This is a genomic window from Streptomyces sp. NPDC058470 (genome assembly GCF_042721055.1).
Lineage (GTDB): Bacteria > Actinomycetota > Actinomycetes > Streptomycetales > Streptomycetaceae > Streptomyces.
In genome coordinates this window covers 1-55,850 of record NZ_JBHXMF010000006.1, presented here as the reverse complement: position 1 = coordinate 55,850, position 55,850 = coordinate 1, and the positions used below count along the sequence as shown (strand labels likewise).

At 69.9% G+C, this 55,850-nt stretch carries 48 protein-coding genes and 5 pseudogenes (1 of these 53 running past the window's edge); 23 read left to right on the top strand and 30 right to left on the bottom strand.

The annotated features are described in order from the left end of the window. Positions 1–476 carry the 3' portion of a hypothetical protein gene (locus ACFWP7_RS06230; protein WP_384376801.1) on the top strand. The gene continues 22 nt to the left of window position 1, outside the view, so the window shows 476 of its 498 coding nt (coding positions 23–498); its start codon lies beyond the left edge, outside the window; its stop codon occupies positions 474–476. 102 nt (positions 477–578) lie between these two features. After that, positions 579–2,939 carry a glycoside hydrolase N-terminal domain-containing protein gene (locus ACFWP7_RS06225; protein WP_384376798.1) on the top strand — a complete coding sequence of 787 codons (2,361 nt, stop codon included), beginning with the start codon at positions 579–581 and terminating at the stop codon, positions 2,937–2,939. Positions 2,940–3,003: 64 nt separating this feature from the next. On the opposite strand, the gene ACFWP7_RS06220 is transcribed toward ACFWP7_RS06225, so the two are convergent. After that, entirely contained in the window at positions 3,004–4,983 is a 1,980-nt protein-coding gene (locus ACFWP7_RS06220; RefSeq protein ID WP_384376795.1) for an N-acetylmuramoyl-L-alanine amidase, read from the bottom strand. 366 nt (positions 4,984–5,349) lie between these two features. Next, a complete protein-coding gene (locus tag ACFWP7_RS06215; protein WP_384376792.1) occupies positions 5,350–6,492 on the bottom strand; it encodes an aminoglycoside phosphotransferase family protein in 1,143 nt (380 codons plus the stop codon). 232 nt (positions 6,493–6,724) lie between these two features. Here ACFWP7_RS06215 and ACFWP7_RS06210 point away from each other — a divergent pair, with 232 nt between their 5' ends. After that, a complete protein-coding gene (locus ACFWP7_RS06210) occupies positions 6,725–8,221 on the top strand; it encodes a hypothetical protein (protein WP_384376789.1) in 1,497 nt (498 codons plus the stop codon). 24 nt (positions 8,222–8,245) lie between these two features. Here ACFWP7_RS06210 and ACFWP7_RS06205 read toward each other — a convergent pair whose 3' ends face one another. The 3 genes from ACFWP7_RS06205 to ACFWP7_RS06195 all read right to left on the bottom strand — a co-directional run bounded on the left by ACFWP7_RS06205 (position 8,246) and on the right by ACFWP7_RS06195 (position 10,342). Continuing rightward, complete coding sequence (locus ACFWP7_RS06205) at positions 8,246–9,712, bottom strand: PP2C family protein-serine/threonine phosphatase (RefSeq protein ID WP_384376786.1); 1,467 nt, start codon at positions 9,710–9,712, stop codon at positions 8,246–8,248. Between the two features lie 328 nt (positions 9,713–10,040). Beyond that, complete coding sequence (locus tag ACFWP7_RS06200) at positions 10,041–10,211, bottom strand: TetR-like C-terminal domain-containing protein (RefSeq protein ID WP_384376783.1); 171 nt, start codon at positions 10,209–10,211, stop codon at positions 10,041–10,043. After that, positions 10,208–10,342 carry a hypothetical protein gene (locus ACFWP7_RS06195; protein ID WP_384377184.1) on the bottom strand — a complete coding sequence of 45 codons (135 nt, stop codon included), beginning with the start codon at positions 10,340–10,342 and terminating at the stop codon, positions 10,208–10,210. Before ACFWP7_RS06195 ends, ACFWP7_RS06200 begins: the two co-directional genes overlap by 4 nt. A gap of 27 nt (positions 10,343–10,369) precedes the next feature. Here ACFWP7_RS06195 and ACFWP7_RS06190 point away from each other — a divergent pair. Continuing rightward, a pseudogene (locus ACFWP7_RS06190) lies at positions 10,370–11,365 on the top strand (medium chain dehydrogenase/reductase family protein). A 60-nt stretch (positions 11,366–11,425) separates the two neighbouring features. Here ACFWP7_RS06190 and ACFWP7_RS06185 read toward each other — a convergent pair. The 4 genes from ACFWP7_RS06185 to ACFWP7_RS06170 all read right to left on the bottom strand — a co-directional run bounded on the left by ACFWP7_RS06185 (position 11,426) and on the right by ACFWP7_RS06170 (position 16,105). Then, a complete protein-coding gene (locus tag ACFWP7_RS06185; protein WP_384376780.1) occupies positions 11,426–12,451 on the bottom strand; it encodes a Gfo/Idh/MocA family protein in 1,026 nt (341 codons plus the stop codon). Between the two features lie 52 nt (positions 12,452–12,503). Then, positions 12,504–13,601, bottom strand: coding sequence for a chemotaxis protein (locus ACFWP7_RS06180; RefSeq protein ID WP_384376777.1), 1,098 nt, complete (start codon positions 13,599–13,601; stop codon positions 12,504–12,506). Between the two features lie 116 nt (positions 13,602–13,717). Beyond that, a complete protein-coding gene (locus ACFWP7_RS06175) occupies positions 13,718–14,245 on the bottom strand; it encodes a DUF4232 domain-containing protein (protein ID WP_384376774.1) in 528 nt (175 codons plus the stop codon). A gap of 180 nt (positions 14,246–14,425) precedes the next feature. Further along, positions 14,426–16,105 (bottom strand): alpha/beta hydrolase, encoded by a 1,680-nt coding sequence (locus ACFWP7_RS06170; protein ID WP_384376771.1) that lies wholly within the window; start codon positions 16,103–16,105, stop codon positions 14,426–14,428. A 289-nt stretch (positions 16,106–16,394) separates the two neighbouring features. On the opposite strand from ACFWP7_RS06170, the gene ACFWP7_RS06165 reads away from it, so the two are divergent. After that, positions 16,395–17,090: a chaplin gene (locus ACFWP7_RS06165; RefSeq protein WP_384376768.1), complete on the top strand. Its 696-nt coding sequence runs from the start codon at positions 16,395–16,397 to the stop codon at positions 17,088–17,090. A gap of 106 nt (positions 17,091–17,196) precedes the next feature. Here ACFWP7_RS06165 and ACFWP7_RS06160 read toward each other — a convergent pair whose 3' ends face one another. Further along, positions 17,197–17,724 (bottom strand): GNAT family N-acetyltransferase, encoded by a 528-nt coding sequence (locus tag ACFWP7_RS06160; RefSeq protein WP_384376765.1) that lies wholly within the window; start codon positions 17,722–17,724, stop codon positions 17,197–17,199. Positions 17,725–17,876: 152 nt separating this feature from the next. Between ACFWP7_RS06160 and ACFWP7_RS06155 the strand changes: the two genes are divergently transcribed. Further along, positions 17,877–18,731 carry a GNAT family N-acetyltransferase gene (locus ACFWP7_RS06155; protein ID WP_384376762.1) on the top strand — a complete coding sequence of 285 codons (855 nt, stop codon included), beginning with the start codon at positions 17,877–17,879 and terminating at the stop codon, positions 18,729–18,731. Here ACFWP7_RS06155 and ACFWP7_RS06150 read toward each other — a convergent pair. After that, positions 18,709–19,971 carry an MFS transporter gene (locus tag ACFWP7_RS06150; protein ID WP_384376759.1) on the bottom strand — a complete coding sequence of 421 codons (1,263 nt, stop codon included), beginning with the start codon at positions 19,969–19,971 and terminating at the stop codon, positions 18,709–18,711. The two genes, ACFWP7_RS06155 and ACFWP7_RS06150, sit on opposite strands and share 23 nt — an antisense overlap. A 75-nt stretch (positions 19,972–20,046) precedes the next feature. Here ACFWP7_RS06150 and ACFWP7_RS06145 point away from each other — a divergent pair, with 75 nt between their 5' ends. Continuing rightward, positions 20,047–20,430 carry a MerR family transcriptional regulator gene (locus tag ACFWP7_RS06145; protein ID WP_384376756.1) on the top strand — a complete coding sequence of 128 codons (384 nt, stop codon included), beginning with the start codon at positions 20,047–20,049 and terminating at the stop codon, positions 20,428–20,430. Here ACFWP7_RS06145 and ACFWP7_RS06140 read toward each other — a convergent pair. Then, entirely contained in the window at positions 20,423–21,184 is a 762-nt protein-coding gene (locus ACFWP7_RS06140) for an MBL fold metallo-hydrolase (RefSeq protein ID WP_384376753.1), read from the bottom strand. The two genes, ACFWP7_RS06145 and ACFWP7_RS06140, sit on opposite strands and share 8 nt — an antisense overlap. Positions 21,185–21,618: 434 nt before the next feature. Between ACFWP7_RS06140 and fes the strand changes: the two are divergent. Next, positions 21,619–22,884, top strand: a pseudogene (gene fes / locus ACFWP7_RS06135) (enterochelin esterase). A gap of 35 nt (positions 22,885–22,919) precedes the next feature. Here fes and ACFWP7_RS06130 read toward each other — a convergent pair. The 5 genes and pseudogenes from ACFWP7_RS06130 to ACFWP7_RS06110 form a co-directional block, all read right to left on the bottom strand. Next, positions 22,920–23,261, bottom strand: a pseudogene (locus ACFWP7_RS06130) (hypothetical protein); the annotation flags it as partial. 185 nt (positions 23,262–23,446) lie between these two features. Then, positions 23,447–24,574 carry a sensor histidine kinase gene (locus ACFWP7_RS06125; protein ID WP_384376750.1) on the bottom strand — a complete coding sequence of 376 codons (1,128 nt, stop codon included), beginning with the start codon at positions 24,572–24,574 and terminating at the stop codon, positions 23,447–23,449. Then, positions 24,574–25,317, bottom strand: a complete 744-nt coding sequence (locus tag ACFWP7_RS06120) for a response regulator transcription factor (RefSeq protein WP_384376747.1) — start codon at positions 25,315–25,317, stop codon at positions 24,574–24,576. The genes ACFWP7_RS06125 and ACFWP7_RS06120 overlap by 1 nt, the downstream gene beginning before the upstream one ends. Further along, positions 25,286–27,400, bottom strand: coding sequence for a glycosyltransferase (locus ACFWP7_RS06115; protein WP_384376744.1), 2,115 nt, complete (start codon positions 27,398–27,400; stop codon positions 25,286–25,288). The genes ACFWP7_RS06120 and ACFWP7_RS06115 overlap by 32 nt, the downstream gene beginning before the upstream one ends. Continuing rightward, positions 27,400–28,080: a DUF998 domain-containing protein gene (locus ACFWP7_RS06110; protein WP_384376741.1), complete on the bottom strand. Its 681-nt coding sequence runs from the start codon at positions 28,078–28,080 to the stop codon at positions 27,400–27,402. The genes ACFWP7_RS06115 and ACFWP7_RS06110 overlap by 1 nt, the downstream gene beginning before the upstream one ends. Before the next feature lie 210 nt (positions 28,081–28,290). Here ACFWP7_RS06110 and ACFWP7_RS06105 point away from each other — a divergent pair, with 210 nt between their 5' ends. The 4 genes and pseudogenes from ACFWP7_RS06105 (at position 28,291) to ACFWP7_RS06090 (ending at position 30,942) form a co-directional block, all read left to right on the top strand. Further along, complete coding sequence (locus ACFWP7_RS06105) at positions 28,291–28,941, top strand: GntR family transcriptional regulator (protein ID WP_384376738.1); 651 nt, start codon at positions 28,291–28,293, stop codon at positions 28,939–28,941. Positions 28,942–29,003: 62 nt separating this feature from the next. Beyond that, positions 29,004–29,754: pseudogene (locus ACFWP7_RS06100) on the top strand (PIG-L deacetylase family protein). 100 nt (positions 29,755–29,854) lie between these two features. Then, positions 29,855–29,971, top strand: a pseudogene (locus ACFWP7_RS06095) (4-carboxy-4-hydroxy-2-oxoadipate aldolase/oxaloacetate decarboxylase); the annotation flags it as partial. A gap of 176 nt (positions 29,972–30,147) precedes the next feature. Then, positions 30,148–30,942: a GNAT family N-acetyltransferase gene (locus ACFWP7_RS06090; RefSeq protein WP_384376735.1), complete on the top strand. Its 795-nt coding sequence runs from the start codon at positions 30,148–30,150 to the stop codon at positions 30,940–30,942. 45 nt (positions 30,943–30,987) lie between these two features. Here the strand turns inward: ACFWP7_RS06090 and ACFWP7_RS06085 are convergent, their stop codons facing one another. Then, a complete protein-coding gene (locus tag ACFWP7_RS06085) occupies positions 30,988–31,869 on the bottom strand; it encodes a GNAT family N-acetyltransferase (protein WP_384376732.1) in 882 nt (293 codons plus the stop codon). A gap of 438 nt (positions 31,870–32,307) precedes the next feature. Next, positions 32,308–32,589, bottom strand: a complete 282-nt coding sequence (locus ACFWP7_RS06080) for a GlsB/YeaQ/YmgE family stress response membrane protein (RefSeq protein WP_384376729.1) — start codon at positions 32,587–32,589, stop codon at positions 32,308–32,310. Between the two features lie 278 nt (positions 32,590–32,867). Between ACFWP7_RS06080 and ACFWP7_RS06075 the strand changes: the two genes are divergently transcribed. Continuing rightward, the gene (locus ACFWP7_RS06075) at positions 32,868–34,307 is read left to right on the top strand and encodes a hydrolase (protein WP_384376726.1); all 1,440 of its coding nucleotides are present in this window, start codon (positions 32,868–32,870) and stop codon (positions 34,305–34,307) included. 42 nt (positions 34,308–34,349) lie between these two features. On the opposite strand, the gene ACFWP7_RS06070 is transcribed toward ACFWP7_RS06075, so the two are convergent. Beyond that, the gene (locus ACFWP7_RS06070) at positions 34,350–34,889 is read right to left on the bottom strand and encodes a hypothetical protein (RefSeq protein WP_384376723.1); all 540 of its coding nucleotides are present in this window, start codon (positions 34,887–34,889) and stop codon (positions 34,350–34,352) included. Between the two features lie 135 nt (positions 34,890–35,024). Here ACFWP7_RS06070 and ACFWP7_RS06065 point away from each other — a divergent pair, with 135 nt between their 5' ends. Then, positions 35,025–35,792, top strand: coding sequence for an ArsR/SmtB family transcription factor (locus ACFWP7_RS06065; protein WP_384377181.1), 768 nt, complete (start codon positions 35,025–35,027; stop codon positions 35,790–35,792). A 91-nt stretch (positions 35,793–35,883) separates the two neighbouring features. Here the strand turns inward: ACFWP7_RS06065 and ACFWP7_RS06060 are convergent, their stop codons facing one another. Both ACFWP7_RS06060 and ACFWP7_RS06055 read right to left on the bottom strand, forming a co-directional pair. After that, positions 35,884–36,324 carry an SPW repeat protein gene (locus tag ACFWP7_RS06060; RefSeq protein WP_384376720.1) on the bottom strand — a complete coding sequence of 147 codons (441 nt, stop codon included), beginning with the start codon at positions 36,322–36,324 and terminating at the stop codon, positions 35,884–35,886. 120 nt (positions 36,325–36,444) lie between these two features. Further along, positions 36,445–38,700 carry a carbohydrate-binding protein gene (locus ACFWP7_RS06055; RefSeq protein ID WP_384376717.1) on the bottom strand — a complete coding sequence of 752 codons (2,256 nt, stop codon included), beginning with the start codon at positions 38,698–38,700 and terminating at the stop codon, positions 36,445–36,447. 374 nt (positions 38,701–39,074) lie between these two features. On the opposite strand from ACFWP7_RS06055, the gene ACFWP7_RS06050 reads away from it, so the two are divergent. Beyond that, positions 39,075–39,515, top strand: coding sequence for a hydrolase (locus ACFWP7_RS06050; protein ID WP_384376714.1), 441 nt, complete (start codon positions 39,075–39,077; stop codon positions 39,513–39,515). Here ACFWP7_RS06050 and ACFWP7_RS06045 read toward each other — a convergent pair. Next, positions 39,490–40,425: a LysR family transcriptional regulator gene (locus ACFWP7_RS06045; protein ID WP_384376711.1), complete on the bottom strand. Its 936-nt coding sequence runs from the start codon at positions 40,423–40,425 to the stop codon at positions 39,490–39,492. The two genes, ACFWP7_RS06050 and ACFWP7_RS06045, sit on opposite strands and share 26 nt — an antisense overlap. 137 nt (positions 40,426–40,562) lie before the next feature. On the opposite strand from ACFWP7_RS06045, the gene ACFWP7_RS06040 reads away from it, so the two are divergent. The 6 genes from ACFWP7_RS06040 (at position 40,563) to ACFWP7_RS06015 (ending at position 46,215) form a co-directional block, all read left to right on the top strand. Further along, on the top strand, positions 40,563–40,646 hold the full coding sequence (locus ACFWP7_RS06040; RefSeq protein WP_384377178.1) for a putative leader peptide: 84 nt from the start codon (positions 40,563–40,565) through the stop codon (positions 40,644–40,646). Positions 40,647–40,861: 215 nt separating this feature from the next. Next, a complete protein-coding gene (gene sfnG, locus ACFWP7_RS06035; RefSeq protein WP_384377175.1) occupies positions 40,862–41,983 on the top strand; it encodes a dimethylsulfone monooxygenase SfnG in 1,122 nt (373 codons plus the stop codon). A gap of 58 nt (positions 41,984–42,041) precedes the next feature. After that, on the top strand, positions 42,042–43,259 hold the full coding sequence (locus tag ACFWP7_RS06030) for an acyl-CoA dehydrogenase family protein (RefSeq protein ID WP_384376708.1): 1,218 nt from the start codon (positions 42,042–42,044) through the stop codon (positions 43,257–43,259). Between the two features lie 56 nt (positions 43,260–43,315). Next, a complete protein-coding gene (gene ssuE, locus ACFWP7_RS06025) occupies positions 43,316–43,870 on the top strand; it encodes an NADPH-dependent FMN reductase (RefSeq protein WP_384376705.1) in 555 nt (184 codons plus the stop codon). 4 nt (positions 43,871–43,874) lie between these two features. Beyond that, complete coding sequence (locus tag ACFWP7_RS06020) at positions 43,875–45,059, top strand: SfnB family sulfur acquisition oxidoreductase (protein ID WP_384376702.1); 1,185 nt, start codon at positions 43,875–43,877, stop codon at positions 45,057–45,059. A 13-nt stretch (positions 45,060–45,072) separates the two neighbouring features. Further along, positions 45,073–46,215 (top strand): LLM class flavin-dependent oxidoreductase, encoded by a 1,143-nt coding sequence (locus ACFWP7_RS06015; protein WP_384376699.1) that lies wholly within the window; start codon positions 45,073–45,075, stop codon positions 46,213–46,215. A gap of 1 nt (position 46,216) precedes the next feature. On the opposite strand, the gene ACFWP7_RS06010 is transcribed toward ACFWP7_RS06015, so the two are convergent. From ACFWP7_RS06010 to ACFWP7_RS05980, 7 genes are all read right to left on the bottom strand, one after another. Next, positions 46,217–47,278, bottom strand: a complete 1,062-nt coding sequence (locus ACFWP7_RS06010; protein ID WP_384376696.1) for an acyl-CoA dehydrogenase family protein — start codon at positions 47,276–47,278, stop codon at positions 46,217–46,219. A 121-nt stretch (positions 47,279–47,399) separates the two neighbouring features. Continuing rightward, positions 47,400–48,092, bottom strand: coding sequence for an urea ABC transporter ATP-binding subunit UrtE (gene urtE, locus ACFWP7_RS06005; protein ID WP_384377172.1), 693 nt, complete (start codon positions 48,090–48,092; stop codon positions 47,400–47,402). A gap of 9 nt (positions 48,093–48,101) precedes the next feature. After that, complete coding sequence (gene urtD, locus ACFWP7_RS06000; RefSeq protein WP_384376693.1) at positions 48,102–48,932, bottom strand: urea ABC transporter ATP-binding protein UrtD; 831 nt, start codon at positions 48,930–48,932, stop codon at positions 48,102–48,104. Then, positions 48,929–50,080, bottom strand: a complete 1,152-nt coding sequence (gene urtC / locus ACFWP7_RS05995; RefSeq protein WP_384376690.1) for an urea ABC transporter permease subunit UrtC — start codon at positions 50,078–50,080, stop codon at positions 48,929–48,931. The genes urtD and urtC overlap by 4 nt, the downstream gene beginning before the upstream one ends. Beyond that, positions 50,077–50,973, bottom strand: a complete 897-nt coding sequence (urtB, locus tag ACFWP7_RS05990; protein ID WP_384376686.1) for an urea ABC transporter permease subunit UrtB — start codon at positions 50,971–50,973, stop codon at positions 50,077–50,079. Before urtB ends, urtC begins: the two co-directional genes overlap by 4 nt. A 63-nt stretch (positions 50,974–51,036) precedes the next feature. Beyond that, entirely contained in the window at positions 51,037–52,260 is a 1,224-nt protein-coding gene (gene urtA, locus ACFWP7_RS05985; protein ID WP_384376683.1) for an urea ABC transporter substrate-binding protein, read from the bottom strand. Between the two features lie 332 nt (positions 52,261–52,592). Then, on the bottom strand, positions 52,593–53,705 hold the full coding sequence (locus ACFWP7_RS05980; RefSeq protein ID WP_384376680.1) for a substrate-binding domain-containing protein: 1,113 nt from the start codon (positions 53,703–53,705) through the stop codon (positions 52,593–52,595). A gap of 99 nt (positions 53,706–53,804) precedes the next feature. Between ACFWP7_RS05980 and ACFWP7_RS05975 the strand changes: the two genes are divergently transcribed. After that, positions 53,805–54,251, top strand: coding sequence for a MarR family winged helix-turn-helix transcriptional regulator (locus ACFWP7_RS05975; protein ID WP_384376677.1), 447 nt, complete (start codon positions 53,805–53,807; stop codon positions 54,249–54,251). Between the two features lie 196 nt (positions 54,252–54,447). After that, on the top strand, positions 54,448–55,770 hold the full coding sequence (locus ACFWP7_RS05970) for an aldehyde dehydrogenase family protein (protein WP_384376674.1): 1,323 nt from the start codon (positions 54,448–54,450) through the stop codon (positions 55,768–55,770). The last annotated feature ends 80 nt before the right edge of the window (positions 55,771–55,850 follow it).

The window sequence follows — 55,850 nt, the reverse complement described above, 5'->3', positions numbered from 1 at the left end:
GCGCCACACCCGCCGGGCCCGAGTTCGATGTTCTGGCCATGGACCCGGGCGACTGGCCGGGCAACCTCGGCGCGGGCCTGCTGCCCGCTCCCGACGGCAGCTGCCAGGGCGTCTTCCTGCGCTACGACCTGTTCGGAGGCCGCGGCCCCGCGATGATCATCGGCAATCTGCCGGAGGGCTCACCGGCCCGTGACGTGCCCGAGGGAGAGGTCCCCTTCGAGGTGGCCCAGCTCCTGCTCGCGCTGGAGAACGACGAGGAGGTCACCGTCGTCGGCACCGAGGACATGCCGGTGATGCAGGGTGACAGCCTTCTGATCGTGCGCCGCCTCAAGCTCTCCGAGACCCGCATCTCCTGCGTGCAGTTCGACCGCAGCGACAAGGTGCTGGTCACCATCGCCGCCTGGGACCGCCCCATCACCGACGATCTGTACGCCCTGCTCAAGCCGCTGCCGGCGGAGCTGTTCCAGCAGGGCTGAACCATCACAAAGCGGCCTCTTCCGGGCCGCTGCCGTTCGTGGATCTGTACGGCTTGTCATGACCCTTGTCGGTCAGACATCGGACCATTACCGTCCGATGGCATGGCGCATGAGATATCCCGAAGAACCACGCTGAAATCCGCACTCGGCGGCGCTGGAGGTCTGGCACTGGGCGGGGGAGTCCTCGCCCAGTCCGCAGACGCCGCTGATTCCTCCGATGTCTCCCAGGTTCCTGTCGGCTTAGCGCTCTGGTACGCGGCCCCCGCCGCGGACTGGGAGCGCGAGGCCCTGCCCCTCGGCAGCGGCGCGCTCGGTGCCATGGTGTTCGGCACCCTCGCCACCGAGCGGCTCCAGTTCAACGAGAAGACCCTGTGGACCGGCGGCCCCGGCTCGCGGCAGGGCTACGACTTCGGCAACTGGCGCACACCCCGCCCCGGCGCGATCACTGCCGTCCAGGAGCAGATCGACGCCGAGGGCAAGCTCGACCCCGTCGCCGTCGCCGCCGAGCTCGGCCAGCCGAAGGCCGGATTCGGTACCTACCAGACCTTCGGCGACCTCCACCTCGAGCTGCCCGGCGCTCCAGCTCAGACCCCCGACTCCTACCGTCGCACCCTCGACCTGCGCGAGGCGGTCGCCACCGTCACCTACACGGACGACCAACAGGCGCTCCAGCACCGGGAGTTCTTCGTCTCCCATCCCGACAACGTCATCGCGGGCCGCCTCACCGGCGACGTCGGCGTCACCCTGCGCTACACCTCGCCCCGGGCCGACTTCACCGCGACCGCGAGCGGGGACAGGATCACCGTACGCGGCGAACTCGCCGACAACGGGATGAAGTTCGAGGCGCAGCTCCGCGTACGGCAGGAGGGCGGCAGCCTCGTCGCCAACCCCGACGGCACTCTGACCGTCACCGGGGCGAACAGCGTCTGGTTCGTGCTGGCCGCGGGCACCGACTACGCCGACACCTATCCCGAATACCGCGGAGCCGACCCGCACGCGAGTGTGACCAAGACCGTCAACGGAGCGTTCGGCAAAGGCTATTCGGCACTCCGAGCCCGCCATGTACGCGACCACCGCGCCCTGTTCGACCGGGTCACGCTCGACATCCGAGCAGAGGTCCCCGACCTTCCCACGGACCAACTGCTCGCGGGCTACACGGGCGGGACGACCGCCACGGACCGCGCCCTGGAAGGTCTCTTCTTCCAGTACGGCCGCTACCTCCTCATCGCCTCCTCGCGCCCCGGCTCACTGCCGGCCAACCTGCAGGGCGTGTGGAACCAGAGCACCGCGCCACCCTGGTCGGCGGACTACCACGTCAACATCAACCTGCAGATGAACTACTGGCTCGCCGAGGCCGCGAACCTCGCGGAGACGACAGTGCCGTACGACCGTTTCGTCGAGGCACTGCGCGCCCCCGGGCGGCGTACCGCCGAGGAGATGTTCGGCTCACGCGGCTGGGTCGTGCACAACGAGACGAATCCCTACGGCTTCACAGGCGTGCACAACTGGGCGACCTCCTTCTGGTTCCCGGAAGCGGCGGCCTGGCTGACCGGGCAGCTCTACGAGCACTACCGGTTCGGCGGTTCCACGGACTACCTGCGCTCCACCGCCTACCCCGCGATGAAGGAAGCCGCCGAGTTCTGGCTCGACAACCTGCGCACCGACCCACGCGACGGGACCCTCGTCGTCACGCCGAGCTACTCGCCCGAGCACGGGGACTTCACGGCGGGCGCGGCGATGTCGCAGCAGATCGTGCACGACCTGTTCACCAACACACTGGAGGCGGCGCGAATTCTGGGCGACAGCCCGGAGTTCCGCGAGCAACTGGCGGGTACGCTCGGCCAGTTGGATCCGGGTCTGCGGATCGGCTCATGGGGGCAGCTCCAGGAGTGGAAGACGGACCTGGACGACCCGGCCGACGTCCACCGGCATGTCTCGCACCTCTACGCGCTGCACCCGGGGAGGCAGATCGAGCCGGGCAGTGCCTGGGCGGACGCCGCGAAGGTCTCGCTCACCGCGCGCGGCGACGGCGGGACCGGTTGGTCCAAGGCCTGGAAGATCAACTTCTGGGCGCGGCTGCGCGACGGCGACCACGCCCACAAGATGCTCGGCGAACAGCTCAAGTCCTCGACGCTGCCCAATCTCTGGGACACGCATCCGCCGTTCCAGATCGACGGCAACTTCGGCGCGACGTCCGGCGTCGTCGAGATGCTGCTGCAGAGCCAGCACGATGTGATCGAGGTGCTTCCCGCGCTGCCCGCCGCCTGGCCGGACGGCTCGGTGCGCGGCCTGCGTGCCCGTGGCGGTGCCACGCTCGACGTCGAGTGGGCGGAGGGAAAGGCCACGCGCATCACGCTGGCCGCGTCCCGGACCCGCGAACTCACCGTACGCAGCGACCTGCTGGAGGGGGGAGAGGTGGTGTTCAAGGCCGTCGCCGGGCGGCGCTACGTCTGGAAGGCGTAGCGCCGCTCCAGTGATCGTGCGGCGGGGGCCGGGTCCGTGCGTCCGGCGGACCCGGCCCCCGTCATCACGAGGCCGAGGAAGCCACCCGTACATCCGCGGCGCGCACGAACGCCACCCGATGCCCGAACTGGATCTCGTAGTACATGTCCTTGCCGATCACGACCTTGTGCGGTGCCGTGTCGAACGTGGGCGCGTAGTAGTACTCGCCCGGCACCTTGTCACCGACCGCGTACTCCTGGCCTGCGAGCAGCTTGTACGGCAGGGGCGAGACCGACTGGACGGGTGCGCCCGCCGGGTACGCCTCCTTCTCCGGGTAGGCGCGGCCGTAGACGGGGATCTCCGAGAGCCCTGTCCTGGGCGTGACCACGAGCCCTGACGCACTCACCGCCGTGGGCTGCTCGAGCGGGTTCTTGAACCAGGCCTTCTGGCCCAGGTACCAGATCGCCGTCCAGTCGCCGTCGCGGTCGGCCACCGCGTACCGCTGACCGGTGGAGACCCGTGAGCCGATGTCGTTCACGTTGATCGTCGAGGCGCCGCCGCCCGGTCGCAGACCGACGTCCTTGATCAGGGGCGAGTTCTCGTCCGCCGCGCTGAAGAGCCGCACCTCGCTGGAACCGTGCACGGCGCAGGGCTCGCCCGCGGTGACGCAGCCGGTGTACGCGGGCCGGTTCGCGGTGAAGTCCGGCAGCACGGTCACCAGCCCGCCGGCGGCCTTCGCCGTGGCGCGGAACGGGTGGCCGAGCAGGGTGAAGTAGTGCTGCCAGTCCCAGTACGGACCCGGGTCGGTGTGCATGCCGGGGATGGTCGACGTCGTCGTGCCCGGAACGTTGTCGTGGCCGAGGATGTGCTGCCGGTCCAGCGGGATGCCGTACTTCTTGGCGAGGTAGACCACCAGCCGCGCCGAGGCACGGTACATCTCCTCCGTGTACCAGGCGTCCGGCGAGGCGAGGAAACCCTCGTGCTCCAGGCCGATCGACTTGGCGTTGACGTACCAGTTGCCCGCGTGCCAGGCCACGTCCTTGGCCTTCACATGCTGGGCGATGTGACCATCGGTCGAGCGAAGGGTGTAGTTCCACGACACATAGGTCGGGTCCTGGACCATCTGCAGGACACCGTTCCAGGTGCCCTCCGTGTCATGGATGACGATGTACTTGATGCTCTGCGAGGTGGGCCGGCTGCCGAGGTCGTGGTTTCCGTAGTCGCCGTCGCCGAACTCCTCGTAGGGCGCCGGGATCCACTCGCAGGACACGGTCGTCGGGCACTCGGTACCGGCTGCGGAGACCGTACGCAGGCCCGCTCGCCCCAGCTGCGCGGTGTCCGGGCTCAGTCCGGGCTGGGCCGCCAGCCGGACCCGCTGACCGGCGTCCGTGGTGCGCTGTTCGCCGCCGCGGATCACGTCGTAGACGTCATCGGCGTACGTCGCCGCCGTCGAGCTGTCGTCCGCACCCGAGAAGCGTGCCACCGCGCCGTACCAGTCGGCGGCGTCCCCGCTCAGCGGCTCGCCGAGGTCCCGCTGTGCGGCGGCGAGGAGTGCGGCACCGCCGGCCACGTTCGCCGCCGTGTCCGTACGCAGCTGCTCCGCCGGGAGGCCGGTGAGCTCGGCCGCCTTCGTCAAGGTCTTGAGGCGGGCGGGGAGTTCGGAGTTCCGCGGCACCGCCGTGTCGGGGTGCAGGGCCGGGCGTGAGCTGTCGCCGCGGGCGTCCTCCGTGCCCTCGCTGTGGTGCGGCGCCTGGGCGATCGCCGTACGCGCGTCGGTGAGGTGCATGGGGCCGTAGCCGCCGCTGACGCTCGGCGCTCCGGCGTGCGCGTCCCAGCGGGACTGTAGATAGGAGACGGCCAGGAGCACGCTCTGCGGCACGTGGTACTCGGCGGCCGCAGCGGCGAAAACGCTCTGCAGCTGCGCCGAGGAGGCCGGCGCGGTGTTGTCGGAGGGGGCCGCGCCGAGCAGTGGCAGCAGCAGTGCTGCCGAGGCGACGGCGCCCGCGGTCCTTCGTGCGCGTCTGTGTCCGGCGATGGTCCTGGGGTCGGTGGCGGGTCCTCGCAAAGCAGCCTCCTGGGACGGTCGAGCGCGGTGGGGCGTGCGGGGCCGAACGTGCGTCAGTGGTATCGGCTCTTCGACGATTCGTCAATCATGCCCAGGTGCAGGCGATTTCCCATGTCAGGGAGGGGTGAACCAGCTTTCGTGGCGGCGGCGGTGTCGCCTGCGGACTGTCAGTGGCGTGGACCAATAACCCGGTTGGGGGATGCGCAAACCGAGCCCGAGCCCGAGCCCGAGCCCGAGCCCGAGCCCGAGCCCGAGCCCGAGCCGAGCCGAGCCGAGCCCGAGCCGAGCCCGGCCCGGCCCGGCCCGACATGACGAAGGTCCGCGGTGCGCCCCTGTCCAAGGCGCGACCGCGGACCACCATCCCCGTCAGCGAGTGCCGACCGCCGCTCGAACGGCCCGCCGGGCCATCTGGCAGTCGTCGTGCAGCCGCCTCAACAGCAGCCGCTGTTCCTCGCCGGACGGCGCAGCACCCGGATGGGCCGGTCCCGGTGCCGCCGGGGTCGCGTCGTGCATCGAACGCTGCACGGCCGTCTCGTAGGTGCGGATCTCCCGGGTCAGTACGAGCATCAGGTTCACCAGGAACGCGTCACGTGCCGCCGGTCCCGCGGACTGCGCCAGCTGGCTGATCTGCCGCCGCGCCACCGGAGCGTCACCGAGGACCGCCCACAGGGTCGCGAGGTCGTACCCCGGCAGATACCAGCCCGCGTGCTCCCAGTCCACCAGCACTGGACCGGCCGGTGAGAGCAGGATGTTCGACAGGAGGGCGTCGCCGTGACAGAACTGGCCCATGCCCTGGCGCCCCGCCGAGTGCGCGATGCCGTGCACCAGCTTCTGCAGATCGCCCATGTCCCGGTCCGTGAGCAGACCCAGCTCATGGAAACGGGAGATCCGCTCTGCATAGTCCATCGGGGCGTTGAACGTCCCCGCCGGTGGCCGCCACGCGTTCAGCCGACAGATGGCACCCAGTGCCGCCCGGATGTCCGCGCGGGGCGGGGCCTCCGCCGGGTGCCGCTGCAGCGCGGCCACCCGGCCCGGCATCCGCTCGATCACAAGGGTGCAGTTGTCCGGGTCCGCCGCGATCAGCCGAGGCACCCGGACAGGCGGCCGGTGCCGCACGAACGAGCGGTAGGCAGCTATTTCATGCCTGCTCCGCTCCGCCCAGACCGGGGAGTGGTCGAGTAGACACTTGGCGACGGCCGTGCTGCGCCCGGTCGTGCCGACCAGGAGTACGGAGCGTCCGCTGCGGCGCAGTACCTGGACCGGAGCGAACTCCGGGCAGATCCGGTGCACCGACGCGATCGCCGTGCGCAGCTGCGCGCCCTGAGGGCCGGACAAGTCGAGTCTCCCGCTGAGCGGTTGGGTGCCGAGCCCCGGAACGCGCCGCGTCCGGCCGGCCCCGAGCACGGGGCCCGTCGAAGTACGCGCGGGGTCGAGGTAGGGGCCGCTGCCCGCCGGGCGGGGGTGCAACGACCGGGGCGGGGCGGACACGGAGGACGATGCTGTGTACATGGGCGAGACAGATCCCTTCGTGTGCCTGCAAGATGTCGCGCTACCCGCCCCGGCTGCCCTGGTGCACCCTGGGGAATGTCCTGGGACAACCGGGTCGGGGTGGCGCATTCCTACCTGACACCGGATGCCCAGTGGCACACCATCTGGCGCACCCTGGCGAACCCTGGCGAATAGTCGCTCAGCAACTGACAGACGGTTACTGTCAATTCAGCCGAGAACCTGGGGGCTTGACGTGAACGGACAACCCAACACTCGTCTGTCGGACCTGTTCGGCCTGGCCGGCTGGTCCAAGGGCGAACTCGCGAGAATGGTCAACCGGCAGGCGGCGGCCATGGGCCACCCCCAACTGGCGACCGACACCTCACGGGTGCGGCGGTGGATCGACACGGGAGAGATCCCGCGCGATCCGGTGCCGCGAGTGCTGGCTGCCCTGTTCACCGAGCGTCTCGGCCGTGTCGTGACCATCGAGGACCTCGGTCTGGTCCGGCACGGGCGCGTGGGGAAACGGCAGGGCGGCGGGAATGTGGAACATCCCGACGGAGTGCCGTGGGCGCCCGAGCGGACTGCTGCGGTCCTCACCGAATTCACGGGAATGGACCTCATGCTCAACCGACGCGGCTTGGTGGGCGCGGGTGCCGCGCTTGCCGCGGGCTCCGCACTCAGTACTGCCATGCACGAGTGGCTCCACACCGATCCGGCCCTCGCGGCCGACGCCCCTGATCTCGACAATCCCCTGCACGCCGACCCCGCTGGGTTCGACCGCTACGAGGCCGCCCCCATCGGGTCGCAGGAGATCGAAGAACTGGAGCGCTCGGTCGAGGTGTTCCGGGCCTGGGACGCGGCCCGCGGCGGCGGGTTGCAACGCAAGGCTGTGGTGGGCCAGCTCAACGAAGTGGGAGGAATGCTCTCCTACCGACACCCTGACCATCTGCAGCGGCGCCTGTGGGGCGTCGCCGCCAATCTCGCCGTACTCGCGGGCTGGATGTCGCACGACATCGGCCTGGAGCCCACGGCCCAGAAGTACTTCGTCATCGCCGCCCACGCGGCCCGTGAGGGCGGCGACCGGCCCCGCGCCGGGGAGGCGCTCTCACGAGCGGCTCGCCAGATGGTGCACCTGGGCCGGCCCGACGACGCACTCGACCTGATGAAACTCGCCAAGTCCGGTTCCGGCGAAGAGGTGTTGCCCCGCACCCGGGCCATGCTCTACACCATCGAGGCCTGGGCACAGGCCTCCATGGGCAAGGGCCAGGCCATGCGGCGCACCCTCGGCGAGGCGGAGGAACTGTTCGTCTCCGACCGGGGCGATGTAGATCCGCCGAGCTGGATGCAGATGTTCGACGAGGCCGACATGCACGGCATGCAGGCCCTGGCCTACCGAACCCTCGCCGAACACGAGCCGGCCGCGGCCGTGACCGCGCAGCGCCATGCGAAGGAGGCACTCAAGCTGCGCGGGTCGGGCAGGGAGAGGTCACAGATCTTCGACCACATCTCCCTGGCGTCCGCCTGCTTCATCGCCGACGACCCCGAACAGGCCGACCGGTACGCGCGACTGGCCCTGACGTCCATGGGGGCCAACTCCTCCCACCGCACCTGGGACCGGCTGCGCGAGATGTACCGGCTCACCGGGCAGTACTCCAGCTATCCGAAGATCCACGAACTGCGTGAGGAGATCGAACTCGCTCTTCCCAAAGGTGCGTTGAAGCCGAAGGATGGCAGCGCGAAGGCGTAGGTCCCAGGGAGGGATGCCCGATCGTCAGGGGCCGACCCTGGCCACGAGCACGCAGGCGTCGTCCTCGCGCTCGGTCTCACCGAACTCCTCGACAACCGTCCGTACGCACTCCTGGGCGGTGCGGGCCTCGGTGAAGCGCCGGGCCAGGGCGAGCAGTCTCGGGGCGGCCGCCGTTCCTTCGTCGCTGTCGGACTCGCCCGGGCTGTGGGCTCCCCATCGCCGGGGGACCAGTCCGTCCGTGTGCAGGAGCAGCAGGTCGCCGTCCTCGAGTGTCTCCTCGGCCTGTCCGTAGGTGGCACCCGAGGTCGCCCCGAGCAGCACGCCGTCCGGTGCTGTCAGCATGCGCCCCGTCCCGTTGCGGAACAGCAGCGGGGCGGGGTGTCCTGCCTGTGCCCAGGTGAGGGTGCGGGTCTCGGGCCGGTAGCGGCAGCAGACGGCGCTGCCGAGGGCCGGTTGTACGGAGGCGTCCAGTAACTGGTTGAGCCAGGACATGAGTTGGCCAGGCTGGGTGCCGGCCACGGCCATCCCGCGCAGGGCGCCGATCAGCATCGCCATGCCCGAGGTCACGGATACTCCGTGGCCGGTGAGATCGCCGATGCTCAACAGTGTTTCGCCGCCAGGAAGTTCGAGCGCGTCGTACCAGTCGCCGCCGACCAGTGCGCTGCTGGACGACGGCAGATAGCGGGCGGCGAGGTCCAGAGTCTCGGGACCTCGCCGCGGGAACCGCAGGGAGCCACGCCACGGCGGCAGCACGGCTTCCTGCAGCTCTACCGCGAGCCGGTGCTCGGTCTGCGCGATGTGCCGCTGGCGCTGCAACGAGTCACGGGTCTCGCTCAGCGTCCGCTGGCTGCGGCGCAGTTCGCTGACGTCGCGCAGCACGGCCCACATCGAGACGGTGCTGCCGTCGGCGTCGAGCACGGGCTCGCCCATCATGTGCACGGTCCGCACCTCGCCGTCGGGGCGCAGGATGCGGAACTCTCCGTCGATGGGCTTGGCGTCGATGAGGCAGTCGGTGACCATCGCCGTCAGCATCGGCCGGTCGTCGTCGTGCACCAGCGACGGCAGTTCATCGAGCGTGAGTGGGGGAGCGGCCGGGTCGCGCCCCAGGATCTCGTACAGCTCCCCCGACCAACTGGCCTCGTCCGTCAGTAGATTCCACTCGGCACTGCCGACCCGGCTGAGGAGTGAGCCGCGCCGGGGTGTGGTCGGCACGGCCGGGGCGGCGGGGAGCGGCGCGGGCTGGACGGGTGCGGGTAGGGGTCCGTCCCGCAGCTGGGCCAGGTGTTCGTCGAGGTCGCTGAGTTGATGCAGTGCCAAATTGCACAGCGCACGCTGCCAGCGCCCCTGCGGGTCCTCGTCGTCGGCGGGTGCTTCCCGTCGTACGGCGTCCACCTCGCCGAGCAGCCGCCGCGTCTGCGAGATGAGCGCATCGACCGTGCCGCGTGGGGGCGGCTGGGCGGCTGAGCGGTCCGCAGAGAGATGGGAGGGCATGACGTACTCCGATGCGGGGACGGTACGACCAAGGCTGACGGAAGGACCGTTACGACTCTCGCACAGCCCGCGACGCGCTGTAAGGGATTTGGCAACACACGACCCGGTGGTGCATCTGGCATATGTCACAGTCCCCATGGAGCGCTTGCCTCGGCTGCGTTCGCTCCGTGTCCGGTGTCGCCAAGTCCTAGGCTGTGTAAGTGACTTGACGGCGCTGAGGGCTACGCCCGCACATTACTCATTCTCTTGTTCGAGGGTCGTTTGTGCTAGCCCTGCTGTGTTACGGAATCGGGCATACGGGCAGGGTCGGTGCCGGGGCGCGCGGTCGCTAGTGCGCGAAGTCCTGTAGCTCGGCCTCGTGGAGGGGGACCGGATCGATGCCCATCGAGGAGAAGTTGCCCTCGATCTCCAGGCTCACCAGACCGTGCAGGCGGGCCCAGAGAATCGTGGCGCGTGCGGCGACCGCCGCCGTGACCTCCTCGATTCCGTGGCGCTTCATCCATTCCCGGAACTGGGCTGCCGAGCCGCGATGTCCGGTTTCGCGAGGGCGCTCACCACGTCCAGTACGACGGCCATGGCCGGCTGCGACGCCTCGACCAGGCTCGTCGACTGCGCGTCGTAACCCGACAGGGGTGCGCGGAACAGCAGTCGGTAGCGGTGCGGCTCGGCCAGTGCTCAGGCCCGGTACGCCTGGGCGACCGCGGTCAGACGGGCGACCGCGTCCGTCGCGGCGGCGTCAGACGCGCGGGCGGGGGTGCTCGCCAGGTCTCCGTAGGCGTCGATGACCAGCCGCCGTTCCCCTTCGTGCCGGCTACGACCTGGTCGGGGTCGTGGTCCCCGGGTCGGCGAGGGGAGTGGACGCCGCGCTGATCGGACGCCGCTTCGCCGCGCTGACCAAGGTCGGCGGCTGGGCCAGTCAGATCGTGCTGCCTGCCGTCGACCTGGTCGAGGTTCCCGGCGCACTGGACCCCGCCGACGCCGAGACGGTCGTCGTCAACGGCATCACCGCCTGGCAGATGCTGCACCGCGTGGCCAAGGTCCGTGCCGGGCAGACGGTGCTGGTGCACGGAGCGAACGGAGGCGTGGGCTCGACCCTGGTGCAGCTCGCCACCCACGCGGGCATCCGGGTCATCGGCACCGCCTCGCCCCGCCACCACGACGCGGTGCGCACGCTCGGTGCGACGCCACTCGTACCGGGCCGCCGATCTGCCCGCCAAGGTGCGGGAGTTGGCACCGGACGGCGTCGACGCCGTCTTCGACCACGTGGGTGGTGACGGAATCGTCGACTCCTTCCAGCTGCTGGCCCGCGGGGGCACGCTCGTCTCGTACGGCAGCGCCGCCACCCGGGACGTCGCCGGATCCTCCAAACTGCCCGTCCTCAAGCTCGTGGGACGGCTCTTCCTCTGGAAGCTGCTGCCCAACGGCCGGCGGACGCACTTCTACAACATCTGGGCGGGCAAGTGCCGTTCGGCCGCCTTCCACACCCGGCTGCGCACCGACCTCGGACACGTCTTCGCCCTGCTGGCCGACGGCTCCATCACCGCACAGGTCGCGGCCCGTATCCCGGTCAGTGAGGCCGCGGAGGCCATGCGGCTGGCGGAGTCCGGCACGGTCACCGGCAAGGTGATCCTCGTCCTCGACACCCGCATCTGAGCCGTGCAGCCACCTGCTGCTGCACGGCTTTGCCCACGGTTCGCCGGGCACATCGAAGCGTCAGCGGTTGACCCGGTCGTAGAGTCCGGGGCGCGGGGCGAGTTCGACGGCCACCCGGCCGCCGGTCTCCTGCGCCAGGACTCCCGCCTCGGCGACGGCGGACGCCGCGTACCCGTCCCAGACGCTGGGTCCGACGGCCCGGCCCTCGCGGGTCGCGTTCACCCACGCCTGCACCTCGCGGTCGTAGGCGTCCGCGAACCGTACGAGGTAGTCCTGCGCCACGTCCTCGTACGCGCCGCCATCGGTCGTCACGACCATCGTGTGCTCGTCCCCGATCCGCGCGCTCCCGCTCTCGCAGACCGCCTCGCACCGCACCTGGTAGCCGAAGCCGGAGTTGACGAAGATCTCGACGTCGACCAGGGCGCCCTCCGCCGTCTCGAACAGCACGAGCTGGGGATCGAGGAGGCCCTCCGGAGCGTGCGAGGTCGGGCGCGGCCGCAGCACGGTCACCGCCGTGAGCTCCTGGTCGAGCAGCCAGCGTGCCGCGTCGATCTCGTGCGAGACGGAGCTGTTGACCAACATCGCGGTGGTGAAGTGAGCCGGCGAGGAGACATTGCGGTGCGTGCAGTGGAGCATCAGCGGGCGGCCCAACCGCCCACTGTCCAGCAGTGACTTGAGACGCTGGTACTCGGCGTCGTACCGGCGCATGAACCCGATCTGCGCCAGCCGCCGGCCGAGCCGCGCCTCGGCCTCCACGACCCGCAACGCCCCGGCCGACTCCGGAACCATCGGCTTCTCGCACAGCACCGGCAGGCCGCGCGCGAAGGCCGCGAGGAGCGCCTCTTCGTGCGCGGGCCCGGGGGACGCGATCAACACGGCCTGTACGCCGGGTGCGTTGAGCGCGGACGTCGCGTCGGCGTGCACCGAGACGCCGTCGATCCCGGCCACGGCGTCCTTGACCCGCTCCGTGTCGGGATCCGCGACCGCCGCGACCCTGGCGCCGTTCACCACCCGGTTGATCCGCCGTATGTGGTCGGCGCCCATGTGTCCCGCACCCAGGACCGCCACACCCAGTAGTGCACTCACGCGCTCCGCACCTTTCCCGCCGACGACTGAGGATCATTGTCGGCCGGGGAGATCAGTAACGCAGCACTCCTGCGATCCCTTTCGCGTCCCCGAGGCTGCCGTCGGGCACGAAGCGGACCTTGGCGCCGGTCTCCAGACACTGTTCGACGATCTCGTCGACGATGTCCTCGCGGGCGTCCAGCTCACCGCTCTCGGCCGGGACGAGATGGTCGCCGCCGTCGTCACGCACCGTCACGCGGAAGTTCTCCTCGACGGCGAGCAGTTGCACGCGGCCCTCGGACGCGTTCTGCCACACCTCGTCGACCCCGGCGGCGAACGCCTTGCGGCCACGTGCCGATTCGAGTTCCCGGGCCACCGCGTCGACGCCCTTCTTCTCCTCGGCGCTGATCAGCGGACGTACCGCCTGCCACACGGCGTCGGGCGTGCCGTGCGCGAGGCCGCCGTGCGGGATGTGCGCCGCCTCCTTGGTGACCGTGCCGATCTCGTCGAGGAGGGAGAGAGCGGTGGTCTCACCGGTGACGTACAACGGCCGCGGGTGCCTGCGCAGGACGGCGCCGACGGCGGTGTCGGCGTCCCGCAGGAAGTGCCGCGTCTGCTCGTCACGGAAGGAGCTGGGCAGGTTGCCGACGCGTTCCTGGCGCTCGGCGTCCGGGTCCTCCAGGCTCCGCGTGAGCGGGAAGCCCCCGGAGTGTTCCTCGGCGACACGGTCGACACCGCCGTTCCACAGCGTGATCCGGTCCGCTGAGACCGAGAGCACCCAGAACGGCCGCTCGGAGGCCTGCGCGGCGACGAGATTGCGGGTCAGGAAGGTGTCCGAGAGGACCACGCGCTCCGGTACGGTGCGGGCCAGTGACCATACCTGGTGCTCGCCGGGGGCCGCGAAGATCGCCAGGCCGTCCTCGGCGTGTGTCAGATCGACCTCCGCGAGGGCCCGGTCGAGCTGCTCGACGAGGTCCATCCGCCGTTCGCGGGTGACCGACGGATCGGCCTCCAGCTGCTTCTTGGCCTCGGCCACCACATTGCGCAGCCGGACCGGATCCTGGGCGTTGTCGGGTTCGCGGCGGTGGGTCGGCGTCAGCACGGAGACCGCGGGATAGGGCCGGGGCCTGCGCAGTTCGGTCAGGGTCGCGGGACTGAGTGCGTGCTCCATACCTGCACGATAGGGCTAATTCGCTTATCGGGCACTTGGTGCATTTGTTTGCTGGAGCCGCTCGCGTCGGCTTCTCGCGCAGTCCCGCGACCCGGATCTCATGGGGGCTTCAATGCCTACTTGAGCCCGAGTGCCTTGTCCGCGGCGGCCACCGACGGCTTCCACCACGTCGTCACCGGCTCCCACACCAGGACCTTGTCACCGGCGCCCAGCTCCGGCGCCGTGAAGGTGCGGCCGAACCGTGCGGGGTCGGCGGAGACGGTGACCGAGTCCACCCGGCGGGCCTCGGGGTCGGCAGGGTTCACGATCGTGCGTACGGCCGCGTACGCCGTCCTGCCCGCGCCGACCCGGTAGGGCCCGCTGTCCCCGGCGGGCACCGGCAGGGCCGCGCCGTCGAGGTCTCCGAAGGTGACGGTCGGGATGCGGTCGACGGTGTAGGTCCGCCCGGAGTGGTTGGTGACGCTGATGTGTACGACGGTGGCGTCCTTTGCGGACTGCTGTGCCGCGAGGGTCAGGGCCTTCTCCGGGCAGGCGGCGACCTTCGTGGCGGTCGACGTCTGGGCGGTGGCGGCCGAGCCCTGAGGCGCGGCGACGAGCAGCGCCGCGGCGGCGGTCGCGAGGGCGAGGACGGGACGGATACGCATCGGTGGTGTTCCCCCTGTGAAGCTGCGATGGGCATGTGTACGGCTACTTCGGCGTGCCCGGTCGAGGCGACGCCTGCCCAGTGTGACGGCCGTGCCGATCAGGAGGTTGTAGCCGACTTGTCCGTGTTACACGGCTGTTGCAGTTCCTGGTGTTCACGGTTCTCCGTGCGAGCTCCGGGTTCAGTCGCCGGAGTCCGGCGGCCCGCACGAGCTGCCGTCGTCCGGCAGGGAGCCGTACAGCAGGAAGTCGTCGACCTTCTGGTGCACGCACTTGGAGGACGCGTACCCGGTGTGACCGTCGCCCTTGTTGTCCAGCACGACGGCCGACGAGCCGAGCCGCTCGGCGGTCTCCACGGTCCAGCGGTACGGAGTCGCGGGGTCGCCACGGGTGCCGACGAGGAGCATCTCGGGGGTGCCTACGTCGCGTACCTCGTCGCGTATGTAGTCGGTGCCCTTGGGGCGGCCGTAGCACATCAGCACCTGGGTGAGCCGGTACTCGCCGAAGACCGGGGACACCTGCGCGTACTCGGCGCGGAGCCTGTCGATCTCCTTGGTGACCTGGTCGGCGGAGGGCCGGTCCGGGTCGTCCGCGCAGTTGATCGCCATCAGGGCGGCCGGAAGGTTGTCGATGGGGACGTCCACCGGATCGACGAGACCGCCGTCCGGGCTGGCCGTCACGGTCAGTTCGTCGTCCTTCCGGGTTGTCGTGGCCGATGCGCTGTCCGGACGGGTCGTCGTGGCCGGTTCGCTGTCCGGACGGGCTGCCACCGCCGGTTTGCCGACCGGCCGGGCTCCGACGGTGGTGCCGGGGAAGGCCGCGCCGCCCGACAGCTGTACGAGCCAGCGAGTGTCGCCGTCCTGGAGCAGGGAGTTGAGGGCCTGCTCCAGCGTCGGCCACATCTGGCGGCTGTAGAGCGCCTGGCTGATGGCGCCCACGAGGTCCTGGCCGGAGAACTCCTGGCCGAAGTCGGCCGGGACCGGGTCGGCGTCCAGCGAGTCGATCAACTGGACAACCTGTGTCCGGGCGCTGCGCGGATCCTGGCCGAACGGACAGGTCAGGTCCTTCGTGCACCAGGTGAGGAAGTCCTCCAGCGCGGTCTGCTGGCCCGCCGCGCCCACCAGTCCCTGCTCGGCCAGCGATTCGGTGAGTGTGTCCACGCCGTCGAGGACCAACCGGCCCGTCTTCTTGGGGAATTGGGCCGCGTAGACCGCGCCCAGACGCGTTCCGTAGGAGAAACCGAGATAGTTGAGCTTCTTGTCGCCGAGTGCCTGGCGCATCACGTCCATGTCCCGGGAGGCGTTGACCGTGCCGATGTGGCGCAGCACGGGCCCCGAGTGCCTGGCGCATTCGTCCGCGGCCTTCCGCAAGGCATCGAGGGAGTCCTGCGGATCGCCGTCGTCCGTCGTGGTGTCGCCCTCGTCGGCACCCTCGCCGCAGCTTACGGGCGAGGACTGGCCGACGCCTCTGGGGTCGAAGGTGACCACGTCGTAGCCGTTCGTCAGGCCCATGAAGTCCTCGCCGCCGACGGCAAGTTGGGGTATCCCCGCACCGCCGGGGCCACCGAAGTTCAGCAGCACCGAACCCCGTGACTTTCCCGTCGCGCGATAGCGGGCCAACGCCAGGTCGAGTGTTCCGTCACCGGGCTTCGCGTAGTCCAGCGGGACGGTCACCTTCCCGCACTGCATGTCCTTGGGCATCTCGTAGCCCTTGCACGCGGACCACTTGATCTTCTGGCCGTAGAATCGGGACAGGTCGGGAGCGTCGGCGGCCGTCGCCACCGCGGGCAGGCCGGCCGCCAGCAGGACCAGCGTCGCGGTCGTGGCTCCGGTGAACGCGCAGCGTTGGTGCACGGACGGCATGCATGCCTCCAGGTATGCCCGGCTGCCCCCTCGCTCACGATAAGCGCGGGTCCCGGGGGACGCCTCTGGGCGAGCGGAACGGGCCGCGGTGCCTTAGTCTGCGCGCCGGCGGGAGGTCGCCCACGACCTTTCAGGAGCGCCGATGCCGATGGCGCGAGCCCCCTCGCCAGTTCGATAAACGGGACGCTCGATGGGGTGAAAGACCGATAAGCCATAACTCGGATGGTTCTCCCGCGTTTTATGGCATGCGGGCGACCGCCCGCGACCATGTCTGGAAGGCAGGGACCCTATGAAACGGGTTACCCGAAATGGATTGATCGTCGCAGCCGCCGCCTCGGGCGCGATGGCCGTGACCATGCCGGCGCACGCCGACTCCGCGGCGAACGGCACCGCGGCGGGCTCGCCCGGTCTGATCTCCGGCAACACCATCCAGCTCCCGGTGCACGTTCCGGTGAACGTGTGCGGGAACACCGTGAACGTCGTCGGGCTCCTCAACCCGGCGGCGGGCAACAGCTGTGCCAATGAGGGCGCAGGTGGGGCCGGGTCGCCCGGAGGAACACGGGGCGGCGGTCGGGCCGAGGCGTCCGGAGGGACGCAGGGCGGTGCCGTCGCGCACAGCAGCGGAAAGGATTCGCCAGGTGTGCTCTCCGGGAACGGCCTGCAGCTTCCCGTCGATCTCCCCGTCAATGTCACAGGTAATTCCGTGAGCATCGTCGGCATCGGCAACGCGGCCGTCGGCAACGAGTCCACGAACAACTCCGGCGGGCCCGACCGCCCGGTCAAGCCTGCCCCGAAGCCGCCCACCCCGCCCGCCAAGGCGCACACGCCTCCGGGCACACCCCGTCACCAGGCCCCGCCGCAGCCCGTGGCCTCCCTCGCCCACACCGGCGCGGACCAGACACTGCCCGCGATCGCCACGAGCGCCGCCCTGTTCCTGGCCGGAGCCGCCCTGTACCGGCGATCCCGCCCGGTCACGCCCCGCTGACCCCGCCGCCCACCGGGGCCGCAAGGCCCCACCGGGAAAGGCCCCACCGGGCCGCGTGACCGGTGGGGCCTGCTTCTGGGCACTGGGGGCCTGGGGCCCCATGTCGTCAATGGTGCGGGTGGAGATCGTCGCGGAGGATGCTGTAGCGCACCAGGTCACGCCAGCCACCGTCTCGGAACACGACACTGCGGAGCACACCCTCACGCGTGAACCCGGCCTTCTCCAGCGCGCGTTGCTCGGCGATGTTGCCCACCTCGGTGTCCGCCTCGATACGCGGCACGAGGGTGTGCGCGAAGAGGTACTCGACCAACTGCCGCTGGGCCTCGGTCCCCACGCCCTTGCCGCGTGCCTCCGGCAGCAGACCGATGCCCATGTTCCAGTAGTACGAGGGCCGGCCGAAGGCGATCTTCCGCCAGGAGACGAATCCCAGCCGTTCGTCGTCACGCACCACCATCAGCTGCCCCGCGTCGTCCGTCAGCAGACCGTGCTCCGCCCACTGACATCGCCAGCGACGGGTGTCCCACCAGCCGAACCACTGAAAGGGCTCCGCGGTCTCCCGGTCCGACAGGAACCGCTCCATGACCGGCAGGTCGTCCTCGGCCACGGGGCGCAGTGCCACACGATCGACGCTCATGAGCGGCAACCCTAAGTCTGGGACCGGGCCGTGTGTATGGCCCTGGCCGGATCCCCCGGTCGCGCGAGGTGATCGTCGTGGAGATCGGGAAGGATGCTGCGTGCGCGGCCGACCACCGCCCAGACGCACCTCCGTATGAATGGGAGCCCCATATGACCTCTCCGGGACCGGAAGACCTTGTGGTCGCGCGCGCCTCGCTCGACGACTGGAAGGTGGTCCGTGGATGGGCGGCGGATGAGGGCTGGAATCCGGGACTTGCCGACAGCGTGAGTTTCTTCGCGCAGGACCCCGACGGGTTCTTCCTCGGTCGGCTCGGCGGTGAACCGGCGTCGGCCGTCTCGGTCGTCAACTACGGCGCCGAATACGCCTTCCTGGGCTTCTATCTCGTACGCCCCGACCTGCGCGGCCGCGGCTACGGCCTCACCACCTGGAAGACGGCCCTCGCGCACGCCGGTGACCGGACCGTGGGTCTCGACGGGGTGGTCGCTCAGCAGGACAACTACCGTCGGTCCGGCTTCGAACTCGCCTACCGCACTTCTCGTTTCGGGGGAACCGTCTCCGTGGGCGAAGCGCCGACGGGAGTCCGAGCGGCCGAGGCGGCGGACCTCGCGGCCGTCACGGCGTACGACAGCGCCTGCTACCCGGCCGACCGGCCGCGCTTCCTCCGGGAGTGGCTGAGCGGCGCGGGCCACCGGGCCTTTGTCCGCCGGACGGAGGGACGCCTCACCGGGTACGGCGTGATCCGCCCGGGCCGGGACGCCCTGCGCATCGGCCCGCTGTTCGCCGACACCGCCGAGGACGCGCGGGAGTTGCTCCTCGCGCTGGCCGGCGAGGCAGCCGGGCGGGAGGTCGCCATCGATATTCCCGGGTCGAACGGGGCCGCGGTCGCCTTGGCCATGGAACTCGGCCTCACTCCTTCGTTCGACACGGCCCGGATGTACACGGGTCCGGTGAGGCCGTTCGCGGGTGAGCGCGTGTACGGAGTCACGACCTTGGAACTCGGCTAAGAGCGTGGGCCGTTGGCGGTGAGGCCGTTTTCGGTCGGCTCACGGCGGGGCGCCGTACGGGGAAGGCCCGTCGGTGCCCCGCCGCCACGACGGCCAGCGCGGCCGCGATCAGGGGCAGCGCTGTCCAGGGCAGGGCCCCGGCGCCCGCACCCTCCAGGACGATCCCGCCGGTGAGCGAACCGGCGGCGATTCCAGCGTTGTAGACGGTGGTCTGCAGCGAGGTGGCCACATCGGCGTTGACGGGTCCGGAGGCGTCGACCAGCGCGGTCTGGATCAGGGTCGGCGCTCCGCCGAACGCGGCGCCCCACAGCGCCACCGAGAGGAGCAGCACGGCGGGGCTGCTCGCGTACAGTCCGAGGGCGAGCAGGGCGCACGCGATCGTGGCGAGCGCCGTCAGCAGCATCCGTCGCAGGTGCGTGTCGACCAGTACGCCGGTGATCCAGATCCCGACGACGGTGGCAGCCCCAAATACCAGCAGGACCAGACCTGTGTGGCCGAACCCCACATGCTCCGCGAACGGGGCGATGTACGTGTACATCACCTGGTGTCCCAGGAGCAGCAGCAGGGTGACGGACAGAACGGTCGCGATCCCGGGCAGGGCGGCGACCCGGTGCAAGGGCACGCGCGCGCCCGCCGCCTCACCGGGAAAGCCCGGAACCCGCCACCGCACCCAGACCACGAGCAGCAGGGCGATGACCGTCAGCAGGGCGAAGACCGTGCGCCAGCCGAGCGCGTCGGCCAGCGCGGTGCCCGCGGGGACACCCAGCGACAGGGCGAGCGTGATTCCCGCGAGAACGATCGCGATGGCGCGACCGCGCCGCTCGGCGGGGACCATACGGGCCGCGTACCCGACGAGCATCGCCCACATCAGGCCGCCCATCACCCCGGCGGCGAGCCGGGCCACGAAGGTGAGCGCGTACGCGGACGACAGTGCGGTGACCGCGTTGCAGCAGGCGAAGCCCACGAGCGCGCCGATCAGTACGGGGCGGCGCGGCAGACCGCGCAGCGCGGCGGTGAGCGGAATCGCGGCGAGGAAGGACGCGAGCGCGTAACCGGTCACCAGGAACCCGACGCGCCCGTCCGGAACACTCAGGTCCGCTGCCATCCGCGGCAGCAGGCCGGCGGGCAGCAGTTCGGTCATGACGGCGGTGAAGGCGGCCGTGCACAGGGCCAGGAGCCCTGACAGCGGCAGCGCGGGGGCAGGCGTGGTCGTGCTGCCGACGGGCGGGGCGACGGTCATGGGACCATGCTGAAACCTTCACATCAGTGTGAAGGCAAGCGCGGCCTCCAGGGGGAGCCATGAAGAGGGGGAGCCATGAAGATCGGTGAACTGTCGCGCCGGACCGGCGTCCCCACCCGGATGCTGCGGTACTACGAGGAGCAGAACCTGCTCCACCCGGCCCGGGGAGACAACGGCTACCGCGAGTACGGCGATACGGCTGTCCCGTGCGTCCAGCAGATCCGCGGACTGCTCGACTCCGGACTCACCACCGAGATCATCCGCGCCATCCTGCCGTTTCTGTCCGCCCCCGGCGAGATCCACCTCCACCCCGAGTGCCTGACTCCGGAGACCGCCGCGCTGCTGCGTGACGAGATCGACCGCATCCAGAGCCGCATCGACTGCCTGGCCCGCAACCGCGACGCGCTGCGGGCGTATCTGGCGGCGGTCCAGCCCGACCGTCCGGACCGCGTCAGCTAGCCGGCTCCCGCGCGCGTCGTGCGGCCTCGCTCACCGGGCCGCGGTGTACGGGACCGTGTCCGGGGAGCAGGACGTCCGCGGCGAGGGCCTCGATGCGCGCCAGCGACGCGCGGGCCCTCGCACGCTCGGCGTCGAACATGGCCGGGAGGAGCTGCGGACCCCGTACCCGTGACGTGGGGTGGCCGCTGACCAGGGCGTCGCCGGAGATCAGGATTCCGGCGTCCGGCAGGTGGAAGGCACAGTGCCCCGCCGTATGGCCGGGCGTGTGCACCGGAACCGGACGGCCGGGCAGATCGAGCGCGCCCTCCTTGGGGAACGGCTCGGGCCTGGTCATGCTGACGTCCGCTTTGCCACCCGACCTGATGGCGTGCAGCGCCCACGGCAGTACGCCGGGGCGCCAGGCCTGGAGCAGCACCTGGCCGACGCCGACCTGGTGCAGGAACTCCCGGCGCGCGTGCGGCAGTTCGGCCTCGTGCAGGTGGACGGGGATGCCGAACGTACTGCTGAGGTACTCGGCCGAACCCAGGTGGTCGTTGTGCGCGTGCGTGATGAGGACGCCCGTGACGGCCTCGGGAGAGTGGCCGAGCGTGTCCAGCGAGGCCAGGACCGCCTGCCGGTCGCCCGGATAGCCCGTGTCGACCAGGGTGACGGCGTCGCCCTCGCTCACGATCACCCAGTTCGTGTTGCTGCCGTGGACCAGATGGACTCCGGCGGCCACCTCGACGATCTTCTCGTCCATCATCCCGTCGCTCATGACTCTCCCGACCTCTCAAAACTTTCCCGGCCGAGCACGGCCGTCTCAGGGGGACGGTAGCGCGCGTGCCTGAGAGCTTCCCAACCGCACACGGTCCGTCTCGCCGGGGGTGTCGGCCGACTTTGTCGTCCGGTGCGCCCGCGCCGGTCGTCGCGCCGGCCTCGGCGGTCGCGGCGCCGGTCAGGGCCGCTGCGCCCGGTGGCCGCGAATGACACGTCGCCGCCGGGCTTCACGGAGGTGGGTGCCCAGCGTGGCGGCGGGAGCCGCTGTGTCGGCCGTGAGTGCCACGATGGGCGCGGTGTCCGCCCCGTTCGAGTTCGCGGTGGCGCGAGGCGTCGGTGAAGACGGGTGCAAGATATGACGATTGGTCATATTAAGGTAGGCTAACCTAAGTGCGGTCAGCTCAGTTCCCCCTCCCCCCGCAGTCCAGCCGCATGTTCGAGCCCGTGCCGCCCGAGGGCACCCCGCACCACCCGCGCCGACTGCCGCGCCCCGACCCGCTGCCGCGACTCCAGGAACCGGGCTGCCCGCTGCCCGAGCCGCAGGGCGTCGAGGAGTTCTGGGTCGGGATCCGTCGGCGTGGTACGCCGCTCGTCTCGCCCGATCCCTGGGGCAGCGCCGACCATCTGGCCGTCACGTACCTGTGGCGCGGCACCCCCGCCACCCGCGCCGTCCAAGTCCTGCCCAACAAGCTCGGCGACCCGCGCGTCCCCGAGGGCAACCTGATGGAGCGGGCCCCCGGCACCGACATCTGGCACTGGACGCTCCGCCTGCGTCAGGACTGGCGCGGAACCTACGAGTTCTACGTCGACGAGGGGGAGGGGCCGGACCCGGGCACCCCCGACTACTGGCGCTGGCTGCGCAGCCGGCGGCGCACCGACCCGCTCAACGCCCGTACGCTTCAAGGTTGTTGGGGCGGCGGCCCGGTCCCGTACGTCGAACTCCCGGGCGCTCCGAAAGCGCTGGACTGGACGCCGAGGCCGGAGGTCGCCCGCGGCACGACCACCGAGCACCAGGTGGAGAGTGCGCTCCTTGGAGGCCGACGGCGCGTCTGGCTGTATGAACCGTCTCTGCCGGACCGGGAGTTGGCGGACCTGCCCGTGCTGGTCCTGCTGGACGGCGAGCACTGGGGGCCGGGGCTCGGTCTTGCGCACCTCCTCGACAACCTGATCGCGGACGACCGTATCCCGCCGCTCGCCGCCGTGCTGCCCGAGTCCGTGGACGCGGAGACCCGATGGGCGGAGTTGACGTGCCGTCCGGATTTCGTCGCCTTCCTCGCGGACGAACTGCTGCCGTGGGTGGCCGGCCGGCTGCCGGTCACGGACGACCCCGCGCGCACGGTGATCGCCGGCCAGAGCCTCGGCGGACTCACCGCCGCCTATGCCGGACTCGCGGCCCCGCACCGCTTCGGCAACGTGCTCGTCTAGTCGGGCTCGTTCTGGTGGCCCGTCGGCCCGGAGCCGGAGTGGCTGACCCGGCGCATCGCCGAGGTCCCCCGCCTTCCGGTGCGCTTCCGTCTCTCCTTCGGCGAGCAGGAGTGGGTCGCTCTCCCCGCCGCCCGCCGGCTGCGCGACACCCTCGCCGCCGCCGGCTACGACGACGCCTCCTACCGCGAGTTCAACGGCGGCCACGACTACCTGTGCTGGCGCACCGAACTGGCCGACGGGCTGGTCGAGTTGCTGTCCGGCACAGCCACCTGAGGTGGGGTGCGCAGAGGTGGTGTGCGCTGGGGCGCTCATCCCCGCCCCGCCTCCACCCGGCCCGCGTACGCCTCGTCGAGCGCTTTCAAGCGGGCCGCGAGCTGCGCGGCGATGTCGTCGAGGTGCCCGTCCCGCATCAACTGCGGGTGCGTGCAGTCCAGGTCGTGGTTGACGACCGCACCGGTCACATGCGCGCCCCAGGCCTCCCGGGTGAGCCAGTCCTCGGCACGCGGGGCTGCGGCCGTGAAGAACAGCAAGTCACCCTTGTACCAACGGTGTTGGTGCTCACGCATCATCCGCGCGTGATTCGGCACGATGTCGACGATCTTCGACAGGGTGTGCTCGCCGAGCCCGGCGAGCGGGCTACCCGCCCGGCGCCTCAGGTGCCTTGCACCGCAAGGCAGTTGAGGCGCTTTCAGGCATACGAAAGCAGTCCGTTCCGTCGAGTCCGGAGCCGCAGAATTTAGGTTAGCCTAACCTTACGAAAATGGGACGTTGACATATGTGTCAACAATTTCGCGAAGTGCGAAGAACCCCCGCCAGGCCCCAACGCCTTGGAGCATCAACCCTGTTGAGCGCTCCCGCCGCTTTCCCTCACCTTGACGTCACCCAGCCACAGCGTGAACGTCGCCCCCTTGTCCGGTCCCGGCGACGCCGCGACGACGTCACCGTCGTGGGCTCGGGCGATGCCACGCGCGATGGTCAGGCCGATGCCGCTGCCGCCGGCCGGGGCCGGCCGTCCCGGGTGCTCAATGCGCTCGAAGCGGCTGAAGATCCGGTTCAGGTCGTGCCCGGGAATGCCGACGCCGTCGTCCGTGACGCGGACGATGACACGGGGCTGCGGTTCGTCCTCGCTGTGGACGGAGACCGACACAGCGCCGTGCGCGTCACACGCGATCAGCGCGTTGCCGAGGAGGTTCACCAGGACCTGGGCGATCCGGTCGGGATCGCAGAAGGCGATGACGGGGGAGTCCGCCGTGACCGTGAGGGCCACCCTCTGATCGTCGTACTGGGGGCGCAGCCGCTCTGCCGTGGCGCGGGCCAGCGCGGCGACGTCCGCGTCCTCGCAGTGCAGGGCGAAGGCCCCCTCCTCGACCCGCGACAGACTGGACAGGTCGGACGCCAGCCGCCGCAGCCGGTCCAGGTCGTCGGAGAGCGAGGCGAACATCGCGTCGTCCGGTGTGAAGATACCGTCGGCCATGCCCTCGATCTGACCGTGCAGGATCGTGATGGGGGTCCGCATCTCATGGGCGATCTCGGAGACCAGCCGGGCGCGCCGCCGCTCGGTGTCGGCGAGCGCCGCCGCCAGGGTGTTCACGTCGTTGACCAGCGCGGCGAGGCCCGGCTCGCTGGGCAGTTCGAGGACGGTGTCGTAACGCCCTTCGGCGAGCCGACGGGTGGCCGCGCGGATGGTGTCCAGTGGGCGTACCAGGAACCGGGACAGCACGACGGCTGCGAGGACGGCGGCTGCCACCCCGGTCCAGAAGCCGATGTTGTCGGGGTCGACGCGGTGGTGCCAGGGGCCGTTGACCAGTTCCTTGGCCACCGATGTCGCCCCCAGCGTCACCACCAGGACCGTGACGTGGGAAAGCACCAGACGGTTGCGCAGCGACAGGCGGGAGTGGATCCGCCGCAGCCGGGCACGCCAGAAGCCGGAGGGGCGCGTGGCGGTGTCCTTTCCCCTGGCCACTACGGCGTGTCCTGTGGGTTCGGGGCCGGTACGCCCTGGGTGGGACGGCCGACGAACCGGTAGCCCACGGCCCGCACCGTGCCCACGAACCGGGGCGCGTTCGCGTCGTCGCGCAGCGCCCGACGCAGCGTACGAATGTGTACGTCCACGAGTCGTTCGTCACCGAAGAAGTCCTCGCCCCACACCTGGGCGAGCAGACCGCGCCGGGTGAACACGCGGCCGGGAGCGCGGGCCATGGCGACCAGCAGGTCGAAGTCGAGGGCGGACAGCTCCGCCGTGTGGTCGCCGTCGATCAGGACCGTCCGCGTGGCCGGATCGGCGGTGAGGCCCTCGAAGCGGAGTGTGCCGTCATCGTCCGGGGTCCCTCCGGGTCCGTTGTCGGTGCGCCGCAGGATCGCCCGTACCCGCAGCGCGAGTTCGCGCGGGCTGAACGGTTTGGTGACGTAGTCGTCGCTGCCGTTGGTGAAGCCGATGAGCCGGTCCACCTCCTCGGTCCGCGCGGTGAGCATGATGACGGGGACCTGGCTGGACTGCCGGATCCGGCGCAGTACCTGGAAGCCGTCGAGGCCCGGCAGCATCACGTCGAGGACCACCAGGTCGGGCCGGTTCTGGGCGACGGCCCGCAGCCCGGACGGCCCGTCGGCGGCCTCCACCACCTGGAATCCGTCCGCCTCCAGATAGCCGCGTACGGTCATCCGGATCTTGGGTTCGTCATCGACGACCAGAACGCGCTGTGTACTCATCGTGCTCACTTTCCGTCACAGGCGCGGCAGGGGCCCCGGCCACTGCTGCGGATCCTCCGGCGGCCCGGAGGTACAGGTCCTCGAACGCCGCCAGCGTACGGCGGATGTCGTGCTCGGCGACGATTTCGCGGCCCGCCTCGCCCATCCGCAGGCGGGCCACGGGATCGTAAAGAAGCCTGGTGAGGGCATGGGCGAGGGCACTCACGTCACCGGGTGGGAAGAGGTAGCCGTTGCGGCCATGGTGGACCAGATGCGGCAGGGCCATCGCGTCGGCCGCGACGACGGGTTTCCCGGCCGCCATCGCCTCCATGGTGACCAGACTCTGCAGTTCGGCGGTGCCGGGCATGCAGAAGATGTCGCACCGGGCGTAGGCGTCCAGTACCTCCTGGTCGGTGGCCAGTCCGTGGAAGGTGACCCGGTCCGCGATGCCGAGGTCCTTGGCCAGTTCCTCCAGTGCGCGGCGACAGGAGCCCTCTCCGACGATCTCGCCCCGCACGCCCGGCAGCAGCGCCAGCGCACGCAGGAGTTCATGGACGTTCTTCTCCTTGTCGAGCCGGCCCACGAACAGCACTTGCGCTTCCCTGTCGCCGGTGTCCACGGAGGGCTGGGAGAAGCGCTCCAGGTCCAGCCCGCAGGACACCGAACTGGCCGGGACGCGCAGCCCGTTGTCGTGCAGCAGCCGCACCGCCCGTGCGGTGGGCGCGGTGACGGCCTGGGCGCGGCGGAAGACACGTACGAGGTCACGCCACGCGAACCGGCAGACCGCGCGGGTCAGCCGGGCCGGAAGCCGGGTGTAGCCCAGGAGGTTCTCCGGCATGAAGTGGTTGGTGGCCACCACGGGTGTCCCGCGCCGGTGTGCGGCGGTCGCCAGCGTCCGGCAGACGGCGAAGTGGGACTGGATGTGCACCACGTCGGGGGAGAGCCGGTCCAGCAGCCGGGTCACGGGCCGGGCGGTCCGCCAGGGCAGGCAGACACGGAAGGTGGGATGGAGAGGGGTGCGGTGGGAGGCGATCCGGTGCACGGTGATCCCCTTCTCCACAGCGGTACCTGGACCCGCCTCCGTCGCGGGGCAGACGACGTGGACCTCGTGACCCCGGCCCAGGAGCCCCTCGGCGAGCCGCTGGGCGAAGTTCGCGGCGCCGTTCACGTCCGGGGGGAAGGTGTCGGCGCCGATGACGATGCGCCAAGGGTGAGGGCCCTGCATGACGTACTCCTGCGGTGCCGAGGGTCGGCGACCCGAGGTGAGGTGGGGAAAGGAGGTGGAACGGGTGAGGTGGAGCACCCCCGTGAGTGCGAGCGCCCAGCAGGCCAGGCCCGTGCCGACGGTGGCCAAGGAGAGCCCGGGGGCCTCGCCGAGCAGACCGACCCCGATCACCACGGCGACGAACGGATCGACGAGGGTCAGGCAGGCGACCGTGACCTCGGGCGGCCCCGCGGCCTGGGCGCCCTGCGTGAGCCAGAAACCGGCGAGGGCGACGAGGGCCAGTCCGGCGAGCGTGCCGCACAGCGCACCGCTCACACCGGACGACGTGAACTCCTCGCCCGTCGCCCGCAGCAGCACCGACATACAGCCGTACGCGCTCCCGGCACCGACGGCACGCGCCACACAACGCCCTTGCCCGGACAGCAGGTTGGAGAGCCCGGCGCAGCAGACCACGATCAGCAGGACCAGGGCCCCGGCCTGGAGCTGCGCCGCCGTCGTGACGGCGGTGGTGACGGTGGCACCCGAAGCGATCACCGCGAAGGCGCCCGTTCCGCCGACGATCGCGGCCAGCGCCAGCCCCGTCGCCCGGTCGAGCCCGACACGGCGGACCCGCAGTCCCCAGAGCACGCTCACCACGACGGCACCCACACCCAGCGGTTGCACGACCGTCACGGGCGCCAGCCGCAAGGAGGTGATGTGCAGCGTCGTACCCGTCCCCAGCAGGGCAAGACCGGCCAGCCAGCGAGGCCGCCGTACGACGGCCGACAGGGCTGTCGGCCCGCCGGGCGATGTTCCATGCGTGGCGTCGTACTGGAGCCGTGCGCCCGCCGCATAACAGCACGCGTTCAACACGCTGAGCACGATGGCGAGTTCGGTCATCAGCGGTTCCGGTAGGTGCGCAGTGCGTCGGCCATCATGAACAGCAGGGCGATCTCCAGTCCCAGCGTCGCCCGCTCGGCCAGCCCGAGCAGCCGGGCCGCCGGGACGGACCCGGGCGTACGTGGTCGGCTCGCGCTCACATGCGTACCGAGGAAGAGCAGCGCGGCCCCCGAACTCGCCCAGGACAGGTGGCGTATTCGTCGTGCCGGCACGCTCGTCGGCCGGTGACCGCGCAGTCGACGGGCCAGCAGCAGACCGGCGGCGGGCAGCGCGGCCAGCGAGGCGCCCGCCGCGTGACGGTGGACCAGTCCGCTCACCGACTGCGCGCCGCCCGCCGGATCGGTGCGGAAGACCGCGCAGAGCGACAACCCCCCGCACCCCACCGCCAGCGCCGCCGGCGCGACGGTTCCGACGGGGAGTCGGCTGCGGAGCAGTGCGGCGAGCAGCGCGGCCGACCCCGCCGCGGCGCATGCGACACAGGCCGTGAACAGGGTCGCCGCGCCGTCGTGCAGCGCGTAGTCGCTGAGCGTCTGACCGACCGGATCGACCTGCTCGGACCACCCAAGGTGCAGCAGCGCGGCCAGCGCGACCGACCCGGTGAGGGCGGTGCGCGCCGCCGAGGCCAGCTGTCTGTGACCACCGCGACCGGCGGCGACCTGCGGTGAGAGGAGAACGTGCATGACCGTCAGACAACGGGCGGCCGATGAGGCCGGTACCACTCGCCGTATGAAGCTTCCGTGAGGTGGCAGCTGGCTTCCGTGAGGCGGCAACTGGACCTTCCGTGGGGCGGCAGCTGAAGTTTCCATGAGGCGGCAATATCGAGAACAAAATTGTTGACAATCTTGTCGGCCTGGACTTAGCTTCGACAGGCACTCACTCAGGGAGGGCGCATGCCGAAGGAAACCCGTCCGAGCACCGGAGAGCAGGCCAAGCAGCATGCGCTCACGCAGGTGCGGCAGGCGATTCTGCGCGGCGACATGGCACCTGCCCAGCGGCTGGTGGAGACCGAGCTCGCCGAGCAGTTCGGTGTGACACGGGCCAGCGTCCGGGCGGCGCTGATCGAGCTGGAGTCGGACGGACTGGTGGAGCGGATCCGCAACCGTGGATCACGGGTGCGGGTGGTGACGCTCGAGGAAGCGGTGGCCATCACCGAGTGCCGTATGGCCCTCGAAGGGCTGTGCGCGGCGAAGGCGGCCGTCGCCGCCAGTGACGAACAGCTTGCGGAACTCACGGACTTGGGCAGGGCGATGACCAAGGCCGTGGCCGACGGCGAGCCGATCACCTACTCCGAGCTCAATCACGAAGTGCACGCCCGGGTAAGGCAGTTCAGCGGCCAGCAGGTCGCCGTGGAGCTGCTGGAGCGGCTCAACGCGCAGTTGGTGCGCCACCGTTTCCAGCTCGCACTGAGGCCGGGCCGGCCACAGCAGTCCCTGGGCGAGCATCTGACCATGATCGAGGCGATCACGGCCAGGGACCCGCAGGCGGCCGAGGCAGCCGTCCGTGCCCACCTCAGCAGTGTGATCGACGCGTTGCGCGACTGACGCGGCCGAGGCGACTGACGCGGCCGAGGAGGGCGCGCCTGTCCACCAAGGAGAGCTGAGCAATGACGCACGGCTACGTGCCCGTCGCCCCACGATCGACGCTTGTCGTCACCGCGCATGCCGGAGACTTCGTGTGGCGGGCCGGGGGGCGCGGTCGCCCTGGCCGCCTCCCGCGGAGAGAAGACCACCATCGCGTGCCTGACCTTCGGTGAACGCGGTGAGTCCGCCAAGGCCTGGCGCGAGGGCAGGAACCTTGAGGAGATCAAGGCGATACGCCGCGGGGAGGCCGAGAAGGCCGCCGCCACCCTTGGCGCCGAGGTCCGCGTCTTCGACGCCGGCGACTACCCGCTGGTCGTCACCGCAGAGCTGACCGACCAACTGGTCGCCGTCTACCGTGAGATCCAGCCCGACGTCGTGCTCACCCACCCGGTCGAGGACCCCTACAACGGCGACCATCCCGCCGCCAACCGGATGGCCCTGGAGGCCCGCGTCCTGGCGCAGGCCATCGGCTACCCCGGCCCGGGCGAGATCATCGGCGCCCCGCCGGTCTTCTACTTCGAGCCGCACCAGCCCGAGATGAGCGGCTTCAGGCCCGAAGTGCTCCTCGACATCACCGAGGTCTGGGAGACCAAGCGCAAGGCGATGGAGTGCCTCGGCGCCCAGCAGCACCTGTGGGAGTACTACACCGACCTCGCCGTCCGCCGCGGTGTCCAGCTCAAGCGCAACGCGGGGCCCAACCTGGGCCTGGCCCACAGGACCATGGCCGAGGCGTACATGCGCCCCTACCCGCAGATCGCGAGGGAACTGGCATGAGCGAGCCAAGGTGCGGGGGAGGCTGGAGGGTCGCGGAGCGATCCGGCGCGGGCGCCCGGCCGCGGCGGAGCCGAAGCGGAGCTCTGCAGGAGGAGGAAGCATGAGTGGAGTGATCGTCACCACCCCGCCCAAGGCCGACCCCAAGGCCGTCGAGGCCCTCGCCGGATACGGCGTCGCCACCGTCCACGAGGCGATGGGCCGCACCGGCCTGCTCGGATCGAGTCCTTCCACACGCACGGCACACCGCCCGTCGACTGACGGCAACGACGGTCTCGAACAGCGAGAATCGGAACCAACGCTCCGCGTGCGGTCAAGGAGACGAAGTCCGTACGGGGCGTGGTTCAAGAACGTTATGCCATTGCCCTGGCCGCCCCAGGATGCTGGAGTGATCTCATGGATCACGTTGCGGTACTTGCCCTGTTCGACCGGGATATGCGAGAGGGGGCGCGGCCGGACGCCCCAGGTGCCCGGATCGAGCACACCGGCAAGGTGGTGCGACAGGTGAGCACCGGGCAGGGCTGGAGCGGGGTGACCTGGTCGGATCTCGACGAGGGGAGCGCGGACGCGGCGATTGCCGAGCAGATCCGGTACTTCACCGAACACGGGCTCGATTTCGAGTGGAAGCTCTACGGACACGACCAGCCGGAGGACCTCGGGCAGCGGCTGCGGGATGCCGGGTTCATCGCCGAGCCCGAGGAGACGCTCATGATCGCCGAACTGGGCGACCTCGTGCTCGACGCCGAGCCGCCCGAGGGCGTACGGCTCCTTCCGGTCACCGACCGCGCGGGCGTGGACCTCGTGGCCGACGTGCACGAGCAGGCGTTCGGCACGGACGGTACGCGGCTGCGCCACCAGCTGCTCGCCCAGCTGACCGGCGACGAGGACACGGTCGTCGCGGTGGTGGCCCTCGCGGGTGACGTTCCGGTCAGCGCGGCGCGCATGGAACTTCCGCCCAGGGCGCGGTTCGCCGGGCTCTGGGGCGGCGGAACCGTCGAGGCCTGGCGCGGACGCGGCATCTACCGCGCCCTCGTCGCCCACCGTGCCCGCGTCGCCGCCGACCGCGGCTACCGCTACGTCCAGGTCGACGCCTCAAGCCAGAGCCGCCCCGTCCTCGCCCGCCTGGGTTTTCAGCCGCTGACCACAACGACGCCGTACGTGTACGCACCGGACGATGCCGGGTCTGTGTAGAGCCGTCGGCCCCGCGACCGGGGAACAGTCGCTGCCCGGCGTCGCTCACAGCGTGAGCTGGTACTCCACGGCCTTGTGTGTCGGCAGATAGCCGAGCGCGTCGTTGATACGGAGCATGGGCGCGTTGCTGTCGGCGGTGTCGGTGAGCAAGCCGGCGAGTTCGGGGTGTCGTACGCGGGCCTGACGGATCGACTCCGCCTTCATCCACAGCCCGAGGCCGTGCCCGCGGTGCTCGGGCAGCACGCCGGTGCCGTAGTGCTGACCGTCACCGCGGCCGTCGCCCGGCACGACCAGCTCGGAGAACCCTGCGATCGAACCGTCCGAGCCGTCCACCGCGGCCACGGTGTGGAGCAGCTCGCCGCGCTTGGTGATGACGTCGGCCACCGACAGGACCCGCTCCACGTCCCACCGGACCGTCCCGTAGTCGGTGTCTTCCATCGGCATGTCGTCCATGGCCCGGCGAGAGTCGGCGAAGGTCCGCGCCAGCGCGGGCGGCACGGCGCCGTCCCAGTACGTCAACTCATAGCCGGGGTGCGGGTGTTGGACGATCCCGTTGATCCGGGCGAGGTCTACGTCGGGGAGCGGCAGCCTCGCGTACGTCAGCGCCAGCACCCGGTGGAAGCCGCGCGCCGCCAGGAAGCGGTCGCCGGGGGAGCCGTCCCCGGCCTGCGCGACGAGCGACCGCCGCCCCTCGCTCCGCGCCGCGACGACAGCCGCGTCCAGCAGGAGACCGCCCACCCCCTGCTGCCGCTCATCCGGATGTACGGCGATCTCGATCTCCGCGAGATGTTCCTGCCCCGCCTTCGTGAACAGCCGCAGGAAGGCGGAGCCCAGCGGAACACCGTCGGCGTCGGAGGCCAGCCACGCCAGGCGTCGGCCCGACGGTGTGATCTCGGGATCGGTCAGCGGCGTGATGCGCGGGGGCAAGGGTTCTCCGTGGCGGCAGGGTGGGTGCGGGGAAGCCCGCAGAACCTAGCCGCCACGGCGCGCGACCCGCAAGGAAATTACGCCACGGCGCGCGCCCGGCAAGAGAATTGGCGACGGCGCGACGAGCCGGGCCCGCCGCTCGGCCCTCAGCAGCGAACCCTTCGCCCGACCTGCCCCTGTTCGGCCTTCGGCGGTGAGTCCCCCCGCCCGACCTGCCCCTGTTCGGCCTTCAGTGGTGAGTCCCCCCGTCCGACCTGCGCCTGTTCGGCCTTCGGCGGTGAGTCCCCCCGCCCGACCTGCCCCTGTTCGGCCTTCAGTGGTGAGTCCCCCCGTCCGACCTGCGCCTGTTCGGCCTTCAGTGGTGAGTCCTTCGCCGGGCCTGCGCCTGCTCGGCCCTCAGCGGCGAGTCCCCCCGTCCGACCTGCGCCCGCTCCGCCCTCAGCGCCGAGCCCTTCCCCTGCTTCGCCCGCCGGAGCGGTCGAGTGCCGCCACGCCCAGTGCGGCCAGCCCGATCTGGATGAGCCACTCGATCCAGTCGATGCCGTTGGTGTCGGACACGTCGAACGCGTTGGCGATCGCGGCGCCGACCAAGGCGGCGATGATGCCGACGACGATCGTCAGCAGGATGCCGATGCGCTGGCGCCCCGGGACGACCAGCCTGCCCAGTACGCCGATGATGATGCCGATGATGATGGCACTGATGATGCCTGAGATCTCCATCTCCGCCCCTCTTTGTCGTTGCCCTCGTAGTTATGCGTGTGCCCGCTGGATGCGCAGGCAGTCCGCTCGGCTTTCAACCGGCTCCCGACCGGCTTTCGACAGGTACTCGTCTGGCCTTCGCGCGACCGGGGCGCGCGCTCCGGCGGCCTTCTGTTCAGCCCCTCTCTCGTCATGTACCGTTCAATAATCTGTTGCCCGGAGGACGGCCAAGCCCCGTTCTACGCGCGCAGACTTGGCGCCCGCACCGCCTCTCCCACCCCTCACGGAGGTTTTGCCGGATGCTCGGATTCAGAAGGTCCCGCCACAGACTCACCACCGCGCTGGCCGCGTTCGGGCTGCTCCTGACGGGCGCCGCCGTCCAGACGGCCACCGCGGGCGCGGCCGCCGCGGCGACCCCGCACCGCATCCTGTTCGACAACACCAAGGCCGAGACCGCCGGCAACGCCGACTGGATCATCGGCACCAGCCAGCCGGACCCGCTCGGCCAGGACTCCACACCGTCGGCCGAGACCGACTGGACCGGAGCGCTCTCCGCGTGGGGCGTCGCCCTGCAGAAGACCGGCAACTACTCGCTGAAGACGCTCCCCTCGGGCAGCGGCATCACGTACGGCACCACGGCCGCGACCGACCTGCAGAACTTCGACACGTTCGTCCTGCCCGAACCGAACATCCTGCTGAGCACCGCCGAGAAGACCGCGGTCATGACGTTCGTGCAGAACGGCGGCGGCCTCTTCCTCGTCTCCGACCACACCGGATCCGACCGCAACAACGACGGCGAGGACGCGGTCGAGGTCATCAACGACCTGATGTCCAACAACAGCGTCGACAGCACGAACCCGTTCGGGTTCACCGTCGACACGCTCAATGTCGGCACCGAGGACCCGAGGGCCATCTCCAGCACCACCGACCCGGTCCTGAACGGTTCCTTCGGCAAGGTCACCGGCAGCATCATCCGCAGCGGCACGACGGCCACCCTGAGCCCGACCGCCAACGCCGCGGTCAAGGGCCTCCTCTACCGCTCCGGTTACTCCGGAAACACCGGTGCCTTCTTCGCCACCAGCACCTTCGGCAGCGGCCGGGTCGCGTTCTGGGGCGACAGCTCACCCATCGACGACGGCACCGGCCAGTCGGGCAACACGCTGTACGACGGCTGGAACGACACCGCCGGCACGAACGCCGCACTCGCCCTCAACGCCACCGAGTGGCTCGCGGGAACCGGCGACAGCGGAGGCGGCGGAGGCGGCACCTGCACCGCCGCGCAGCTCCTCGCCAACCCCGGTTTCGAGTCCGGCAGTTCGTCCTGGACCGCTACCACCGGAGTGATCACCACCGCCACCGGTCAGGCCGCCCGCACCGGCTCCTACAAGGCCTGGCTGAACGGCAACGGCGCAGCCAATACCGAAACCCTCTCCCAGTCGGTGACCATCCCCGCCGGCTGCGCGGCCACCCTGAGCTTCTACCTCCACGTGGACACGGCAGAGACAACCACCAGCACGGCGTACGACACCCTCAAGGCCCAGGTTCTCAACAGCAGCGGCACGGTCCTGGCGACGCTGGCCACGTACTCGAACCTGAACGCTGCGACGGGATACGCCCAGCGCACGTTCAACCTCGGCAGCTATGCCGGGCAGACGGTCACCGTCAAGTTCACCGGCGTCGAAGGCTCCATTCTCCAGACGTCGTTCGTCATCGACGACACGGCCCTGAACGTGAGCTGACCGACGCGCGAAGGGGCGGGCCCGAGTCCGGGCCCGCCCGTGTCACCCGGCGTGAACCCACCCGGTGGCGGCCACGACCTCGTGTGCGATGTCCACCACCGTGCGGTCGTCGGTCGCCACCCGCACGGTGTCCGCGGGCACCCGCTCGTCCAACAGCCTTGCCTTGTGGGCGCTGTTCGCCATCTCGCGTTCCAACTCGGAGCCGATCTCCCGCCCCTTGAGCCGCCGGGCCGTGGTGTCGTCGGTGGCGGTCAGCAGCACGCGGATGATCCGTACCTCTCCGCCCATGGCCCGCTGGAACAGGCTCGCCGACTCGGCCAGCACACTCACGGTGTTGGTGTAGACGAGGCGCCGGTGGCCGAGCTCGGCGAAGTTTCCCCACACCGCCCGGAGATTGCGCTCGGTGATCCCTGCGCGGTGCGGATCGCCGTCCGGCGCCGGATGCACGTATCCCATGAAGTCGCCCTCGATCACCGCGTGCGCGACCTCGGCGAACCTCAGCCGCGCCGAGACCTCCCAGCCCACGGTGGACTTGCCGACGCCCGCGCGCCCGCCGATGAGGAGTACCTCCGGTTGGTCCATGCGAAAAGCGTGCCAGCCCGGGGTGCGCCGGGCGATCGGTATACGTCCGGTCGCGCATGTCCGCCATGACTGCCGCTTGACATGCAGGTAATTGCCTGCATAACTTTGAGTGTGCGATCGGAGAATCAGCCCGGGATGGACCAGGTGTTCAAGGCGTTGGCCGACGAGACGCGGAGACAGCTGTTGGACCGGCTGCACGCGCACAGCGGTCAGACGCTGGGTGAGCTGTGCGCGCACATCGACATGACACGTCAGTCGGTCACGCAGCATCTGGCGGTCCTGGAGGCCGCGAACCTGGTCAGCACGGTGCGGCGGGGGCGAGAGAAACTGCACTACCTCAATCCGGTGCCGCTCCACGAGATCCAGGAGCGATGGATCGACAAGTTCGAGCGCCCGCGGCTGCGCGCGCTCAGTGCACTCAAGCGACGAGCCGAGGAACCCATGACCGACAAGCCGAGCTATGTGTACGTCATCTACATCCAGAGCACACCCGAGAAGGTCTGGGACGCGCTCACCGACGCGGACCTGACGGCCGCGTACTGGGGCCACAGCAACGTCTCGGACTGGCAGCCCGGTTCCCGCTGGGAACACCGTCGTACGGACGGCTCGGGCATCGCCGATGTGGTGGGCACCGTCGTGGAGAGCGAGCGTCCGACCCGGCTCGTGGCCACCTGGGCCGCGCCTGAGGATGAGGGCCAGGATGACAGGTACTCCCGGGTCACCTACGACATTCGGCAGCAGGCCGAAATCGTCCGGCTGACTGTGACCCACGAGGACCTGGCCGACGAGGGCGAGCTGGGCCAGGTGAGTTCCGGTTGGCCGGTGGTGCTGTCCAGCCTGAAGTCCCTGCTTGAGACCGGCGCCCCGCTGCCGCGGGAGCCGTGGGTGGTGCCGAGCCGCTGACGCGTCGACGGGGCAGCAGAGGCCGGCCCGCGTCGAGCGGGCCGGCCTCGGGCCGGGTTCCCTTCCGTGGCTCGCTGCCGCGTCCTGCCGGCTACGCCCGAGGCGTGCTGCCCCTGGCCGTGACCGCGCAGAGCGCGCCCAGCACCACGGCCAGTGCGCCGATGATGATGCTGTTGAGGACGACTCCGGTGTCCGGACTGGTGCCGACGACCCACGGCGAGATGATCATCCACGCGCCCATTGCGCAGATCGCCCAGCTCAGGCCGTACATCCTCTCCGGCGTGATGGTGAATCCGAGCGCCAGCAGGCCTATCGCGATGCCGATGATGAGGTTGTGCGCCACGAGGGCGGGCTGGCTTGTCGTGTAGTGGAGTATCCACGGGGACACTGCGCAGTACAGGCCGAGGAGGAACACCGGCCCGTCCACGAGTGCCACATCGCGGGCGCCGACGACGCGGGCATACCGATCCCGCATTTCGCCGACGTCCGGGTGGCTGCCGATGTCACCTCTGGGGTGCGAGACGTTGGCCATGACTCGTCTCCTTAGAGCTCTCTCGATCTCTCGGCCCTACCGCCCTGGTCCGGTATGCGGTAAGTGCCGCGTTCACCCCATTGTGCTCTTATTTCTTCTTTATGTGTAGCGGGAGGTGCGTCAGTCGCCGGAGATGAGCAGGTAGTCGAGGTTGAAGCCACCGGTTTCGCAGTAGACGGTGACCGTCTGCTCCCCGGCCCGGAGGTCGACGGGTACGTGCACCGACTGGTAGGTCCCCCAGCCGCCCGTGGCGGGCACCGATGCCGTTGCCAGCGTGGTGCCGCTGTCGTCGCGGAACGACACGGCGTTCGCCGCCGTGGTGTCCGTGCCGTTGGCGACGCGCAGCTCAAGATCGTAGGAGCCTGCCTGCGGCACATCGACGGCGTACGTGAGCCAGTTGCCGGCAGCTGTCCAGCCCACGTTCTTGCCGCCGCTGGCGGCGGGGTTGCTCTCGACGAGGTTGCTGCCGTCCGCGGGCCAGCCCTGCTGGCCGGTGTAGGACTCGGCCTCGATCTTCTGACCCACAGGGGCCGCGTGCGGCCGCACGGTGAGATGGACGGTCACCTCGTCGTGCGCCCTGCCGTCGGTGGCGTAGAAGGTCAGGTCCTGCTCGCCGGCGACGGTCGGACGGATCGTGACCAGACCGGTCGCCGGGTCGAGGGCGACGCCGCCCGGCAGTTCGGTGGCGTAGTAGGACAGCCGGTCCCGGTCGCGGTCGGTCGCCTTCAACTGCAGGCTCGCGGTGCCGTACTGGTCGGCGACGACATCGGTGGCCTGCGCGAAGATCGGGGCGTGGTTGTGGGAACCCGTCGGCACCTTGCCCTTCCACCGGTAGGTGGCGAAGGAGCCCGCCGGAACGGTCACGACGAACGTCTGGTCGGCGACGACCACCCGGACCTTGCTGTCGGTGCCGGCGCTGTTGCCGAGGACGGCGGTGAAGGTGCCGTTCCCCGAGCGGTAGACCACGTTGCTGACATCGTGCTCCGCGGCGCTGGACTCCAGGCGCACGTCACCCGGGGAGAGATACTTGGAGAACTGTCCGATCGCGTACAGCTCGTCGCGGACGGTGAAGTCCTTCGTGAGCGTGTTCACCTTCACCAGCCGGTCCGGCCACTTGGTGGTGGCCGCCACCTGGTCCCAGTCGATGTTGTTGTCGCGGGAAGGCGTCCAGTGCAGGGTCCCGCCGTCCTGGTCGGTGGCCTGGGCCCACAGGATGTAGGAACCGGCGTCGAGGCGGAAGTCGTTGAGGATCGTCGAGGGAGCCAGATCACTGGTCTCCGTGAGATGGACCGGCTTTCCCGTCTCCTCATAGGCGTCACGCATGACGCTCGGGTCCCCCCAATAGGGGTGGAAGGCGATGGCGTCCGACGCGTCGCGGACCTCCTCGCCGGTCACCGAGCCGTCCGGGGCGTCCTCGAAGATGCGGTAGTAGTTCTTGGTAGCCGTGCTGTTGGGGTCGCGCCAGTCCCAGAAGTTGAAGTCGTGCACATACAGCTCGGTGCTCAGCCGCACCTTCTGGAACTCACGCTTGATCGCCAGGGTCAGCTTCTGCTGCTGCTCGACACTGATGTCCATCGCCGGGTAGACGACGTCCATGCCCGGCTCGTTCAGCAGAGTCAGCGCGTCGACAGGGATGCCCTTCTTGGCGTACGCCTGGACGAACTTGACGTAGTACCGCGCGAAGACGTCGATGCAGTCGTCGCGCAACTTGCCGGCCTGGTAGTAGTCCGTGGTGCTTCCGGGCTTGAGCGCGACCTCACCGGTGAACCGGTTGTTCGTCTTCATCCACGCCGGTGCGCTCCACGCCGAGGCGAAGAAGGTGGCCTTGGGGTTGTAGCGCTGAATGAGCTTGATCGTGTCGATGATGTGCAGGTCGATGTCGCGCTGGATGGAGAAGTACTTCAGACCGAAGTCCTCGGTGACACCGGCGGGCAGGTCGTCCTCCGACCAGAACGGGAGGTGCTCGATGAGATCGGGGCTGCCGATGGTCAGCCGGAACCGGTCCAGGCCCGCGCCGGTCTTGGGGTCGACAAGAAGCCGGATGGCCTCCTCACGCTTGGCAGGTGTGAGCTTCCACAGGTTGGACACGCTGGTCTCGTCCAGGGAGAAACCGATACCCGTGTACTCCTGCCGGGCGGCACTGGGGTCGACGACCACGGTGGCATCGACGGAGCCGCCGGAACCAGTGCCTGTCCGGACGCTCGGCAGTGGCTGCCAGGCCTGTTCACCGCCGGTCGAGTAGGTGCCGGTCACGACCTGGCCGTTCCCGGTCGACCCGTCGGCGGCGAGGTCCGCATGCGCGGCCGGACCCGTGCCGACCAATGTGGACAGTGTCGTGACGGCGATGGCCGCGATCGCGGTGAGAGTACGTCTCACAGCTGCTCCTGGGCTCGGTGGATGAGAGGGGGGTGGCGCTGCGCTGAACGAGAGGCACGCGACCGTTCCGCCGCCAACGGCGCGGGGTGAACGGACGGTTCAAGAGGGAACGCCGCGACGTCGGATACGTCCCGACGACCCGGCGCGCCTCCACGACGTATCCGGAGTCGGTGGTCGTGCCGGTGCCGTCCAGCAGCCGACAGAGGGGTGTACGTATGCGTCCTGATGTGGCGACAGCCACCACGGCAACTCCCTCCCACCCCACCGATGCGGCAGATCCAAGCAATATCCTTGGTGTTAAGTCAAGGCTTGAAAAAAGTCATCCTGGTAAAGCGGGTACCGGTGCAACGGAGTGACGACAGGCGGAGGCAGCAGTGTGGGAGCCCAGTGAGGACGAGCCGTTGGCGCGGCTGCCCGAGTCGATCTGGGAGACGCGGTACGTCGGCAGGCGCTTTCCCGGCTCCCGCGCGGTCGCCGAGAAGCCGGGCCTCGCGGAGGGCGCCAACTGCCAGCTCTTCGCCTATGAGGTACTGCGGCGCTGCTCCCTGACCGTCCCCGACTGGCGGTCGAGTGATCTGTGGGACGACACCGGACGCACCGAACGGGTCGCGCACGCCCGGCCGTTGGACCTGGTGCTCCTCAACGCCGCCGACAACGCCTGGGGCGCACACGTCGGTGTGGTCGTGGGGGAGGACCGGGTCCTGCACCTCAGTGCCGAGGTGGGGCGTCCGGCCGTGTGGGGCATGGCGGACTTCGCCGCCCGGGACCGCTATCGCACGCTCATCGGCTTCAAGCGGGTCCTGCGGCGGGCGTGAGCCGCCCGCCCAGCTCCCGGGCCCTGCGGACGAACGCCTCGTGCAGGTCGTCGGCCGCGCGGGGCACCGAGTCCGCCCTGCGGCGCTGAAGCATCAGCACCACCTGGGTGGAATCGTCCTCCAGCGGCCGGTAGGTGATCGCGCCGCATCGCTCCAGCGGATCGTCCATCACGCTGAAGTCGGGCAGGACCGTCACACCCAGGCCCTCGGCGACCATCAGCTTGCCCATCTCCGCGCCGTCCGTGGAGTACGAGAAGGACGGGGCGTGACCCTCCAGGAGCCGGTGCAGATAGCGGTGCATGACGTATCCGGTACGCATGGAGATCAGCGGCTCGTGCTCGGCGAGGAGGTCGGCCGCCGAGACCGTGTCCCGCGCGGCGAGCGGGCTGTCCGGGCGTACGCACAGCACCGGCCGTCCGCGCAGCAGCTCGGTGGTCTCGAAGTCGGCGGGCAGGTCGTCGCCGTCGAGATGGTTCACCAGACCCAGGTCGAAGCCGCCCTCCGAGAGGGCCCGGTGGATGTCCGACTGCTGGGCGCCGACCACCTCCACCTGCGTCAGCGGATGCGTCGCGCGGAACTCCCGGACCGTGGGGATGAGCAAGGGCACGGTCGCCGCGTTCACCGTGCCGACGCGGACCATACGGCTGATGCGGTGCTGTTCGCCCGCCGCGCCCCGCAGCCGGTCGACCGCGTCCAGCACGTTGATGATGTGCGGCAGCAGGTCCCGCCCCTCGGCGCTCATCTTCGCGCCGGTGCGCTTGCGTTCCAGCAGGTCGACGCCGAGTTCGCGTTCCAGGTTCCGTACGGTCTCGCTGAGCGCGGGCTGGGAGAGGTGGAGTTCCTCGGCGGCCCGGCGCAACGAGCCGAGCCGGGTGACCGCCGCGATGTATTCCAGCTGCTCTATTCGCACCCCTGCAGAATGTGGTCGCCGGCCGGCCGTGTTCAAGGGTTTCCCTGTCACACCTTCGTGAAATACACCGGTCCGGGATGCGAGACCGGTCGGCTATTCCTTGACGGTCCGGACGGGGGGCTGCGACGATCGACGACATGAAGATGCGACCGGACCTCACGCGGCGACGCCACGTCGACCTCGCGCGTGTCTCCAGTTCCTTCTGTTGTAGCGAAGCCTGACGATCCCGACGGTAGGGTCCCCTTCGCACAGACCAGCCTGCCCACCGGTGAATTCTCCCGCAGGGTAGATCTCCGTGTTCTCCGGCACCCGCCGCCCCCTTTCACCGCCCGCATTCCCGTGGAAAAGCCGGGCCCGTAATTCGTCATGCCCTCGTATCGAACACCGGGAGTTCTCCGTGCCCGAAACGGAATCCGCAACCGACACCCCCACAGAGATCACCAGCGAGCCCGTTCGCTTTGCCTACTGGGTCCCCAACGTCAGCGGCGGCCTGGTCACCAGCAAGATCGAGCAGCGCACCGACTGGGGTTACGACTACAACCGCGAGCTCGCCGTCCTCGCCGAGAACAACGGCTTCGACTACGCGCTCAGCCAGGTCCGTTACATGGCCAGCTACGGCGCCGAGTTCCAGCACGAGTCGACCAGCTTCAGCCTCGCCCTGCTCCTCGCCACCGAACGTCTGAAGGTCATCGCCGCCGTCCATCCGGGCCTGTGGCACCCGGGCGTCCTCGCCAAACTCGGCGCCACCGCCGACCACCTCTCCAAGGGCCGCTTCGCGGTCAACGTCGTCAGCGGCTGGTTCAAGGGCGAGTTCACCGCCCTCGGTGAACCGTGGCTGGAGCACGACGAGCGCTACCGCCGCTCCGAGGAGTTCATCCGCGCCCTGCGGCAGATCTGGACCGAGGACCACACCGAACTCGCCGGTGACTTCTACCGGTTGAGGGACTTCTCGCTGAAGCCCAAGCCCCTCAACACACCCGAGCGCCCGCACCCGGAGATCTTCCAGGGCGGCAACTCCACCGCAGCCCGCGCCATGGCAGGCCGGGTCTCCGACTGGTACTTCTCCAACGGCAAGGACTTCGACGGCGTCACCGAGCAGCTCGCGGACGTCCAGAAGGCTGCGACCGAGGTCGGGCGCAAGGCACCGAAGTTCGGCCTCAACGCCTTCCTGATCGCCCGTGACACCGAGGCCGAGGCCCGCGACACCCTCCGTGAGATCGTCGCCAAGGCCGACAGCGAGGCCGTCGAGGGCTTCGGCGCCGCCGTGAAGCAGGCCGGCCAGTCCACCGCCGACGGCAAGGGCATGTGGCAGGACTCCAGCTTCGAGGACCTCGTCCAGTACAACGACGGCTTCCGTACGGGCCTGATCGGAACCCCGGAGCAGATCGCCGAGCGGATCGTCGCCTACAAGCGCCTCGGCGTCGACCTCCTTCTCCTCGGCTTCCTGCACTACCACGAGGAGGTCGAGTACTTCGGCCGCCGGGTGCTGCCCCTCGTACGCGAACTGGAAGCCCAACTGCCGCAGTCCGAGGCCGAGTCCGTGTCCGTCCACGCGTGACCATCTCTGCCCTCTCCCCCGCTCCTTCCGCACCGCTCTGCGAAAGAGGTCGACAAGCATGACTACCGTCACCCCCACCGACTGGCAGGCCCGCCCCGCTCCGCAGACCGCCCAGGACTGGATCGCCCGTGCCGCCGCGGTCGCCGCCGTCCTCGCCACCGACGCCGCCGAGCGCGACCACGCCGGAGCGACCCCGCACGCGGAGATCCAGCTCCTCAAGGACTCCGGCCTCGTCACCCTGCTCGGACCCACCGAGCACGGCGGCGCGGGCCAGGACTGGCCCACCGCCTACCGCGTCATCCGCGAGGTCGCCAAGGCCGACGGCTCCATCGGCCAGCTCCTCGGCTACCACTACCTGTGGAACTGGGCCGCCCGCCTGGTCGGCACCCGCGAGCAGTGGGAGCACGTCGAGGCCGAAGCCGCCCGTAACCGTTGGTTCTTCGGCGGAGCCGTCAACCCGCGGGACAAGGACGTCGTGGTCACCGAGGACGGCGACGACCTCCTCTTCACCGGCCACAAGTCCTTCTCCACCGGCAGCAAGGTCTCCGACGTCACCGTCCTCGAAGGCGTCTTCGAGGGCACCGACCGGCACGTCTTCGCGATCGTGCCCTCCGACACCGAGGGTCTGACCTTCCACGACGACTGGGACAACATCGGCCAGCGGCTCACCGAGAGCGGCAGCGTCACCCTCGACCGGGTCCGCACTCCCTGGGCGAGCGCCGCCGGGTACGTCGACAAGGAGTTCCAGCCCCGGATCTACAACACCCTCAACGTCCCCACCATCCAGCTGGTCTTCGTCAGTTTCTACCTCGGCATCGCCGCCGGCGCCCTGGACACTGCGGCGACCTACACCCGCACCAAGACCCGGTCCTGGCTGCACGGCGGCTACGAGCGCGCGGTCGACGAGCCGTACGTCATCGACACCTACGGAGACCTCACCGCGAAGCTCTGGGCGGTCGAGGCACTTGCCGACGCCGTCGCCGCCGAGGGACAGAAGCTGCACGAGGATCCCGACGCCGTCACCGAGCAGACGCGCGGCGACTTCGAGGTCAGGGTCGCCGCCGTCAAGGCCCGCGCCACGGACGTCGCCCTGGAGATCGGCAACCGGATCTTCGAGGTGACCGGCGCCCGCTCCACCGCCGGCGCCGAGGGGCTGGACCGGTTCTGGCGCAACATCCGCACACACTCCCTCCACGACCCGGTCGCCTACAAGCGGCGCGAGGTCGGCCGCTGGGTACTCGAGGGCGAACTGCCCGAACCCACCTGGTACTCCTGACCGCTCGCCCGGGGCGCCTCCGTCGGGAGGCGCCCCGCTCCGCAGAAAGAGGGCCCATGGCCACCGTCCTGTCCGTCTCCGGCAGCCCCTCCGTTGCCTCCCGCACCGCCAAACTCCTGCGCCACCTGGACACCCGGCTGGCGGCGCAGGGCCACGAGGTCATCCCGCTCGACGTCCGCACGATCCCGGCCGAGGCCCTGCTCGGGGCCGACTTCAAGCACCCCGCCATCGTGGAGGCGACCGAACTCTTCGCCCGCGCCGACGGTGTCGTCATCGCCACCCCCGTCTACAAGGCCGCCTACTCCGGCGTCCTCAAAGCCCTGCTCGACCTGCTCCCGCAGTACGCGCTCACCGGAAAGACCGTGCTGCCGCTGGTCACCGGAGGCAGCACCGCGCATGTCCTCGCCCTCGACTACGCGCTCCGCCCCGTCCTCAACTCCATGGGCGCCGCGCACATAGTCCAGGGCTGGTTCACCCTCGACAAGGACATCACGACGGGCGAGGACGGCAGGATCACCGTGGCGCCGGGCACCGCCGAGGCCCTGGCCCAGGTGGTCGACCAGTTCTCGGCCGCTCTCGGCCGCACGCCTTTGCTGGCTGCGGCAGGCTGACACCATGACCGCTAAAGTGATCGCCGACGACGTCGAGGCTCTGGCTGTCGCCGCCGCGCTCGCCGACGAGTTCCGCGCCGGTGCCTCGGCGCGGGATGCGAAACGAAGGCTCCCGCGAGCGGAGTTGGAGCGGCTTTCCGCCTCCGGACTGCTCGCCGTCACCGTGCCCGCCGCGTACGGTGGCGCCGACGTGTGCCAGGAGACCCTCGCGGAGATCTTCCGGCTGCTGGCCTCCGCCGACGCCAGCCTGGCGCAGATCCCGCAGAACCACTTCGTGTACGTGAACGTGATAAGCCGTCAGGGCACCGCACGGCAGCGGGAGTTCTTCTTCGCCGAAGTGCTGGCCGGGCGCCGCTTCGGCAACGCCCAGTCGGAAGCGGGCACCAAGCACGTCCAGGACATCCGCACCCGCCTGGAACCCCGCCCGGACGGCTCCTACGCGCTCACCGGCGTCAAGCACTACTCCACCGGCGCGCTCTTCGCCGACTGGATCCCCGTCCTCGCCCGGGCCGAGGACGACAACCTGCACGTCGCGTACGTCCCACGGGACGCCGCCGGGGTCACGGTCGTCGACGACTGGGACGGCATGGGGCAGCGTACGACGGCCAGCGGCACCGTCCGCCTGGACGGCGTGGCAGTCCCCGCCGACCGGGTCGTCCCACATCACCTCACCTTCCACGGTCCCCAACTCCACGGCGCCGTCGCACAGTTGCTGCACGCCGCCATCGACGCCGGGATCGCCGCGGGCGCCCTCGCCGAGGCCGTCGAGTTCGTCCGCACCAAGAGCCGGCCCTGGTTCGAGAGCGGTCTCGACACCGCTGCCGAGGATCCGCTGCTCATCCAGCGCTTCGGTGAACTCGCCATCCAGGTACGGGCGTCCGAGGCGCTGCTCGGCGCGGCTGCACGCGCGGTCGACGCGGCTCGTGAGGCCCTCGACGAGGATTCGGCTGCCGAGGCGTCGATCGCGGTGGCTGCCGCGAAGGTGCACACCGCCACCACCGCCCTGGAGGTGGCGGGCGCGCTCTTCGAGGTGTCCGGCACTCGCTCGGCCCTCAACTCACTCAACCTGCATCGGCATTGGCGCGACGCCCGGACCCACACGCTGCACGACCCGGCACGCTGGAAGATCCAGCACATCGGCCGTTACGTACTCAATGGCACGAAGCCCCCTCGGCACGGCCTGCTCTGAACGGAGACCTCACGTGTCCCTCACCTTCCACTGGTTCCTGCCCACCAACGGCGACAGTCGGCATGTCGTCGGCGGCGGCCACGGCACCCCGGCGACCGTCTCGGGACGGGACCGGCCGCCGACGGTCGCGTATCTGAGCCAGATCGCCCGCGCTGCCGAGGACCTGGGCTTCGTCGGCGCGCTCACGCCCACCGGCGCCTGGTGCGAGGACGCCTGGCTGACTACCGCGATGGTCAGCCAGAACACCGAACGGCTCAAGTTCCTGGTCGCCTTCCGGCCCGGCTTCGTCTCGCCCACGCTCGCCGCGCAGATGGCGTCCACCTTCCAGCGGCAGACCGGCGGACGCCTGCTCCTGAACGTGGTGACCGGCGGCGAGAGCCACGAGCAGCGCGCCTACGGCGACTTCCTCGACAAGGACGCCCGCTACCGCCGTACCGGCGAATTCCTCCAGATCGTCCGGGACCTGTGGGACGGCAAGACCGTGGACCTGGCGGGCGAACACCTCAAGGTCGAGGACGCCAAGCTGGCCCGCGTGCCCGACCCGGTTCCCGAGATCTACTTCGGTGGCTCCTCGCCCATCGCCGGTGAGATCGCCGCCCGTCACGTGGACGTCTACCTCACCTGGGGCGAGCCGCCCGCGGAGGTCGCCGAGAAGATCGCATGGGTACGCGGCCTCGCCGAGAAGGAGGGCCGCAGCGTCCGCTTCGGGATCCGGCTGCATGTCATCACCCGCGACACGTCCGAGCAGGCCTGGGCCGAGGCCCACAAGCTCCTCGACGGCTTCGACCCGGAGACCGTGAAGTCCGTACAGGCCGGACTCGCGCGCAGCGAGTCCGAGGGCCAGCAGCGGATGCTCGCCCTGCACGGCGGCAGTCGCGACGGCCTGGAGATCCACCCCAACCTGTGGGCCGGGATCGGGCTGGTCCGCGGCGGCGCGGGCACGGCCCTCGTCGGCAGCCACGACGAGGTCGCCGAGCGTATCGCCGAGTACCACCGCCTCGGCATCGACGAGTTCGTGTTCTCCGGCTATCCGCACCTGGAGGAGGCGTACTGGTTCGGCGAGGGCGTCCTGCCGCGACTGGCCGCACAGGGCCTGTGGCAGCACCCGTATCCGAAGCCGGCCGCTCCGGTGGCACAGGTGCCTTTCGCGAGCTGAGTCAGCCGAGCGAGCCGAGCGAACCGAGGTGCGCCGTCCGCACCTCGGCCGTCTGCCCCTGCACCAGCAGGAACATTCCCTCGCGCGCCAGCCGCTGCGCCGGACTACCAAGGTCGATGGAGCGCCCGCCACCGGCCACGACCGCCGCGGTCGTGGCCGCGCGCAGAAGGTCGTACGACCGCGTCTTGACCGCCAGCCGCTCATCGACGCGCTCGGTCGGCACCGGGTGGTCGGCCAACTCGTACGCCTGCTGCCTGACCTCGTCCAGGCGACCGCGCAGCGCACGCGCGGTCTCCTTCGTGACGGGGTCGCCGTCGAACGACTCCAGCAGGTCGAGTGCGGACGCGGTGACGCCGAAGACGGCCGGTGAGGCGTTGGTGTTCTTCGGGCGGTCGGTGACGGCCCAGGTCTCGTACGGGGTACGCAATGCCACCGCGTCATCCGGCAGCCACAGGCCGTCCAGGTCCAGGGAGACCGTCCGGGAGGCGGTGAGCGCGGCGAGCCGCATCGGGGGAGAGGGCCTCAGGCCGGGCTGCTCACGCGCCTCGGTGAACGCGAACAGCGCCTCGTCCCTCTCCGTCACTCCGGCCAGCAGCATCACGTCGTTGAGCCCCCAGCCCGTGTACCAGGGCACCGTCCCGTCGAAGCGCCAGCCGCCGCGCTCGCGGGTGACCCGGACGGGCAGGCGCGGATGGGCGCGCAACTGGGCGTACGCCACCCCGGACAACAGCTCCCCACCCGCCAGCGGTCCCAACAGTCGCTCTCGCAGGGTGAGTTGAGCCTTGGCGAGCATCTGCACCGGTGTGTGGTGCTGGGTCTGCACGAACCAGGTCGAGCAGCACGCCCCGGCCAGGATCTCGGCGGTCTCCCGGGCCACCGCGGCGGGCGCCGCCGACCCGCCGTACTCCACCGGCGCGCTCACCCCCAGCAGCCCGGACCGTTTGACCGCCTCGATACTGCTCGCCGGCACACCCTCCTGGTCCACCCGCGCCGCCTGGGGCGCCAGTACCTCGGCGGCGAGGCGGCGCGCGCGGGTGACGAGAGGATGCGGTGTGGTGCTCATCGGAGGATCTCCCGGTGTCGAGGTGTCCGGTACCGATTGAACCTTCCTCGCGGGGAGCACCTGGAACCGGGCCATCGACTGGGGGAGTGCACGCGTAAGCCCCCGACGGCGTACGCGCCCCTCACACGCTGAGTGCCTCCCGCACCGACCGCTCCGCCTCCTGTCCGCCCTCGCCCGAGGACGTGACCCGTCCGGCCTCCAGGACGTAGTACCGCTGCGCCGCCCGCATCGCGAAGCCGACGTGCTGCTCGACCAGGAGGACGGAGAGTCCACCGCGCGCGGCGAGGGCGAGGATCGTCTCCTCGATCTCCGCCACCACGGAGGGCTGGATGCCCTCGGTGGGCTCGTCGAGGAGGAGCAGCCGAGGGCCCGTCACCAGGGCGCGGGCGATGGCCAGTTGCTGCCGCTGGCCACCGGAGAGCAGCCCGGCCCGCCGGCCCGAGAGCGTGCGGAGCGCCGGGAACAGGTCCAGCGCCTCGGCGACCGCCTCCTTGCCGCGCGCTCGCCCGTCGGCGACCAGTTGGAGGTTCTCCGCGGTCGTGAGGTGCGGGAAGGCCTGCTGTCCCTGGGGGACGTACGCCATGCCGCGGGCCACGCGCTCATGGGGCTTTCGCCGGGTGATGTCCTCACCGTCGAGACGGACGGTGCCGCTCTGTGGGGTGAGCAGTCCTACGGCGGTTCGCAGGAGGGTGCTCTTGCCGGCGCCGTTGTGTCCGAGGACGGCTGCCACGCCGTCGTGCGGGACCTCGACGGAGACCCCGTGCAGGACGGAGCTGCGGTGGTAGCCGACGCGTACGTCGTCGATCTCCAGCATCATGGCCGCTCACGCCTCCTGTACGGCGACGCCCGCGGCGGCCTCGTCGATCGGGGCCTCGCTGACCGGATCCTCGCCGATCGGAGGCTCGGCGGTCGGTGTATCGGCCGCGTGCCCGAGATACACCTCCTGCACCTTCGGATCCGCCTGCACCTCGGCCACCGTCCCCTCGCTCAGCACCTTGCCCGCGTGCAGCACGCTGACGCTGCGGGCGAAGGAGCGCATGAAGTCCATGTCGTGCTCGATGACGACGACGGTCCGATCCTGGCTGATGAGCTCCAACAGCTCACCGGTGGACTGCCGTTCGTCATGGCTCATGCCCGCCACCGGTTCGTCGAGCAGCAGCAGCCGTACGTCCTGGACGAGCAGCATCCCGATCTCCAGCCACTGTTTCTGACCGTGTGCGAGCGTCCCGGCCGGGCTGTCGGCGAGCTCGGTGAGGCCCACCGTGTCCAGCGCGCGGGCGACGGGCTCCGGCACTCCCTTGCGGCGGCGCAGCATCGTGAGCATGCCCCGGCCCGCGCCTGCCGCGATGTCCAGATTCTGAAGGACCGTCAACTCGTCGAAGACAGTCGCGGTTTGGAAGGTCCGGCCGATCCCCGAGCGGGCGATTCGGTGCACGCTGCGCCCGAGGATGTCCTCGCCCCCGAAGCGTACCGATCCCTGCGCCTTCACCAGCCCGGTGACGGCGTCGACCAGGGTCGTCTTGCCCGCGCCGTTCGGCCCGATGAGGAAACGCAGATCGCCCGGGCGTACGTCGAGGTCGACTCCGTCCACGGCGGTGAAACCGTCGAAGGACACCCGTAGTTGGCGTATCTCAAGACCTGAGAGCTCACTCATACCGGTTCTCCCACTGGAAGGGCGGGCGCCTTCTCGTCGGTCCCCTGCTCGTCGGCCGGCCGGGAGGACCCGCGCCGGCGCCGGACGATCCCCACCAGCGAGGCGAGACCCCCGGGCAGGAAAGCCAGGGCGACGATGAACAGCAGCCCCTGGAAGTAAGTCCAGGCCGCGGGGAACTCCTCCGACAGCGCCGTCTTGGCCCAGGCGACACCGACGGCGCCGAGCACCGCGCCCACCAGGATCGCCCGGCCGCCGACCGCGGCGCCGATGACCAGTTCGATGGACGGCACGATCCCGATCAGGGCGGGGGAGATGATCCCGACCGCGGGCACGAACAGCGCGCCCGCGAGCCCGGCCATGCCCGCCGCCACCACATACGCGACGAGCTTCACGTTCGCCGGGTTGTACCCGAGGAAACGGACCCGCTCCTCGGAGTCCCTTACGGCGACGAGGAGTTCGCCGTACCGGCTGTGGATCAGCTGGCGGGCCAGGGCCATCAGGAGGAGCAGGACCGCGGCGATGATGAAGTACACCATCCGCTGGTTGACCGGGTCGTCGAGGTCGTAGCCGAAGAAGCCCTGGATGTCGGTGAGTCCGTTGGTGCCACCGGTCGTGGCCTGCTGGCCGATCAGCCAGATGGCGAACGCGGCGGCGAGGGCCTGGCTGAGGATCGCGAAGTACGCGCCCTTCACCCGGCGCCGGAAGATGAACGAGCCGAGGATCGCCGCGACGGCCATCGGCAGCAGTACGGTCGCCGCGAGCGCGAAGAGCGGATTGGCGAACGGCCGCCACCACCAGGGGAGTTCGGTGGCGGTGCCGTACAACTGCATGAAGTCGGGGAGGTTGCCGGGCCCCGCGTCCGCGATCTTCAGGTGCATGGCCATGGCGTAACCGCCGAGCCCGAAGAAGACGCCCTGCCCGAGCGTCAGCAGTCCGCCGCGGCCCCAGGCCAGGCAGATGCCCACGGCGACGATCGCGGTGCACAGGTACTTGGCGAGCAGTCCGAGGCGGAAGTCGGAGAGCGCGAGCGGGGCCACGGCGAAGAGCACGACGGCGCCCACGGCGAAGCCGGCCGCGGGGCGCAGGGCGGTGAACCGCCGCTTGATGCCGGCGGGTTGCTTCGGGGCGACCGGAGTGGTGGTGGTCATACGAGACTCCTCGTACGCAGCGTGTACAGCCCCTGGGGCCGCCACTGGAGGAACGCGACGATGGCCACCAGGACCAGCACCTTCGCGACGCTGACGGTGGTGGAGTACTCCAGTACGGACTGCAGCACGCCCAGCACGAAGGCGACGATCACGGTGCCCTTGAGCTGTCCGATGCCGCCGACCACGATCACCAGGAAGGCGTCGATGATGACGTTGGTGCCCATCGTCGGCCCGATCGGACCGACCAGGGTCAGGGCCACCCCGGCGACTCCGGCGAGTCCGGACCCGATGAAGAACGCGGTGCGGTCGACACGGCCGGTGGAGATGCCGGACACCTCGGCCAGGTCCCGGTTCTGCACGACGGCGCGGATCCGTCGGCCGAGCGGGGTGAGCCGCAGCGTCAGCGCCAGCGCGAGGACCGCCGCGAGCGCAAGACCGAGAATGAACAGGCGGCTGTTGGCGAACGTGAGCGGGTCGTCGCCGCCGATGACGGTGATGTTCCCGGTGAGAACGTCGGGCGCGCGAGTCTGCACATTGGGCGCACCGAAAATGTCACGGGCGAGTTGCTGGAGCATCAGCGAGACGCCCCAAGTGACGAGAAGTGTGTCCAGTGGCCGGAGGTAAAGGCGGCGAATGAGCACCCATTCAAGGAGCGCGCCGAGCGCCCCTGACACGAGAAAGGCGACGGGCAGCGCGACGAGCAGCGAAATTCCTGCACTGGAAATGGACTTCTGGAGGACATAGGTCGTGTAGGCGCCGGCCATGATGAACTCGCCGTGGGCCATGTTGATGACATTCATCTGGCCGAAGGTGAGCGAGAGGCCGAGCGCGATGAGCAGCAGAACGGCACCGATGCTGACGCCGGTGAACATCTGCCCGAGGATCACGGTCATGCGGCGACTCCGGGGAGGCGGGACGCGGAGGCCACTTCGCGAAGGGCCCCCGCGCACGGGTGATCAGGAGAGGCCGGCGGCCCAGTCGTAGCCCTTGAGGTACGGGTCCGGCTTGATCGGCTTGCCGGAGTCCCAGACCTGCTCGATCAGCCCGTCGTCGCCGATCCTGCCGATGCGGGCGGTCTTGTAGATGTGCTGGCTCGCGCCGTCCACGGTGACCTTGCCCTCGGGCGCGTCGAAGGTGATGCCGTCCGAGGCGGCCTTGACCTTCTCGGGGTCGAACGACTTCGCCTTCTCGACCATCGCCTTCCACAGGTAGACCGAGGTGTACGCGGCCTCCATCGGGTCACTGGTCGGCTTGTCCTGGCCGTACTCGTCCTTGTATGCCTTGACGAACTTGGTGTTCGCCGCGCCCGGAGTCGTCTGGTAGTAGTTCCAGGCCGTCAACTGGCCCTCCAGGTACTGCGCCCCGATCGACTTGACCTCTTCCTCGGCGATCGACACGGAGACGACCGGCATGCCCTTGGCGGTCAGGCCCGCGGATTTGTACTCCTTGAAGAAGGCCACGTTCGAGTCGCCGTTGAGGGTGTTGAAGACCGCGTCCGCCTTCGACGCCTTCACCTTGTTGGCGATCGTGCTGAACTCCGTGGAGCCCAGCGGCGCGTAGTCCTCGCCCAGCACCGTCATGCCGTTGGCCTTGGCGTACGCCTTGATCTCCTTGTTGGCGGTACGCGGGAAGACGTAGTCGCTGCCGACCAAGTAGATCCTCTTCTTGCCCTGGCTCTTGAGGTAGTCGAGGGCGGGAATGATCTGCTGGTTGGTGGTCGCGCCCGTGTAGAAGATGTACGGGGACTCCTCGAGCCCCTCGTACTGCACGGGGTAGAACAGCAGCGACTTGTTCTTCTCGAAGACCGGCTTGACGGCCTTGCGGCTCGCGGAGGTCCAGCAGCCGAAGGTGGCCGCGACCCGGTCCTCCGAGATCAGCTTCTGCGCCTTCTCGGCGAAGGTCGGCCAGTCGGAGGCGCCGTCCTCGCTGATCGGCTTGATCTGCTTGCCGAGCACTCCGCCCGAGGCGTTGATCTCGTCGATCGCCAGCTTCAGTGAGTCGCGTACGGTCACCTCGCTGATCGCCATCGTGCCGGACAGTGAGTTGAGCAGTCCGACCTTGACGGTGTCGCCGCTCACGTCCGCCTGCGCGGCCCTGTCGGACGTACCGCCCGCGTCGGTCTTCGCACCGCACGAGGAGAGCGCGACGACCGCCGCGAGTGCGGCGGCGCCGGCCAGCACCCGGCGTCGGAGACCACTGAAATCGCTGGAACTGCTGGAATCGCTGGTATCGCTGAAATCACTCGGACCGCTTGAACCGCTGGACAAAAGAACCCCCTCGGGCTGTGGAGGAGACGACTTCCTGAAGTGCGGTCCACAGCCTCAAGTGACCCTGTTTCCAAGGTGTTTCGCGATACTTTCCCGGCGGTATCTTCCCGCTCTCATGGGGTGGGCGCGGGGAAATATCGGGCAACAAAAAATGCCCGGGGCGGAATTCGTCACCCGAATTCATCATTCGCCCGAGGCATTCTAGTTACTTCCTGTGGGAAGTATCTTGGCGAGGGTGCGGCATGTCAAGGGTGGGAACCGTGAAGGTCGAGTTGTGCGACCACGTCGAAGCCCACACCGTCCGCCCGTGCCAGATAGATGCGTTGGCGGACATGACCGCCCCGCAGATGGAGCAGTCCGCGCGGGCCCTCGTACGACACCGTCTCGGCCGCCGCCCCGATCGCCGACACGTCGAGGGCCCTGGCCCGCCCGATCAGCGCGGCGAGCAACAGCACACCCTCGTAACAGGATTCGCCGAGGCTCCCCAGGGCCGGTGCCTCGATGCCGAACCGCCCGGCGTACTGGCCGTGGAAGTCGAGGGTGTCCTGGTTGGCCAGCGAGGCGAAGAACCCGGCGGTGCTGTAGAGGTCGACGGTGGCCGTCGGCCCGCTCGCCATCAGCATGTTCTCGTCCATCAGCGTGCTCAGCCGCAGACAGCGCGCGTCGAGGCCGGCCGCCGCGAACGCCCGGTTGAAGCGGACCGCGTCGCTGCCGACGAGCAGCATGAGTACGCCGTCCGCGTCCGACCGCTCGATACGGCGCAGTACCGCGCCGAAGTCATGCGTGCCCAGGGGGAGATAGACCTCTCCCTGGATCCTGCCGCCGGCCTCCCGCGCGTAGCCGTGCGCGGCCCGGGCTGTACGGCGGGGCCACACATAGTCGTTGCCCACGACGAACCAGCGCCGCACCCCGCGCTCATGGGCCAACAAGCCCATCGCGGGCCGGAGTTGATCGCGAGGCGTCTCGCTGGTGAGGAACACACCCGCGGTGTTCTCGCCACCCTCGTACAACGCGGTGTAGACGTACGGCACCCGATGGGCGATCCTCGGCGCCAAGGCCTGCCGCACCGAGGAGATGTGCCAGCCCGTGACGCCCTGCACGACTCCCAGATCCACCAACGCCTCGACGTGGTCGGCGACTTCGCGCGGTCCGCTGCCGCCGTCGACCGGCAGCAGCCGCAGCTCCCTGCCGAGGACACCGCCGGCGCGGTTGACCTCCTCGGCGGCCAGCTGTGCGCAGAGTTCGCAGGTCGGTCCGAAGATCCCCGCCGATCCCTGCATGGGGAACACGAGCGCCACCCGGAACACGGAGTCGTCTGCCGTGAACCAGTCGGGCGGAGGCGGATCGTGCCGGAACATGGCGTCATGATTCCGGGTCCGCCCGGTGAACTCCAGTCTGTCTCATGCCATGTACAGCCGCGGCTCGTACCATGTAATGCCCCGGGATCGAGGAGCAGGATGTCAACCTCAACTCCGCGTCAGCCCCAGGATCTGGCGCACCTCCTGACACGGGCCGAGCGGCTGGCCGCGCGCCGGCTCCAGAGCGTGCTGGACGAGGACGGCTGCTCGCTCGACGCGTGGCGGGTGCTCGCCCTGCTCAGTGACGGCCAGGGGCATCACATGACGTCGCTCGCCGAGGCCGCCTTCCTGCCGCCGCCGACGCTGACCAAGCTCGTCGACCACCTCGTCGACCAGAACCTCGTCCACCGCCGGGTCGACCCGCTCGACCGGCGCCGCATTCTCGCGTACCTCACCCCGCGCGGTCAGACGTACTGGCGACGCCTCGACCGCGAGGTCCGCGCCCGGTGGCCGGTGCTGAGCGACGGTGACGACGAACTGCTGCGAGCTCTGCTGGAACGCCTGGTGGACACGCTGGACGGGGCGAACGCCGAGACCGCTCTCTGAGACTCTCCGGATCGCTATGGTCGCGGAGAGTGCTTTCGTGTGCCCGGAATTTATTTGGGCATGTGAAAGGTTGGTATATACATCCAGCTGTTGCATTCGGCTGTACGTCCAGCTCTCTACGTGCAGCTCTCCACGTCCAGCGATCGAGTACGTCGCGCGGTGGCCCCACCCGTCCGCGCCAGACCAGCGAGGCATCGTGAACCAGTCCACCCCCGAGCAGCCCGCCGACGTCGTCTCCCGGCTGCGCTCCACCTTCCGCTCCGGCCGGACCAAGCCCGTCGAATGGCGCAAGACCCAGCTGCGCCGACTGCGCGAACTGCTCACCACACACGGTGAGGACATCGCCGCCGCCCTCCACGCTGACCTCGGCAAGAGCTCCACGGAGGCCTTCCGCACCGAGATCAACTTCACCGTGCGCGAGATCGACCACACCCTGGAGCATCTCGACAGCTGGCTGCGCCCCGTGCCCGCCCCGGTTCCCGCGCACCTCGGAGACGACGCGACGGCCTGGACGCAATACGACCCCCTGGGCGTCGTCCTGGTCATCGCTCCCTGGAACTACCCGGTGCAGCTCCTGCTCACCCCGCTGCTCGGCGCCCTCGCCGCCGGCAACGCGGTGGTCGCCAAGCCGAGTGAGCTGGCCCCCGCCACGTCCGCCGTCCTTGCCCGGCTGCTGCCGCAGTACCTCGACACCGACGCGGTCGCCGTCGTCGAGGGTGCCATTCCGGAGACCACGGCCCTGCTGGTCGAGCGCTTCGACCAGATCTTCTACACCGGCAACGGCACGGTCGGCCGCATCGTGATGCGCGCCGCCGCCGAGCACCTCACCCCCGTCGCCCTCGAACTGGGCGGCAAGTCCCCGGCGTTCGTCGACCGCGGCACCGACCTGGCCGTCGTCGCCGACCGGCTCGTCCGCGGCAAGTTCCTCAACGCCGGGCAGACCTGCGTCGCACCCGACTACGTCCTGACCGACCCCGAGACCGCCCGCGCCCTGGAGCCCGAGCTCGTCCGGGCGGTCGAGGCGGCCTTCGGTGCCGAGCCGAAGAAGTCCCCCGAGTTCGGGCGGATCGTCAACGAACGGCACTTCGACCGGCTCAGCTCGCTGCTCGGCTCCGGCCGCGCGGTCACCGGCGGCGACAGCGACCGCGGCGTCAAGTACATCGCGCCGACCGTCCTGGCCGACGTCGACCCCAAGTCGCCGGTCATGGCGGAGGAGATCTTCGGCCCGATCCTGCCGATCATCACGGCGGCGGACCTCGACGGGGCCATCGGCTTCATCAATGACCGTGCCAAGCCGCTGGCCCTGTACGTCTTCACCGACTCGGACACCACCCGGCGGCGGCTCGCCGACGAGACCTCGTCCGGCGGTCTCGGCTTCGGCCTGCCGCTCGCCCATCTGACCGTCTCAGACCTGCCGTTCGGCGGGGTCGGCGAGAGCGGCATGGGCAGCTACCACGGGCGCTACTCGATCGAGACGTTCAGTCATCGCAAGGCGGTGCTGGAGAAGCCGCTCGGCTGAAGCGGTCCCGGACGTGGCGGGGGGGGGGGGCGGGGCGGGGTGGGGGGGGGGGCCGGGGGGGGCGCCGGCCGGTGCAAGAG

Excerpts from the sequence above, each read along its gene's own strand:
- ACFWP7_RS06020 (WP_384376702.1), top strand. The coding sequence starts at position 43,875 with ATGACCGCTAAAGTGATCGCCGACGACGTCGAGGCTCTGGCTGTCGCC.
- ssuE (WP_384376705.1), top strand. The coding sequence starts at position 43,316 with ATGGCCACCGTCCTGTCCGTCTCCGGCAGCCCCTCCGTTGCCTCCCGC.
- ACFWP7_RS06110 (WP_384376741.1), bottom strand. The coding sequence starts at position 28,080 with ATGCACGTTCTCCTCTCACCGCAGGTCGCCGCCGGTCGCGGTGGTCAC.
- ACFWP7_RS06180 (WP_384376777.1), bottom strand. The coding sequence starts at position 13,601 with ATGGAGCACGCACTCAGTCCCGCGACCCTGACCGAACTGCGCAGGCCC.
- ACFWP7_RS06200 (WP_384376783.1), bottom strand. The coding sequence starts at position 10,211 with ATGAAGCGCCACGGAATCGAGGAGGTCACGGCGGCGGTCGCCGCACGC.
- ACFWP7_RS06150 (WP_384376759.1), bottom strand. The coding sequence starts at position 19,971 with ATGACCGTCGCCCCGCCCGTCGGCAGCACGACCACGCCTGCCCCCGCG.
- urtB (WP_384376686.1), bottom strand. The coding sequence starts at position 50,973 with ATGACCGTGATCCTCGGGCAGATGTTCACCGGCGTCAGCATCGGTGCC.
- urtD (WP_384376693.1), bottom strand. The coding sequence starts at position 48,932 with ATGAGTGAGCTCTCAGGTCTTGAGATACGCCAACTACGGGTGTCCTTC.
- ACFWP7_RS05975 (WP_384376677.1), top strand. The coding sequence starts at position 53,805 with ATGTCAACCTCAACTCCGCGTCAGCCCCAGGATCTGGCGCACCTCCTG.
- ACFWP7_RS06165 (WP_384376768.1), top strand. The coding sequence starts at position 16,395 with ATGAAACGGGTTACCCGAAATGGATTGATCGTCGCAGCCGCCGCCTCG.
- ACFWP7_RS06040 (WP_384377178.1), top strand. The coding sequence starts at position 40,563 with ATGAAGATGCGACCGGACCTCACGCGGCGACGCCACGTCGACCTCGCG.
- ACFWP7_RS06120 (WP_384376747.1), bottom strand. The coding sequence starts at position 25,317 with ATGAGTACACAGCGCGTTCTGGTCGTCGATGACGAACCCAAGATCCGG.
- ACFWP7_RS06080 (WP_384376729.1), bottom strand. The coding sequence starts at position 32,589 with ATGGAGATCTCAGGCATCATCAGTGCCATCATCATCGGCATCATCATC.
- ACFWP7_RS06160 (WP_384376765.1), bottom strand. The coding sequence starts at position 17,724 with ATGAGCGTCGATCGTGTGGCACTGCGCCCCGTGGCCGAGGACGACCTG.
- ACFWP7_RS06075 (WP_384376726.1), top strand. The coding sequence starts at position 32,868 with ATGCTCGGATTCAGAAGGTCCCGCCACAGACTCACCACCGCGCTGGCC.
- ACFWP7_RS06175 (WP_384376774.1), bottom strand. The coding sequence starts at position 14,245 with ATGCGTATCCGTCCCGTCCTCGCCCTCGCGACCGCCGCCGCGGCGCTG.
- urtE (WP_384377172.1), bottom strand. The coding sequence starts at position 48,092 with ATGCTGGAGATCGACGACGTACGCGTCGGCTACCACCGCAGCTCCGTC.
- ACFWP7_RS06060 (WP_384376720.1), bottom strand. The coding sequence starts at position 36,324 with ATGGCCAACGTCTCGCACCCCAGAGGTGACATCGGCAGCCACCCGGAC.
- urtC (WP_384376690.1), bottom strand. The coding sequence starts at position 50,080 with ATGACCACCACCACTCCGGTCGCCCCGAAGCAACCCGCCGGCATCAAG.
- ACFWP7_RS06010 (WP_384376696.1), bottom strand. The coding sequence starts at position 47,278 with ATGAGCACCACACCGCATCCTCTCGTCACCCGCGCGCGCCGCCTCGCC.
- ACFWP7_RS06065 (WP_384377181.1), top strand. The coding sequence starts at position 35,025 with ATGGACCAGGTGTTCAAGGCGTTGGCCGACGAGACGCGGAGACAGCTG.
- ACFWP7_RS06215 (WP_384376792.1), bottom strand. The coding sequence starts at position 6,492 with ATGTACACAGCATCGTCCTCCGTGTCCGCCCCGCCCCGGTCGTTGCAC.
- ACFWP7_RS06155 (WP_384376762.1), top strand. The coding sequence starts at position 17,877 with ATGACCTCTCCGGGACCGGAAGACCTTGTGGTCGCGCGCGCCTCGCTC.
- ACFWP7_RS06170 (WP_384376771.1), bottom strand. The coding sequence starts at position 16,105 with ATGCCGTCCGTGCACCAACGCTGCGCGTTCACCGGAGCCACGACCGCG.
- ACFWP7_RS06145 (WP_384376756.1), top strand. The coding sequence starts at position 20,047 with ATGAAGATCGGTGAACTGTCGCGCCGGACCGGCGTCCCCACCCGGATG.
- ACFWP7_RS05980 (WP_384376680.1), bottom strand. The coding sequence starts at position 53,705 with ATGTTCCGGCACGATCCGCCTCCGCCCGACTGGTTCACGGCAGACGAC.
- ACFWP7_RS06090 (WP_384376735.1), top strand. The coding sequence starts at position 30,148 with ATGGATCACGTTGCGGTACTTGCCCTGTTCGACCGGGATATGCGAGAG.
- ACFWP7_RS06105 (WP_384376738.1), top strand. The coding sequence starts at position 28,291 with ATGCCGAAGGAAACCCGTCCGAGCACCGGAGAGCAGGCCAAGCAGCAT.
- ACFWP7_RS06205 (WP_384376786.1), bottom strand. The coding sequence starts at position 9,712 with ATGCCCTCCCATCTCTCTGCGGACCGCTCAGCCGCCCAGCCGCCCCCA.
- ACFWP7_RS06030 (WP_384376708.1), top strand. The coding sequence starts at position 42,042 with ATGACTACCGTCACCCCCACCGACTGGCAGGCCCGCCCCGCTCCGCAG.
- ACFWP7_RS06070 (WP_384376723.1), bottom strand. The coding sequence starts at position 34,889 with ATGGACCAACCGGAGGTACTCCTCATCGGCGGGCGCGCGGGCGTCGGC.
- ACFWP7_RS06140 (WP_384376753.1), bottom strand. The coding sequence starts at position 21,184 with ATGAGCGACGGGATGATGGACGAGAAGATCGTCGAGGTGGCCGCCGGA.
- ACFWP7_RS06115 (WP_384376744.1), bottom strand. The coding sequence starts at position 27,400 with ATGACCGAACTCGCCATCGTGCTCAGCGTGTTGAACGCGTGCTGTTAT.
- ACFWP7_RS06225 (WP_384376798.1), top strand. The coding sequence starts at position 579 with ATGGCGCATGAGATATCCCGAAGAACCACGCTGAAATCCGCACTCGGC.